Source organism: Leptolyngbya sp. PCC 6406 (genome assembly GCF_000332095.2).
Lineage (GTDB): Bacteria > Cyanobacteriota > Cyanobacteriia > Phormidesmidales > Phormidesmidaceae > PCC-6406.
This window is the reverse complement of the sequence record NZ_KI913949.1, coordinates 5008557-5065095: the sequence shown is the minus strand read 5'-3', so window position 1 is coordinate 5065095 and position 56539 is coordinate 5008557. Positions and strand designations below refer to the sequence as shown.

Sequence of the window (56539 nt, the reverse complement as noted above, 5' to 3'; positions counted from 1 at the left end):
GCGGTGGTCAACAAGGGTCAGTAAAGGTATCAACATCGATCGACGATACCTTTACTAGCCTGACCATCCATGAACACCCCTTCGAGCGGATCGTTCTTCCGGATGATCCGGGTCAGTTTATCCAGGTGCCGACCTCCCTTGGCAAAAACAGCCTGGAGCTATCACCTGCCATCCGTTATACGCTGACTGATCTGGATCTCAAGGTCTCAACTGGACCGGTTGTGGATTTCCGTCTCAAAGAGCACCTGCGCGCTATGCCGGAACCGGGCACTGTGCCCTTAATTTACCCTAGACATTGCCGCAGCAATGGCATCACATGGCCTCTTAAGGGCATGAAGAAGCCTAATGCAATCGAGCGTAACGCTGACACTGAGAAGTGGCTATACCCTAGCGGCTGTTACTGCGTAGTACGGCGCTTCTCGTCGAAAGAGGAAAAGCGTCGGATCATGGCGACCGTAGTTGCTCCTGAGAACTTCGGTAACGTGGCAGTGCTGGGTTTTGAGAACCATCTAAACCTGTTCCATCAAAACAAGCACGGGTTACCCAGGGTACTGGCTCACGGATTAGCTTTGTTTTTGAATACAACTGCTGTTGACGAAAACTTTCGGCGCTTCAACGGCCATACTCAGGTCAATGCAACTGATCTTAGAGTGATGAAGTATCCCAGTCTTGACGCCCTTGTTGGGCTTGGCGAATGGGCCATGCAGCAAGGAGAACTGACGCAGACCATGATTGACGCCCAGCTTGAGACCCTGTCGGAATGAGCGATCAGAACGACTACATCCAGGCTACCCAGCAGATCATTATGGCATTGGGTCTGCCACGAGCCCAGCAGAATGAGCGTTCTGCCCTGTGTCTGCTGGCCCTGTTAAACCTCACTCCGGATAAGATCTGGGCCGATGCTGACAACCCGCTAATGGGTATTACACCCATCATGGACTGGATACGGGAGCACTATGACAAAGCGTATGCACCGAACACACGCGAGACGATACGCCGCCAAACTATGCATCAGTTTTGCGACGCCGGTATCGCGCTTTACAACCCAGATCACCCTGGCCGCCCAGTAAATAGCCCCAAGACGGTTTATCAGATCGAAGCCGCAGCACTGACCCTTATCCGTACCTTCGGTACGCTTGCATGGCATGACACACTGATAGCCTATCTAGCTGAACGTGAAACCTTGGTTGCCCGATATGCCAAGGTACGTAAGCATAAACGCATTCCAGTTAAGGTGGCACCGGGGAAGGAAATTACCCTCAGCCCCGGTGAGCATAGCGAACTCATTCGGGCCGTTATTGAGGAGTTCGCTCCGCGCTTCGCACCGGGTAGCTTACTGATCTATGCCGGGGACACAGGCAACAAGTGGGGCTACTTCGACGCCGCTCTACTGGCCAGACTGGGGGGCAATTTAGAGTCACATGGCAAGATGCCCGATGTTGTCCTGTATTACGCCGACAGAACCTGGTTAATTCTGGTGGAGTCCGTCACGAGCCATGGTCCGGTTGATGCCAAACGACATACTGAACTGGCAGAACCCTTTGAAGGCGCAACGGTTGGGTTGGTTTATGTGACCGCCTTCCCCAACCGAGCTATCATGGGTCGCTATCTAGGGGATATCGCCTGGGAAACCGAGGTATGGGTAGCAGACTCACCGTCACACCTGATTCATTTTGATGGTGAGCGATTCCTTGGACCTTACAAGGTGCCCTAAAAAACTGCCCTAGAGCTAAGGCGTTGGGCTAGTCGCTAGGGTGACTGTCCTCTTGGGAAAGAAGTGCTTGAGTTGGATCGTGGCTAGGGTCGTGACAAAGGTGCCCGCCGCGATCGCAACTATATAGAGCCCCACATTGCTGACCGCATTGGGAATCGCCAGGACAAATATGCCGCCGTGGGGAGCCCGTAGGGTGCAGTTAAACAGCATCGATAGTCCCCCCGTCACCGCCGATCCGGCAATACAAGCGGGTAAAATCCGCAGGGGATCATTAGCGGCAAAGGGAATCGCCCCCTCGGTGATAAAGGATAGCCCCAGCACCGAAGCCACCTTGCCCGCCTCCTGCTCCGCTGTCGTGAAGCGGCGCTTTGCCACCAGGGTAGCCAGGGCCAGCCCCAGGGGTGGGGTCATGCCCGCCGCCATCACCGCCGCCATCGGGCCATAGATATTGCTGGCCAACAACCCAACGGCAAAGGTATAGGCTGCCTTGTTAATCGGGCCACCCATATCCACCGCCATCATGCTTCCCAGGATCAATCCCAACAGGACGGCATTGGTACTGCCCATCCCCTCCAAGAAGGTGGTCAGTCCCGTCATCACAAACCGGATCGGCATCCCAAAGACGTAAAACAGCAGCAACCCCACCGCCAAGGTGGACAGCAGGGGAATCACCAGCACCGGCTTCAAGCCCTCAAAGTTAGCGGGCAGGTTCACCTTGTCCCGCACCAGCAGGGCAATATAGCCCGCTAAGAAACCCGAGAGAATACCGCCGAGAAAGCCCATACCCAGATTCGCCGCTAACATGCCGCCGATAAAGCCGGGGGCCAAGCCGGGGCGATCGGCGATGGAGAAGGCAATATAGCCGGAGAGGACGGGGACGATTAGGGCGAAGGCGGAGGCTCCACCAATTTGCAGCAGAGCATCCCCCAAGGTGCCCTCTGCTGGATCCAGACCGAAGACAAAGGAAAGGGCAATGATCAAGCCCCCCGCCACAATCACCGGCAGCATAAAGGAGACCCCGGTGAGCAGATGCTTGTAGGGGCCAGAGCGCTGTTGGGCGCGATCGGCCTTGGCCTGGGCCACCGCATCCAGGGCACTGGCGGCATCCGTGGGGGCGGGGGTCGCTAGGGCAGCGGCAATCACGCCAGCGGTGTTTTTCATGGCCTCCTTGGTGGAGGTTTTGTACAGGGCTTTGCCCTGGAATCGGGCTAGATCCACATGGGTATCGGCGGCGATGATCACCGCATCGGCGCGGGCGATGTCTTCATCGCTGAGCTGGTTTTTGGCCCCCACCGAGCCCTGGGTTTCCACCTGGATCTCGTGGCCTTGTTTGGCGGCTCCCTGTTGCAGCGCCTCCGCCGCCATAAAGGTGTGGGCAATGCCGGTGGGGCAGGCGGTGATGCCCACCAGAAATTTGGGCGTGGGTGGAGCCGCCGCCACGGGAGGATCGGCGGGGTGGGGATCGTAGGGGTGGGGCACCGTGGGAATTGCGGCGGGGTTCGCCAAACTTTCCACCAGCGCGATCGCGTTTTGGATCACAAATTCCGTATTGCGAATGGCCTCACTGGTGGAGACGGCATAGACGGGCTTGCCGCTGAAACGACTGCGATCCAACGGCCCATCGGTACCCACAATGATCACATCCGCCTGTTCAATCGCGCTGGCAGCCACAGGTTCATAGGCCGCACTGCCATCCTGAGCCTCAACCGTAAGGGAATAGCCCAGATGTTGAGCCGTTTTTTGTAGAGCGGCAGCGGCCATTTGGGTATGGGCACTGCCAGCGGCACTGGCGGCAATAGCAACAATTTTTTTGGTCATCGATTTAGATCCTTATCGTTTTTACACCCCACCACCCTGTCCCCTTCTGCATCAGGCACGGAAACCGTGCCCCTACCGCAACATCCGCATTGGCCAGAAAGCCCCGTACCCCTACCGCAACATCCCGCATTGGGCGCGGCATTTCTGCGGTGCATTGCTTCGCGAATGCACCCTACAGGAAACTACCCCATCACCCCCCCACTCCATCACCCCCCACCCTCAACGTCACTCCCTCCCCATAGTCCCGAATCACCGCCAACGGCGGCAAACGGGGACCAATCTGACTCAGGGCTCCCAGGGCGCAGCCGGTGCCAAGGCGGGCCGTATTTTCCAGGGATTTCCCCTGCAACTGGGCGGCGATGGTGCCTGCCACCATGGCATCCCCGGCCCCGACGGTACTTTTAACCGCGATCGCAGGGGGTTGGGCGTGAAGGACGCAATCGCCCTGGACGAAGAGGGCTCCCTCTGCCCCCAGAGAGACCACGACTGTTTCAATGCCCTGATTCCCAAGCTGACGAGCCGCCTGCACCACCGCCGTTTCCGTGGCCAGGGGAGACCCTAGCAATTGCTCCAATTCCACCCGATTGGGCTTAATCAAGTCCGGCAGCGCCGACAGCGCCAAGGCCATTGCCTCGCCGCTGCTGTCCAGCGCCACCCGACAGCCCGCCTGTTTCGCCGCCAGGGTCAGATCGCGATAGATGCCGGGGGAAACGCCCTGGGGCAGGCTCCCCGCCAGCACCACCCAAGCGCAATCCGGCAACAGGTCCGCCACGGTTTGATGCAACTGGGCCACCGCCTCCGGACTGGGGGTAACGCCGGGAAAGTTGATGTCCGTCACCTGTTGCTGGGCCTCATCCACCACCTTGATGTTGACGCGGGTGGCACCGGGAATATAGAGAAACTGGTCGGCAATGGATTTTTGCTGAAACAGGGCTTGAAACCGCGCCGCATTATCCTGCCCCAGAAAACCAGTGACAGCAGTGTTATGGCCCAGGTCGGCCAGGAAGGAGGCTACATTCACCCCTTTGCCACCGGGATCCGCCTGATCCCACGTGACCCGATTGACGGCGTTGGCCTCAAAGTTGGGGATGGCAGCGGTGTGGTCGATGGCGGAATTGAGGGTAACGGTGAGGATCTGTGATTGAGGGACCGTCATGGCAATAGTCTGCGACTGGCCTTTAGCCATCGCACCTCCGGGTTCTGGAGCAGGATGGGGTTGGGTTTCCCCAGGCATTGGGACGGTTTCATAGGGCTCGCACCTCCGCCGCCGTGGAACAGCTCAGCGCCCGCTGGGCCAGCCGCTGCATCTGGGGTAGGGACTGCCGCCGCAGCGCCGCCTTCACCGCCGGAATACTGGCGGGGCTGGCGCTGAGTTCCTTCACCCCCAGACCCACGAGCAGGCTGGCCCCTGGGGGATCCCCCGCCAGACCGCCGCAGACCCCCACCCACTTCCCGGCAGCTTCGGCTGCCTGGACAGTCTGGTGAATGGCCCGGAGAACGGCTGGATGCAGCGCATCCGCCGCCGCCGCCAGGGTGGGGTGGCCCCGATCCATAGCCAAGAGATATTGGGTCAGGTCATTGGTGCCGATGGAGAAAAAGTCCACTTCCTGGGCAAATTCCGCCGCCATCAGCACCGCCGAGGGCACCTCCACCATCATCCCCACTTCGATGGGCGGTGTCTCCAGCTCCACCCGTACCGCCTCCAGTTGGGCCTTGGCCGCCCGCAGATCCTCCAGGGTGGCGATCATGGGGAACATGATGCGCACGTAGCCAATGGCGGCAGCGCGGCAGATGGCCCGCAGTTGGGGAATAAATAGATCCGGCTCTTGGAGACAGAGGCGAATCCCTCGGACGCCGAGGAAAGGATTGTCTTCAGCGGGCAACTTCAGATAGGGCACCGCTTTGTCCCCGCCGATATCCAGGGTACGGACAATCAGGGGTAGGCCATTCAGAGCCTGGGTCATCTCCTGGAGGGCGGCGAACTGTTCTGCTTCACTGGGGGGCTGGTCTCGACCTAGGAAGAGGAATTCGGTCCGCAGCAGCCCCACTCCCTCTGCCCCGGCTTCGATGGCGGCGGCGGCTTCTGGGGCTGCGCCAATGTTGGCCACCACTTCAACGCGGTGACCATCGCGGGTGAGGGCGGGCTGAAACCGCGATCGCAGTGCCCCATCCTGAGCCACTTGCAGTTCCCCCTGTCGCTGCCGTGCCTGGGTTAGATCCTCGGCACTGGGCTGGGGATAGAGGCAGCCGCCATTGCCATCCAAAATAGCGGTGCCCCCGGTGGCCAAATCCAGTACCGCCGCCCCCGCCCCCACCACGGCGGGAATCTTTAGGGAGCGGGCCAGAATGGCGGTGTGGGAGGTGGGTCCACCCGTCGCCGTACAGATGCCCAGAATTCGCTGGGGATCTAGGCTGGCGGTATCCGAGGGGGTGAGTTCCGCCGCGATCAGAATCACGGGTGTTGTTGGGAGTTCACTCGCCGTTTCCACCTCCCCCAAGAGGTGGCGCAGCACCCGCTGCCCCACATCCCGGACATCAGCAGCCCGTCCCGCTAGGGTCTCGTTGCTGAGGGCCGCTAGGGACTGCGCCCGCGCCTCAATCGTTTGTTGCCAAGCCCAGGCCGCACTGCGGTTAGGGGGAATCTGGGTCAGGGCCGATTCGATCAGGTCCGGATCTGCCAGCAGCGCATGGTGGGCGGCAAAGATGGCCCCCTGAGCCGTGCCCAATTGCTGTTGAACCTGCTGTTGCAGGGCAGTTAATTCTCCCAGGGCAGCGGCCACCGCCCGCCGCAGGTTTTCCGCTTCTGCCGCTGGATTCGGAGCCGTATCGGCAAAGCTCAAGGTCTGGGTGTGATGGTGGTGCAGGGGTGCGATCGCAATTCCAGGAGCCGCCGCCACTCCGATGATGGCCTTGCTTGCGAGGGTGAGGGCAGGCAGGTCCAGATCCGGCTCTGCTTCCGGTTCTTCCGCTTCTAAGCCAGTTGCGATCGCGTTCTGGAGCGCCTTCAACGCCGCCGCCCCATCCTTACCACGGGCGAGAATGCGAATGCTCTGCCCCGACTCCACCCCCAACTTCAGCAGAGACATCAGGCTTTTGCCATTGGCGATCTCTTCCCCCGCCTGCACCCGAATATCCGCCTCAAAGGCGGAGGCCAAAGCGGCAAAGGCCGTCGCCGGACGGGCATGGAGCCCCGCCGCCCCGGTAATTTGCACCTCCACCTGCTGATCAAAGCCCGGTTCCAATTCCGTCGGCTTCTGCACCGACGGAGAACTCTCCCCTTGGGTCAGTTGCTCAATAATCTCCTGGGCATTCTGGGTCTGGACCAGCCGCTGAATCAGGGCCGGATCGTCCAGAACATGGGTCAGGTTTCGCAAAATTTGCAGATGCTCGTCGGATTTGGCCGCGATGCCCACCACCAAATGCACCGTTTCCCCTGGATTCCACTCCACCCCCTGGGGCAATTGGGTCACGGCGATCCCGGTTTGCAAAATCAGCTCCCGGTCCTGGGGTAAGCCGTGGGGAATGGCGATACCGTTGCCCAGATAGGTATTGGCGGCGGATTCTCGTGCCACCATGCTGTCGATGTAGCCCGCTTGAATATGGCCCCCCTTTACCAACAGTTGCCCCACCTGGCGAATGGCATCCAGCTTGGTCGCGACGGTGGCGTTGAGCTGCACCACATCAGCACTGAGGCTCACCATGAATTGTGTCTCCTTCCTAACCGCCATCTGGGAAAACCCTAAAGCTGTCTGTCCGTAGCGTCAGCAGGCAGTCCCAAATGGCCTATTCCTCTAATTCTGAAGGGTGGCTTGACAGTCAGAGGGCTTACTCAGGAAAAGTTTGGACTTCCCTTAATACTCCGTATCGCTTTTGCCACCTCTGTCCTTGCCATACTGCCATGCTTGAAAAGCCATAGCGACATGCCGTTGGATTGCGTACATCCCTGAGGGCACACAGCCGTGTGCCCCTACCGTGGGCGTACTGGATTGAGATGAATACCGCGATACGTTGCGAATTTCCCTGAATTTTCCTGTAGGGGCACCGCACCGCCGTGCCCCATACCCTGGGCACAATCGGCAGGCAATTCGTTCCCCCATTACCTGCCGATTACGGAAACGGGGTGGGGCATCCTGGTAGCCTGAACCTGTTGCCTAGGATCCCAGGAGCCCATGACCGCTGCCCCCGTTACCCCGCTGCACCAGCAAATCTATTCCCTCCAGCACGATCGCTTTGCCGACCTGCTGGTCCAGACAGAGAACCTGCTGATCATCCAGGACCTAGACGGGGTCTGTATGGCACTGGTCAATGATCCGCTAGATCGCCACATTGACCCCGCCTACGTAGCAGCAACCTCAGCCTTCGACGGCCATTTTTATGTGCTCACGAATGGAGAACACACTGGGGAACGGGGGGTTAACGGCATCATTGAGCGGACCTTAGACCGGGGTTCAGGGCAGGCCCAGGGTCACTATCTGCCGGGGTTGGCGGCGGGGGGGGTACAGTGGCAAACGCGCCAAGGGGAGGTCTCTCATCCCGGTGTTAGGAAGGCGGAACTGGCGTTCCTCCGGGCCGTGCCCGATCGCATCCGTGCTGCCCTAGTCGCCTTTGCCCAAGGCCATGCCCTACCCCTTGACGACGTTACGCTAGAGCACTGCATCCAAGCTTCGGCCCTGGATAATGTGGCCTCTCCTACCGCGAACCTGAATACGTTTCATCGGGTCTTGGTGGGGGAGCGCGATCGCTTTGCTGACCTCCAGCGCACCATAGCCCAGCTCATGGACACTCTACTCATGGAGGCCCATGAACAGGGCTTAGTCGATGCTTTTTTTGTCCACTACGCCCCCAACCACGGGCGCGACGAAGACGGCAAGGAACGGATTTGGCTGGCCCAGGGGGAGGAGTCGGGCACGACGGACTTTCAGTTCATGCTGCGGGGGGCGATCAAGGAGGCCGGGGTGTTGGCTCTGCTCAATCGCTACTACGCCCAGCGTACGGGCACCTATCCCCTCGGCCCCGATTTCAGTGTGCGCCAAGCTCCCCAGACCCAGGCGGATCTGCTGGCCCTGGTCAAGCACCATTTTGATCCGGCCCTGATGCCGCTGATCGTGGGTGTGGGCGACACGGTCACCAGTCAGGTGGTGGTTGAAGATGGCGTGCCCGTGGCGAAGCGGGGCGGTAGCGATCGCAATTTTCTTCAGCTCATCCAGGCCATTGACACCGTCTTTGAGCGGGGCAATGTGGTGGTCTATGTCGATAGCAGCGGTGGCGAGTTAAAAAACCGCCGCCCGCTCGCTATAGAAGAGCGCCAAGGGATAAAAACGGTGGTCGCTGGCCCCGGCGATCCCCAAGACACCACGGACCCCCTGCGGCTGAATGTGGTTTTTCCCGGTGGCCATCGGCAGTATTGTCAGGTCTTTCAGCAAGCAGCCCAGACCCGAAGCGGGGGCTGACTTTTTAGATGGAATACGCTTAGACTAAACCCACGCTGGTCAAGCAAGACCCGATGAAGCAGTCCCTAGCAATCACCGACTACATTGATAGCCTTGTAGAAGCAGAGACTCGATTTGGATTGTCCTACCGAGCTGACCCAGACTTTTTTACGGAATGGACTGTAGAACTCCCCCCCCTGACCTCAGCCGAGCGACAGCGCCTAGATCTGATTAAGCAGCGCTATCTATACCATCGCCAGTATGGACATCTCCTCGAAGGGGGCGTAAATTTTATCGTCATCGCTCCTTTGCTAGAGCTAGCAGGCTTCTACGATTCCCCATTTCGACTGCGCTCCGAGGCGTCGATCCGGATCGAGATTGCCGATGAGGACAACCACATCTACCAGGGGCGCATTGACAGTTTGATTGTGCAGGACCACCTTTGGATTGTCCTTGTAGAAGCGAAACGAACCTCCTTTAGCATCGATGTAGCATTGCCCCAGGCTTTGGCCTATAGGTCTGCTGACCCCGTCTCCGATCGCCCCACCTTCGGGCTGGTCAGCAATGGAGCCTATTCTATGTTTGTGAAATTAGACCAAGCGCAGTACGGTTTCTCTGATGATTTTTCTCTCAATCGGCAACGCAACGAGCTCTACGATGTTTTGCAAGTTTTGAATCATCTCAAGACCCTAACTTAAATTCCATTCCGCACAGAAATTTCCCCCTTGATTGAGAAGTTCCTGAAGCGAACCGAGGGTTTTGTGAAGTTTCCATGAAGTTGCCCGCAATTCGTATCCCCCCCTAGGGGATTGGATTGCGTGTATCTGCGCGGCTTGGGAGCCGCTGGCCTGGGCTTGGTAACAATACTTGTATGAGGCTTGCGTAAAATCTTGGGTGTCTAAGTTTACTTGTCTAAGTACGGGTAGTATTTTTAGGTACGGGCTCGGAAGCAATGAGCTGCCTACCCTTACTATGCGAGGATATACAACCATGATTTCAATGCAACGCCTTTCTATCGCGGCTGTCCTAGCAGTAGGCACAGCTGGAGCCAGCTTGTTGATCTCATCAGCCCCTTCTCAAGCCGCTAGTCTGGTTTGGGGTTTCTCATCCGGCAACGACTGCTCAGGCGTCTTTGGTCAAGGCTTTGGGAATTGCGAGGTAAATGGCTCTCCGGTCATTGCCAAGTTTGACTACGAGAAGACCGGAGTCGAAATTGAAATTAACAGCGCTGCGTACCCCAGCGTAGATGGCGCTGAGTGGAGCTTTGCTCCTGAAGGGGCAGCTACTGGCACTTGGAGCTACACCCCTGGAGCGGGTGATCCAGGCATTAAGTACTGGGTCGCTAAGGGCGGACCAGGGTTCAATCTGTTCTATATGATTGAGGGCGATGCTGGTTCCTGCTTAGGGGCCATGGCCTTTACAGCAGGGTGCTTGAGTCAGGCCATTACTACGACCAGCGGTGAGTGGTTTACCCCCCCTGCCCCTGGCCCTAGTGGCAACCAATCTGGCCTGTCCCACCTGACCTTCTACAACACAGGTGATGATAATGGCGGCAATGGCCCAACAGTTCCCGAACCTGGTCTGATTCTCGGTCTGGGGGCAGTAGGGCTAGCAGGGGCTGGCTCCCGCCTGCGACGCGCCTAGGACATCGGAATCAAGTATCTCCTTGCCAGAGGGGCTGTCCTAAGTCAGGTCGTTACTTGGGGTCGCCCCTGAGTCAGAGTACCTGCTACAAAAACTCTTGTACTGAGACGTACATCTAAACATGGGCCTCCCTAACGCGGGAGGCTTTTTTGTGGCAAGCGTGGGTTGAGGTATCCGTAGCAGTCTGCAAGCTATTGAGTACAGGTCCAAAAGCTGAAGCTTCTAGCGCAGCGTCAAGTTTGAATCAGCCTACGGCAGCTACGCTGGCCCACAAAATCAGTTTGCGTAGGTTGGGTGAAACGAAGTGAAACCCAACAACGGTGGGCCATGTTGGGTTCCGCGAGCGCTGCACCCAACCTACAAATTGAGGCTTGACAGAGCACTAGGGAGGAAGCAAATGAGGTGATGCTAGCCGACCTCTTGGGAGGTCTTTACCTGGGGTTGGGGTTGGGGCTGGAACTGGAACAGGGTGTAGACCACATTGCGGCGGATGCCCGTCATCATGTCCAGGAAGACCTCGTAGCCTTCGCTCTTGTACTCAATTAGAGGATCCTTTTGGCCATAGCCCCGTAGCCCCACCGTTTCCCGCAGGGAGTCCATCTGCTGGAGGTGTTCGCGCCAGAGGGTGTCGATCTGCTGGAGGATGAAGAATCGCTCTGCATCTCGCATCAGACCGGCTTTCATGTGGTCTACCTGGGCTTCCTTCAGGTCGTAGGCAATCCGAACCTGCTCATGGAGGAAAGTTTTGATCTCCCCGATGGACAGGTTTTCTAGGTGCTCTGGCTCCACATCTTCCAACAGGTAGACAAACTCCTTGACCTTGCCCACCATGTCTGGCAGTTTCCATTCCTCGGAGGGCAGTTCTGGATTGACATAGGCTTCTACGATGTCATCCATGGTCTGCTCGGCGTACTTGATCACCAGTTCCTTCAGACCCTCGCCCTCTAGTACCCGTCGTCGCTCGGCGTAGATGGCGCGGCGCTGATTGTTCATCACCTCGTCGTATTCAAAGACCTGTTTGCGGATGTCGTAGTAGTAGGTTTCGACCTTTTTCTGTGCCCCCTCTAGGGAGCGGGTGAGCATCCCTGACTCAATGGGCATGTCCTCTTCTACGCGGAAGGCGTTCATCAAGCCCGCCACGCGATCGCCGCCAAAGATCCGCAGCAGGTTGTCTTGCAGGCTGAGGAAAAAGCGGGTGGAGCCGGGGTCGCCTTGGCGTCCGGCGCGGCCCCGCAGTTGGTTGTCTACCCGGCGCGATTCGTGGCGTTCGGTGCCGATGACATGGAGACCGCCGAGGCTGATCACACGCTCGTGTTCGGCATCGGTCAAGGTTTCGTACTCTTTACGGACCCGGTTGTAAACTTCCCGTAGCTTGGCGATGACGGGGTCGCTGGTGGGGGCTTTTTCTGCTGCGATCGCAACTTTATCCTCCGCCTCCAGTTCCTCCAGACTGCGCTCCCCATAGGTGGTCACCGCCAGGTCCACCATTTCTTTCAGGGCCAGTTCCGCTTCCTGGGACAGCTCCGTGGGGAAGATATCGGGGGATGCCTTCCAGGTTTTCACCTTTTTGTCAGAGCCAAAGCCCTGGGGACGGTTGCGACCCCGGACCCCCGCCACCGACTTCACCCCAAACTCATCCTCATCCTCAGGCTTGACGATGCGGGGCATCAAGTATTCCCGCACCTTGAGACGGGCCATGTAGTCGGCATTCCCACCGAGGATGATGTCGGTGCCCCGCCCCGCCATGTTGGTGGCGATGGTGACGGCCCCACTCCGCCCCGCCTGGGCCACGATTTCCGCCTCCCGTTCCACATTTTCCGGCTTGGCATTGAGCAGATTGTGGGGGATATTGAGCGCCTTGAGCAATCCCGAGAGCAACTCCGACTTCTCCACACTGGTGGTACCCACCAGCACCGGACGCCCAGTTTGGTGCATTTCGGCGCACTCTCCTGCCACCGCCTGCCACTTGGCCTCTTCGGTCTTGTAGACGACATCGGCCACATCCCGCCGTCTAGAAGTGCGGTTGGTATCGATGACCGTCACTTCGAGTTCATAGATTTTCTCGAACTCCGGCTCCTCGGTTTTGGCGGTACCCGTCATCCCCGACAGCTTGGGATATAGCAGGAAAAAGTTTTGGTAGGTGATGCTGGCGAGGGTTTGGGTCTCTGGCTGGATTTCCACATGCTCCTTAGCCTCAATGGCTTGGTGCAGGCCATCGCTCCAGCGCCGACCGGGCATGACCCGCCCGGTGAACTCATCCACAATCACCACTTCGTTATTGCGAACGATGTAGTTCACATCCTTGATGAAAAGTTCCTTAGCCTTGATCGCATTGAAGATATAGTGCGCCCAGGGATCTTGGGGATCAAAGAGATCCTGCACCCCCAGGAGTTGCTCCGCCTGAATAAAGCCCTCGTCTGTCAGCAGCACATTGCGGGCCTTTTCATCCACTTCGTAGTGGTCTTCCCCATTAAGTTGGCGGGCAATATCCGCTGCCTGGGTGTACTTTTCCCCCGGTCGCTCGATCTGACCGGAGATGATCAGGGGGGTGCGGGCCTCGTCAATGAGGATGGAATCTACCTCGTCAATGATGCAGAAGTTGAAGGGGCGCTGCACCACATCGCCGATGGCGGTGGCCATGTTGTCTCGCAGATAGTCGAAGCCAAATTCACTGTTGGTGCCGTAGGTGATGTCGCAGGCGTAGTTCTTTTTGCGATCTGTCGGGCTCATACCCTGCTGAATCAGACCCACCTCCAGTCCCAGAAAGCGGTGGATTTGTCCCATCCACTCCGCGTCCCGGCGGGCCAGGTAGTCGTTTACCGTGACGATGTGGACCCCTTTGCCGCTGAGGGCATTGAGGTAGGCGGGCAGGGTGGCTACGAGGGTTTTGCCCTCCCCGGTCTTCATCTCAGCGATTTGCCCATCGTGGAGCACCATGCCCCCGGTGAGCTGTACGTCAAAGTGGCGCATCCCCAGGACTCGCTTGGAGGCTTCACGCACCACGGCGAAGGCTTCTGGCAACAGGTCGTCTAGGGTCTCTCCCTTTTCGATGCGCTGCTTAAATTCACCCGTTTTGGCAACTAGGTCGGCGTCTGACAGGGGCTGGATGTCTTCTTCCAGCAGGTTGATTTCCACCACGTCAGGCTTATAACGCTTGAGCTTGCGGGCGTTGGGGTCACCAAGGAGGGCTTTTAGCATGTGTCCGGAGACTGGAAGAACTGGGCTGGGAATGCTTCTAGTAAATTCAATGGAGCCGCCTCAAGGCAAGGGGCGGTTCCCACACCTAATGGGGCTCTAAGGTTGAATTCGCGCTTTTTGATCCTACCACTTGGGCCTTGGGGTGACGGGTTTTGAGATCTTTTGGGGGCTTGCGCAGGGAAATTGGGTTGGAAATTGGGGGAAATTCAGGATTTTGCTGTTGGCTAACAGATTTTTCAGCTCCCGAGACCCTGGGGACGGTGTTATTGTATTGTTCGATGCATTTTTTTGTTAAGTCAGTTCAGTACGGCCAGCCAAGTTGGCTGTCGCCTGACGGTATTTTTGGAGCCGCCTACCACTCCCGGATGTTGGGCAGTCCTCTAGAGTTTCTTGGAGATGATCAATTTCGACAGTGACTGTGACGGCCTGAGGCTTGTATTAGGGCTTCCTAGCTCTGCCTTTCACTACGAGGCAGAGGATGGGGAGGCTATGGGCCGCAGGCTGCGACGGAGCGGCGATTTCAGGTTGGGCTCATCAGGACATCATCGACGAATCAGGGGCTGACAGGTTCAGTTGCGTCTCCCTCAGGGCAGGGGAACGGGGCTGGATCTGTATTGACCCCGAGTTCAATTTGCTGCGATGCCTGTCCGTTGAGTTCTTTCTTGACTTCTTTGAAGAAGGGTTACCGCCATGATGGATTGTCGCCACATTCAGTTTCGCTATGTGGAGGCCCTGGATGCTAATGGGTTGAGTCAGTTGCAAGGATTGTTTGAGGTGGCTGCGTTTTGGGCCTGCGATCGCACCCCTGAAGCGATGGCCACGGCTATTACCCACAGCCATCCTGTAGTCATTGCTTGGGATGGGGATCACCTGATTGGCTTTTCCCGTGCCACTTCTGATGGGGTTTACCGGGCTACGATCTGGGATGTGGTGATCCACCCTGATTATCAGGGGGCCGGCTTGGGACGGCGACTGGTAGAGACGGTGCTGGCCCATCCCCACGTCAGTCGGGTGGAGCGGGTGTATTTGATGACCACCCATCAGCAGTCTTTCTATGAGCGCATTGGCTTCCAGACCAACCAGACTACGACCATGGTTCTCTTTAACCAGCCCCTAGAACTGGAGCAGGATCTGGCAACGCTGGAGCGCTCTGCGAAGACCCGGTTCTCTAGCTAATGACTTCAGCTCTGGGAGTCGCTGCGATATCGGGGCAGGGTACATTGCAGGCGATGGTTAGGGCTGGTATCGGTTTCTGGCACCTCCAGTTGCTCCAAGCGACCCGCCATCCCTTCTAGCAGAGCTGCTACTAGACTGTGCCGCAATCCTAGGGGGAGGGGGCGATCCAGATCAAATTTTTCCCAATCCCCGAGGGGCGTTGGCTCCTGCCATAGATCGGCGGGGCGATCGTCGTCGAGCCAGAGGTGGTAGTGGGTGTCGCTGGCGGTGGGGGCGGTGTAGAGGTGCAGGGTACCGCGCTGACAGCTTGCGATCGCACCTTCCATCAACGTAACCAGGGCATTGATCAACCAGTTAGGATCGGCCCACACCTGGATATGGGGATCTGGCGGCTCAATGACGAGGCGTAGGTTCCGATTCGCAGCTTGCAGATGGGTGAGGGTTTTGATTTGGTCTAGGACCATGGCCAAGGAGACAGGCTGAAGGTGGGGTTCCAGCTGCCCCGTTTCCACCTTGGACAGATAGATCAGAAAATCGAGCTGTTCCAGCAGTTTCAGGGCGGCGGCGTGGGCGGCGGACAGAAACTCTGCCTCCTCCTCCGGGGTATCGCAGAGCCCCTCCAAAATCATCTGGTGTAGACTGATGACCTGATTTAAGGGCGATCGCAGCTCATGGGCTGATCGAACCAAAAAGCCCCCCCGAAATTCCGCCAATTCCAGAGCACGATAGTAGGCAGTCCGCCAAGTTTCAGCACTTGTAGGGGCAGCGGGCGGGGCGGGGAAGTCACTCATATCAAAGGGTGCAGGCACATAGTCTAGGGGCTAGCTGCCCCTAGAGTACCCTTCCTGACTGACCCCCGAGCCAGGGTTTACCGCAATCCAACACTATTAGATGGTGTCGCGCCTAGGTGAATCTGCTGGGCGACCCGTTGGCCGCTGCGGACGGCCCCCTCCATGTAGCCGATGTAACGATCGGTGTGCTCCCCAGCGAACCAGAGTCGTCCATAGGGGTGCTGGAATGCGGGCCAGAAGGTGGTGAACTGTCCAGGTCCATAGGCGGAGTAGGACCCACCGACCCAGGGATCCTGGGGCCAGACGGTAGTCGTGGTGGTATGGAGTTGATCCCGCAAGCCGGGGTAGAGGGTTTCCATCTGTTGCAGCACCGTGGCGACGCGATCGTCCGCTGTCATCGCCACCAATTGCCGCCCATACTGTCCGGCTACGTAGGCGGTGAGAATACCCCAGTTCCCCGGTTGCTGGGCCGTCGCCTCACTGACAAAACCAACGGGGAGGTCGGTGATGGTGGGGCCACTCACCCCCTGGTCGCGCCAGATACGATGGCGAAACTGCCCCATCACCTTCACATGAGAGCCGTAGTTCAATTCTGCGATCGCACGTTGCAACACCGGACTCAGAGCGGGCTCAAAGCGCACCGTTCGCAGGGGGGGCAGGGGAGTGGCAATGATGGCATAGTCGGCGGTGACCACACCCTGTTGATGGTGGACCTCCACTCCGAGGGCCGTCTGGCGAATGTCGGTGACAGCGGCATTAAATTGAATGGGATGCTGGAGCGCACGAGCCATGGCCTCCGGCAATTGGCTATTGCCCCCCTGGATCCGGTACATTTCTAGGCGATGATCCGGCACCTGATCGTAGAGGGCCGCCTGTTGGATTAGAAAAAACAGCGACAGCCACTCCGGATCGTCGTACTCTCCCCGCAGATATTGATCACTCAGCACCCGCGCCAAGGGAGCCTGCCCCAGGTCATCCAACCAGCGAGACAGCACCACTTGGTCCAGTGCAGCGGCCTGGGGAGCCCGTTCTGGATGATCCAGATCGGTGATGCCCTGAGCGAGATTATCCAGATCTGACCAAAGTCGGTCAATGTCCTGGCGCAGGGCGGGGCCGAAGGTCTCATCCAGGGCGCGATCGCTGAGGGGCAGCCGTTGTCCCTGGGCTTGCAGATAGTAGAGCCCCTGTTCGGGAGCACGATGGACGGACTCTAGTCGCAGGCCGAATTCCCGCACGTAATGGTGCATCTGAGTATGAACCCGGAGACTGTCAATGTATTCCCCGCCGCCTTCCGCCCATTGGCCCTGGGCAAAGGGTTGCCGCAGTGTCACCACTCGACCGCCAACGCGATCGCGGGCCTCCAGCACCGTCACCCGCCAACCTTGCCGCTGAAGTTCATAGGCCGCCACCAGACCTGCCAGACCCGCCCCAATCACCACGACATGCCCCCCAGCAGGACCCAAGGTCTGCGCCTGGACCAACGGAGGGGCAAGGCTGAGACTGGTGCCCCCCAGGGTCAGGGCCAACAGCGATCGCAGCAGATCTCGACGGGAGTAGGGCATGGAGACACACAGGCATCACAGGACTCGATATTGGCCCAATTCCGGGCAATTGTCGCAGATTGGGTCGGCCTGCGCTACTCTACAGAGCAAGCCTGAGTCAGAGTGTTCCAGCTTCAGCTAGGTTCTGATTTCTAGCCTATACCTTTCCTTTTTTATCCATTTACTTCTTTCGAGCCACAACAATCAGAGCATATGATCCATCAATATTGGACACTGTTGGATAGGCTAAAAGATAGGTCAGATGCCTGATGATTGCTGGGCTATGCAGCTCCGAAAAATCTCCTATCCGCTGGGATATAGAACGGTGCTTTAATAATTGAGATTCCCGTTTGAATAAAATATTTGACGATGCCTGACCCAGTCGATAAATTACTTGAAAGCTATGTTTATCTAGCAAGCGTCGAAATTCAGAGAAGTTAAAGAGTTGTTTGTGGTAAGGATTAACCGGCAACCCCATACGATCTGGAGGTTCATGGAGTGCATTGGGTACTGAACAAATTAGCCAGCCATTTTCATTAAGGGATTGAGAGAATTGAGCAATAACTAATTCCGGCTCAATTAGATGCTCTAATGTTTCAAAACTAATGATAGCATCCAAATCTGAGTTGACAAGATGACGAGACCACGGTAGAGATTCCAGGTCTTGTTCATGGAAATCAATTTTACCCTGACCCTCATGATTATCCGTATTCCAATCGAGATCATCAATCTTCAATACCTCTGAACTCCGATCAACTGCAACAACAAAATCGGCAATTTTAGCCAGTTCATTGAGTCCATATCCCATGCCACAGGCAATGTCAGCCACTCGCCTTGGACGGTAGTCACGGAGGTAATCAGCCGCAAATAGATATCGACCTAGATGCTCGATTTTCACCCAGAGATTAGGATTTTCAAGATCAAATGGATCTATGCAATCCTGAGTGAAGCTGAGATCGGCACAACCCTTTTTAGGCAAAATGGCTCCTTGTATATTGATCAAATCCATGTCTATGGACTTAAATCCTGAAACCCATGGGTTTCTTCAATCATTGATAACACCTATGAGGCAATTCAACAATTCAGGTTCAGAGGAGACTTGAAAAGCAACAGGTGAGACGACGTTACCACTCAAGGCAAGAGTTAGAAGTGACCGAATTCAAACCTGGTCTACAGGATTTGTGGATATGAGATTGTGATATGTATAGAGAGACAAGAATCCTAAATGAAAACGAATAGAAAACCATCTTTTCATTTTTTGCATCGCCTAAGCATTATCAGGTTAATTCGGTATCTATTACTGCTTACCTTGGGATGGGTCATAGCTCAAGTTTTAGGTTATTTTCAAACCGTAATTACTATCTTTACGTTTTCTGCCATTCTTGCCTTTCTATTGAACTATCCAGTGACTTGGATTACTCGATTCGTTCCTCGCAGCATGGCGGTCACAATCACATTCACAATGGGCTTGCTTTTCTTAAGTGGTGTCATCACTACCCTAGGATCAACCATTCTCAATCAAGGACAACAGTTAATCACTCAGTCCCCTGAGATAGTGGATGCTATCATTCCCCTGATTGAGAGATTAAATACTGCTTTAAATGATTTCAACATTCAACTGGATTTGACGGAGTTGACGGGGGAGCTACGAGGCCAAATTCTATCTGGTATTGATATAGGTCTATCTGTTGTTCAGGGTATTATCAGTAATATCATTGATTTGATTCTAGTGGCAGTTGTGACCTTCTTTATGTTGTTAGAGGGGGAGCCAATTTGGAATTTTGTTATCAATATTTTTCCAATATCTTTGCAAGGGGAATTGACGACGGCCATCAAGATAAATCTTCTGGGATTTTTCTGGGGACGTTTGCTATTGTCAATTTTCTTTGCGGTGTCATGCTTCGTTGTTTTTGTGGTCCTCAAGATTCCCTATGCCTTGCTGCTGGCAACAATTGCGGGTTTGTTTGACTTGATTCCCGGTATTGGTGCAACTATGGGAGTTGCTTTGATTGCCTTCATCGCCCTCCCTCAGGGCCTATGGATTAGCTTTCAAATTATTGGAATCTGTGTATTTATGCAGCAGATTGAGGAAAATCTTCTCATGCCTCGTATCATGCAGGGCTCCATCAACATGAACCCAGTTGTCCTATTTTTTGCGCTTTTAGTAGGTGCTAGGGTTGCGGGTCTACTAGGTCTATTTCTATCTGTTCCTATTGCTGGGGTAATTATTAGTCTGTTTGGCTTGGAGGCACTACAGGGTGGCAAGTCAACCGCTACTGGTTTACCGCCTTAAAAAGTTATGGCCACTTGTTCAAATCCGTACAGCTTTAACGATTAGTTAATGGGGACAGCGGCCTAGGCTGGCGATGCATAGACCAAGTCCAGCTCGAAATCTGGAGTTTCTCCACCGGGAAAATTCCACTTCTGGACTTGGGCAAACTTGAGTTCGACTTAAGCTTCGCTGCCCATCCGCCAGGGAATAAATTGCCCTGGCTCATAGCAGAAGTCCGTTAAAACGGACTTGCCCCTCTATCCCCAGCCCAGCTCCCAGTCCATTTTTAATGGACTTATAGCGGTTCCCTAATGGATGAGGTACAGCTCAACTTGATGGCAATTCGGGGAACAAGGGGCTTAAGCCCCTTGCCTGTACTTAACCCGAGTGAGAACCGCTATAAGCCTGTTAGCCGGGACTTTTGAATTCCCGGCGGGGTGACAGCGCTGATACCGAATTGACGTTGGGCACACGACTTGGAAGGTTACGGAGAATCGAGCCCGTTGACCGCTGGCTGAGCGGAGTCGTAAGTCTTTCAGACAGGCTTTGCCAACGCTTTAGTGTCTCCCGAAGGGAGAAAGCCAGCCACACCACCGGGTTCTGCCCGTTCCCTAGCCCCTCTGGGGCGGCAAAGCCAACGACTCCGTTGCTCCCTAGGGGAGCCGCTAACGCGAACAGGGAACTGGATGTGTGTATGGAGACAACGACGTAGCAAGCTTTTCAGCTTGTTTCAAGACATAACCTTCCAAGTCGTGTTAGGCAAGGTTTAGAAGACACTTGCGCGAACAATGGCATTCGTGCCAAGGCAAACATAAGTGAACATGAGTGTCTTCAGGCGCGCTTGTGCACCGCCCCCGAACTGGTGGCAGCCGATATCAATGTCTGTATCGAAGGTATGGGCCTTCGGGCAACGGGTCGTTGCTTTCAAAAGTCCCATATCATGATAAGTGAGTGGACATAATTAAATGCTGTCATTCCGACGCAAGGAGGAATCTCGGACTCCGCCAACGACTGAGATGTCTCGACTTCGCTTCGCTCCGTTACTCCGTTGGAGTCGCTCCGCACCATGACAGAACTACGTTTATTAATGTCCACCTACTTAATAGACTGGGAACAGCGCTTGGCTGAGCAGCAACACTGGTCACCCTCAGTTCCCGAGCCGTTCGAGGTGACCAGTGCCCAGTTAACGGGTTGGGACAGCGGTGGGGCGATAGTCTGAGGGCTTAATCTGATATTTGACCAAGTTGCCTAGCTCTTGGAGCTGGCTAATGGCCTCAGCCCCTTCTAACTTCATCAGTTCCCGATCATCCCGCATTTCCGTCCAGGTAATGCCGTAGTCAGAGACTAAAAATCGGATCAAGTGGTCGTCCCCTAGACTGACCATGAAGGAGGCACTGTTCATCTGCCCGCCGCAGGTATAGCAGGACGCCAAATACCCTCGCCGCTCTAGCACTGTGGCCAGAGCCTGCAAGTTCATGACGAGATCTTGAACGAATCGCCTATGCTGTTCCGCTAGTCTGATGAACATAGCTGTCCTCCTGACTATGATTTTTAAATTGTATACGCATTTTTTAATATTGTTTTAAACGCTATGGCTTCATCGATGGGGATTGGCTGCATCGATGGGCATTGAGCAGGGTTTTTGGAAAAAGTCCAGAGTTCGTACTGTAGCAGGTGTGTCCGAGTTATGCCACTGGGGCATGGGTTCAAGGCGAAAAAAATCCTTGATATGGGGCAACACTACCCCTCCCAGGATTGGATTACCCCACGGTTTCTCTAGGAAGGCGATGCGCACTAACCTTAACGGTGCAACTTGAAAATGATTGTATCTTCCGTAACAGTCCTAGTCCTTCCTTGAGGCTGGTACAGGAAGGCAGACGGATAGTTCTCCGTCCATGATTTTCTAGCGCCCCCCTTCGCTGTTAGGTATGGGGTTTTACCTTCGTCTACCTGTGCCCTACTGGCTGAGGGCGCGGAGGAAGCCTTGGAGCTCGGCGAGAAAGCCTGCTTTTTTGGGCTTAGCCTTGAGGGAGGTATCGGGGTTGGCAGAATCTTCCTCTGCTTCGGCACTGAAGAGTTTCTCTAAGGCTTCTCCGGAGGGTTTCTGGGGAAAGTCTGCCAGCAATTCATACCCGTCGTCGGTGGTTTCGCCCCACACCTGCCAAAGCCCAGGGTAGGCCCGTAGGATGGTGGCTCCCTCTAAGGGTTGCAGATAGTAGATGGTTTCCAGAGTGCTCAGGAAGCGCTCTCGCAGTTGCCGCCCCGTGTAGCCGATACCGATGGTGGCGATGTCTTCAAGTTTCGGGTTGAGCATAACGACAAAGCGCCCCGTGGCCTCGTTGCAGAAGGATTCCACATCATTTACCTCTACTGAGGAGGGTTCGATGATTAGAAAGGCTTCGTCATCGGCTTCGAGGCGACCCTTCATTTCATTAATGCCGCGAATACTAAAGTCGGGGTTGCCCCAATCTCGCTTGGCTAAGGCAGCGGCTCCGGCATCGGGGAAGTACACCTTAAATTGCAGGCCCATTTCTTCAAAGAGGGGATAGAACTGCTCTGCTACGGGCTGGATTTTTAGCTCAGGGATGGCGATGTCTACCACAATGCGGGATACCCCGGCCTCAATGGCGGCGCGGGTGGCTTGGCGGGCTTGGTTTACGGCGGCTTCGAGGCTGCTGGGGACTCCGGGCTGGGTCATGGTGCTCTACGGGCGAACTACAAGCGACAAACGAGGGAAGACAAACTGCGGTCGAGGACTTGCCGCAATACGAGGGCAGTCCAGTCGATGTCAGCCTCGGTGGTGTGACGACCGAAACTGAGGCGAATGCCACATTTGGCGGCGCGATCGCTGTACCCCATGGCGGTCAAAATTGGGCTGGGACTCAGCTTACCACTGTGGCAGGCGGAGCCCGCACTGATGCCAATCCCTGCCAGATTCATCTGACGCACCAGGGTTTTGCCGCTGACGGTATCACCATCGGCGGCGGTGATACAAAAGCTGGCGTGGTGGGGTAGGCGCTGGCGGCGATCTCCCGTTACCGCCAACTCTGGCAGGTTTTCTAACTGGGCTAATAGGCGATCGCGCAGGTGAATCAGCCGTAGGGTTTCCGTGGGCATTTCCTCGGCGGCTAGGGCTGCGGCTGCCCCAAATCCGGCAATACTGGGTAGGGCTTGGGTGCCGGAGCGTCGCCCCGCTTCCTGACCGCCACCTCCTAGTAAGGGGGTGAGTTCGAGTCCCGGTTTTACATAGAGGGCTCCTGCGCCCTGGGGACCGTAGATCTTGTGGCTAGAGAGGGAGAGCAGATCTACGGGAAGGGTGGCTAGATCAATGGGCAACCGTCCTGCTACCTGTACCGCGTCGGTGTGGAACCGGGCTCCATGGGCTTGGGTGATGCGCCCCAGTTCCTCAATCGGTTGCAGGGTACCGACTTCGCTCTGACCGTAGATGATGGATACCAGCACTGTGTCTCGCCGTAAAGCCGCCTGCAAATCCGCTGGACTCACTCGACCTTGGGGGTCTACGGGCAACCAGGTGACATCCCAACCCTGGCGCTCTAGCAATCGGGCGGGCTCTGCGATCGCGGAATGTTCCACCTGAGAGACGATCAGATGGCGGGGCTGGGTATAGCTCAAGGCCACCCCCAGGATGGCCAGGTTATCGGCCTCGGTGCCCCCAGCGGTAAAGACAATGCTATCTAGGGGGGCATTGAGCAATCCTGCCACTTGGCTGCGGGCCTGCTCTAGCACCATCGCCGCCCGGTTGCCCCACTGGTGCAGGCTAGAGGGATTGCCCCATTGTTCTGCCATGACCGCCTGCATAGCGGCAATGGCTTCGTGGCGGGGGGGCGTGGTGGCGCTGTAGTCGAGGTAGATTTGCATCTTCAGCATGGATGCCGTTCTGGGGATTTGACTCGATCCTAGCAGGGCGGGGCAGGTGCCCTAGCTTCCAGGAATCAAACGTTCTTCTAGCGTTCTCACATCCCTGGGCTGGATTCTCATCCCAACTGTCGCCACCAGCGCCCTAGGAGTCCTTGGCTAGGGCTGGCAAGAAGGCTGAACCAGAAGACGCCGAAAATGGTGAGGGCGATTGCGGCTCCCGATGGCAGGTCTAGGTAGTAGCTGAGGTAGATGCCCACGACGCTGGTGAGAATGCCAAATAGGGCCGATAGTCCCAGCAGGCTATGGAGTTCCTTGACCCAGAGGTAGGCTGCGATCGCGGGTCCGACCATCATGGCTACGACTAGGATTACCCCCACGGTTTTTAAGCTGGCGACAATGGCCAGGGTGGTGGCCACCGTCAACCCACCGTCAATGATCTGGACTGGGAGACCCATGGCCTGGGCTCCGGCCCGGTCAAAGGTGAAAAACAACAGTTCCTTATAAAACAGGCGGATCAGCACTACGGTCACGATCGCGATCGCACCCACCTGGGCAATGTCGCTGCGGGTGACGCTGAGGATATCCCCAAACAACAGCGCCTCTAGGTTCAGTTGGGACTGAAACAGGGTGATAAACACCACCCCCAGGGCAAAAAAGCTCGCTAGAATCAGGGCCATAATCGCATCCGCCTTGATGCGAGAGTGCGATCGCACCCAGGCAATCACCGTAGTACTTAGCAAGCCAAAGCTAAAGGCTCCGATGATCAGCGGCCAACGCAGCGCATGGGCCAGCACCAGACCGGGCAATACTGAGTGGGCCACCACATTGCCCATCAGGGACATCCGCTGCACCACCAAAAACGCCCCCATTACCGGGCATAGCACCCCCACCAACATCCCCGCCAGCAGCGCCAGCCGCATAAAGTCGTAGCCCAGCGGCACAGTTAACCAGTCCATAGCCCTCCCAGAGTGCTCACCATCCCAGCCCCTATGCTACGATGCCGCCGTATAGAGACTGGGCCTCGGTCCCCAGCCCAACCCAGTTACTCTGGGACCATGACCACACTGGGATTCACCTAGGAGTCCATGATGAAAACGATAAAGATGCGGATTTTAGGGTCGTTACTTACCCTCTCTGCCACCCTGGGCATCGCCTCTGCGGCTTGGGGTCATTCGGTCGAGACCGACTATTTTGTAGATTTATTTTCTGACGAGTTGGCCTTTACCTCCACCTACAGCACCGGGGAACCGATGGCAGAGGCCACGGTAACCATCTACGCCCCCAATAACCCAGATATTCCCTGGCAAGAGGGCACCACGGATGAAGGTGGGAACTTTGCCTTTTTGCCCGATGAATCGATCCCAGGAGACTGGAGAATTGAGTTTGGCCAAGGCGGTCACCAGGACATTTGGGTCATTCCCGTCACGGGCAATGGCATCGACTACGAAAACATCAGCCAAGATTTCCATCAGGACATCCACTACGCTGAGCTAGCCCCCGAACTCCTGGGAATCAGCGCCGCCCTGGGCCTGGGAATCATCGTTGTCGCCACCCGCCGCCGCCTTTCCCATTAGCCGGGCTGAGGAATCCGGCCTGGGGATCACTCGGGGCAGTCGGCGTTATTCACGCTGCCGTCGGGCATCGTGGTGCGGCAAAACCGAGTTCCCTCTAGGCCATTTTGACCCAGGGTGGCCCCCAGCAGCAGGGTATCCGTGAGGTCTGCCCCGGAGAGATCGACGCCAAACAGCCGTGCCCCGGAGAGATCGGCCCCGGTCAGATTGGCATTGGTCAGGTCAGAGCGAATCAGGTTGCTCTGGTAGAGATCGCTCCCGCTGAGATTTGCCCCTACCAGGGTGGCACGCCCGATGGAGGCCCGAATTAGAGAGGCTCCAGAAAGGTCGGCTCCAGTCAAATCAGCGCCCTGGAAATTGACCTCTAGGCCATAGACATCCCGCAGGATGGCCCCGGTCAAGTTGGCCTGATTGAATTGCACCTTGGTCAGGGTGGCGTCGGTGAAATCCGTCCATTGGGCGGAGGCGTTGGTGGCGTTCGCTTGGGTCAATAGCGCCCGGTTGGCATTGGCCCCATCCAGGATCGCCTGCCGCAGGTCGGCCCGGTTCAGATTGGCCTGCTGCATCTGGGCTTGCCCTAGGTCGGCCCCCTGGAGGTTTACATCCCGCAGGTTGAGTCCCTGCAAAACCTGGCCCCGCAGGTCACAGTTGGTACAGTTGCGGGAAATGATCAGTTGCTGGAGGGGCGTGAAGGTCTGGGCAACAGCCCCGGTCGTCATCCCTACCGCGATCGCACCCCCCACCAAAGACCGCCGAAGAATTCGCCCCATCTGCCCAAGGGTGCAGTGATGCAACTTATGCGACGGTAGACAACCTCGAACTGTCATGGGGATCCTCCGCTGTTGCGTCTGTTTTGTCGTAACCACCGTAGTGTTAGGCCGCCCCATATAACGCTACCCATAGTGTAATATCCCATGCATATTTTCTTGGGGGAGGTCTTATTGGAGTAGCTATACCTTGGCTAAGGTTACCTGTTCCGGCTGATCCTGGTACTTGCCTCGGCGGGTCTCGTAGCTAACCTGGCAGGGTTCCCCCTCAAAGAAGAGTAACTGCACGACGCCTTCACTGGCATAGATGCGACAATCGGCACTGGAGGAATTGGAAAACTCCAGGGTCAAGTGCCCGCGCCAGCCCGCTTCAGCGGGGGTGAGGTTGGCAATGATGCCACAGCGGGCATAGGTGCTCTTGCCAATACAAATGACACTGATATTGTCGGGCACCTGGATTTTTTCCAGGGCTACCCCCAGACCGTAGGAGTGGGCGGGCAGGATGAAATAGCTGCCGTTATTGTCCGTCCGTAGGGTGGTGGGCTCTAGGTTGTCGGGGTTGAAGTTCTTCGGGTCTAGCACTGTGCCCGGAACATGGCGAAAGATGCGAAACTCCGCTGGCGACAGACGGATGTCATAGCCATAGGAGGACAGGCCGTAGCTGATCACAGGTCGGGAGCCGCTGCTGTCTAGATCCACGCGCCGCACCAGTTGGGGCTCAAAGGGCTGGATTAATCCCGCCGCCGCCATGGCCGAAATCCACGCATCATTTTTAATCATGTTTTTTCCCGGCTAGGGCAACAACTGACGACGAAACTCGGTGACTTGATCTGCGATCGCAAGTAATGATTCTGGCATCTCCGGCCCTGTCATCACCACATCCACCTGGGCAGGCCGCTGCCGCAAAAAGGCCAGCACCTCCGTCTCCGCCAGCAGCCCCCAGTGAATCGCTAGGCTCAACTCATCTAACACCACAAGACGATGGTTTCCCTGCATCGTCACCATCTGAGTATGGGACCAGAGTTGCGCGATCGCAGTTCCCTCCGCCTCCGACACCCGACCCTCATGGATACAACTGGGGATGTCTGCCCGTAGCCACTCTAGGTGCTGTCCCAACTGCATCGGCTGGTCGGTGCCCTGATGGATCCCCCCCTTCAGGAACTGTACTACCAGCACCGGAGTCCCCTGGCCCGCTGTGCGCATCGCCTGCACCATGACATTGGTAAAAAAACTGCGATGGGAAGCGGTAAAAACCTGGATCGTGCCCGATACCGCATGGAGGAGAGGATGGGATGGCTCCTTTGGCTCGGTCTCCGACCATCGCGATTTTGGTACTGGAAAGAGCGTAGCCGGAACCCGGAGTTGAGAGACCATATCTACGGCGATGGGGTTTTCGATTGGCTAAATATAGCGCACTTTCTCCCCTGAAACGCCCAAACACTCTAGATGTGCAAAAGTAGGTCAAGCGAACTACTTCATTAAGTCGGAAGTCCTCTATCCACCCACTTCCCCAATAGCAGTCACCCACCCAGAGGGCATAGGACAGGCAAGGGATTGCCCCTACGGCATTAACCTCAATCTTGGATTTCCCGGCACTGGGTAGGGCGGGTTTTGAGGTTCCCATCCTGGATTTCCCGACCAACACGAGCCAAACCCGCCCCTACGGCGACACCCTGCATTGGGCGCGGAAACCGCGCCCCTACCCCATCACCCTCACACCCCATCACCCCGCTCCGCCAACTCCATCCACCGCTCCGTAGCGGTATCAATGGTATGGGTTAGTTCCGCCAGCCGTGCCGAGAGCGTCTGGATCTCGCTGTACCCACTGGGGGCATTGTGATAGAGGGTTTTCTCAATAGCTGCTTTCTCTGCCTCCAGTTTAGGGATTTGGGTTTCTAGCTGCTCATATTCCCGCTGTTCCTTGTAGGAGAGCTTCTTGGATGTTGGACTCGTGGCGGTCGTGGCGGTCGTCACGGGAGGGGTGACTGGGGCAGCCGCCATTGGGGAGGGCTGACGGGTGCCCACCTTTTTGCTCTCCTCCGTCTGTACCTTGGCCGCTGCTATCGCCGCCTGTCTGTAGTCCAGATAGACCGAATAGTTGCCGGGATATTGGCGGATGTTACCCCTGGTCTCAAAGGCAAACACGGTCTCGACGGTGCGGTCTAGGAAGTAGCGATCGTGGGATACCACAATGACGCAGCCGTTGAACTCCTCTAGGTATTCCTCCAGCACCGCCAGGGTTTGCACATCCAGATCATTGGTGGGCTCGTCCAGGATCAGCACATTGGGAGCCTGCATCAGCACTTGCAGAAGAAAGAGCCGCCGCCGCTCGCCCCCAGAGAGTTTGTGCAGGGGGGCATATTGTTGATTGGGGGGAAATAGAAACCGCTCCAGCATTTGCGACGCAGTGATCACGCTGCCGTCCACGGTTTGTACCAGTTCTGCTGTTTCCTTCAGGTACTCGATTACCCGTTGGTCAGGATTCTTGATCACGTCTTCGGAATGCTGGTCAAAGTAGCCGAAGTGGATGGTTTCGCCGATTTCCACGGTGCCCGCATCGGGCTGTTCTCGCCCGGTGATCAGGTTCATCAAAGTGGACTTGCCCGCACCATTAGGGCCAATGATGCCGATGCGATCGCGGGGATTAAAAATATAGCTAAAGTCGTTGATCAAAATGCGATCGTCATAGCCCTTAGTGACCCCCGCCAGCTCAATCACCTTCTTGCCAATGCGGCGGCCTACGGTGGTGATATCTACCTTGCCTAGGGTTTCCTTAAACTCACGGTTTTGCATTTCATCAATGCGTTGAATGCGAGCCTTTTGCTTTGTGCTACGGGCTTTAGGGCCGCGTTTTAACCATTCCAGTTCACGCCGCAAAACCCCCGCGTGCTTCCGTTGGCTGCTGACATCCGAGGCTTCTGCATCAGCCTTTTTTTCTAGAAAGTAGCTGTAGTTGCCGGAATAGCCGTGGAGGTCGCCCCGATCTACTTCCAAAATGCGGTTGGTCACCGTGTCGAGAAAGTAGCGATCGTGGGTGATCAGGAGCAGTGCCCCGCGAAAGCCGTTGAGATAGCTCTGTAACCATTCCACCGATTCCGCATCTAGGTGGTTGGTGGGCTCGTCCATCAGCAGAGCGTCGGGATCAGAGAGGAGTGCTGCCGCGATCGCAACACGCTTGCGGTAGCCCCCCGACAGAGTCCCCACCCGAGCCTCAAAGTCCTCGATGCCCAGTTTGGTCAGCACCGCCTTGGCGCTGGTTTCCAGATCCCAGGCTCCCGCCGCCTCAATCTTTTCCGTGAGGGTTGATAGTTTTGCCAGCAGGGTATCCATGTCCCCCTGCTCCCGTGCCATACGGTGGGAGATCTCCTCATACTTACGGATCAGGGCCATCTGCTCCCCAGCATCAGCAAACACCTGTTCCAGCACCGTGCGATCGCCCTCAAACTCCGGCTGCTGCGGGAGATAGACAATCTTGGCCCCCGCATTGCGCCAGATCTCACCGCCGTCGATGGGCTCCAACCCTGCGATCATCTTTAACAGTGTGGACTTACCAGAGCCATTGGTCCCAATTAGCCCCACCTTGTCCCCTTCTTCCAGGCTGAAGCTAGCCTCACGGAGAATTTCCTTAATACCAAAGTCTTTCTTGACCGATTTCAGCGTAAACAGGGTCATAGCAGCGTTCAAAGGGGCTAGCGTTCAAAGGGGCTCATGAGAGGGCCTAGGACCAGGAGGGCGGGCGGGGCTACGCGACCCACCAGATACCCGCCACTAGAGACTCGCTCACCATACCAAGGGTGAATTCCCGCAAGATGAGGTTCAGAGTCCAGTCACCTAGTCTAGCGTTTTGCCCCAGTGCACACTGTCGTCACAGCTGCATCTCATTTCCCAGAATGCGCTGAAAAGTCGGTTTTCGGTACAGAATCATCACAATTCCGCCTCTGTATCTCCTTCTTGAAGTAGGGAGATCATGCCCAAATGGAACCATTTGTTAACGAATAAAAAGTAACGATTTAATTTCATTGAGAGAAGTAATCTTTGTTTCATCGAATCCTGTTCTAGACTAAGAATGTCTAAAGAAAGTGAATCAAAAGTACACAAATCGGTTAGTAAGCACTCCGGCTTTCCTTTAATCCTCGTTTATCTAGTGGTCCCTATGAACACCGAAAATAAAAGCCTTTACAATTTTGTTGTCACCCCTGGCACCCGCGACCACAGGGGGTTTTTTGTACAAGATGGCACCTATGATCTGCTGCGGGTAGAGCCATCTGGCTGGGCCTTTATCTGTCTAGACAACCACGTTTGCTACTACGTTGACCCCGAGAATATGCTGGAAGTTTGCAATTTGGAAGATGCTTGAGTTCAAGGATTTTTGGGACTGGTGCAGTGGTGCTTTCCAGTCCCAAAAGATCGCTATATCGCCTGTTTTGAGGGCCGCGCCACAATGCACCTAAGGGTTTGGATGCGCTAGACTGTCACCCTGACGCAGCCCTGTTTAAGGTTTAACGCATCCTTAGATAGGACTCAGGTCGCAGGTCTGTTCCAGCCCACTTCCAAATTGGGTTATGAAATTCGTCTACGTACATTGGAAAAATGCCTTGTAGGCATTTGATCACAAAGTTTGATCACAAAGTTAATTGTCCCCACGCTCTAGGCAATGGGGGCGACTATTGTCGCTCCTCAGTTCCCATCCTAAATATCCTGGATTTTCTCCAGGATAGTGGTGATTTCAGAGGTTAAAACCATGTTTAAATCTGCTTATTCCGTCTACGTTTCTTCCCTGGCTATTGAGCTGCACCCCTGCAAGCAGTCCGATTTAGCCCGAGGCCGTTTAATTTGTCGGCAGTCAAACTACGACAGCATCCTCAGATTTGCTAGCAATTTAGCCGCCCATCATCGCGTTCCCCTGCTTAACTACACCGAAGCAACAGGTCAGATCTAGGCCGATACTCTGCACAACCCTCGTGCGTCACCGCGTTGCGGGACGCACGAGGGTAACTCACTCTAGTACCGCAGGGCGTAAATCAGTCCACTATTGTCGCACCAGCCTAACCTTTTTCGGGCACCTCTCCCCTTGGGAGAGGGCTAGGGCTTCGGCGTGAGCTCAGCCGAATGGTGAGGGGCCGAGTGTGCCACGATGGAACGGCCAGGGTATTTCCGCCGCAGAGTACTAGGGCTTCAATTTAGCCTTCGGTATCTTTGGGTTTCTGGGTCGTGCGCGATCGCGACCGGCTTGTGGTGCGCTTCGTTGAGGTCCGGCGAGGGGTCTTCTTCTCAGGCTCCGCCGCTGTTGAAGATTCTGGTGATTTTGGGGAATCTGTGGCCTTTGGGGCTGTCTCAGTGGGTGAAGACTTAGTCACAGCAGGCTTAGTCGCAGAAGATGTTGCTGCTACAGGTGCTTCAATCCCTGGGACTAGGAGAATGTGTCGCAGCGCGTCCCGATGGACCGGGTCCAGATAATACTGCTGGAGTGGTTGCCACTGGTGCCATGCCCGATGGCGGCTGTCGATGAGTAGCGCCTTCAGGGTGGGTAGGGTGGTTTCCCATTGGGGCACGCTCTTGGTCAGGAAATCCCCCAGCACCCAACCGTCCTGCAACTGGCCCAGAATCTCTTGGAGGCTTTGCAGTCGTGCCAAATCTGTTTGGAGGCGATCACCATAGTGGTGGCTGAGGAGGTTGAGCTGGTAGCGGACCCGCTTCACCTGTTTACGGAGGCTGTGGAGGGCGAGGCCAGCGTCTTCCACCCAGTAATCAATGACTATGGGCTCTAGGGACTCGAGGGGTTGGAGTTGGTTGCCCACCCGATGGGTGGCTACTAGCCAGCCGGGATGGAGCCAAAGTTGGCTGAGCAGGGGTAGCACTAAGTCCGGCAAGACTGTGGTGAAGGGCTGGCTGGCAGTGATGCGATAGACGGGGGTTTCGCTCCAGAGGGCGAAGGACTGTTTGAGGGCTTGGTAGCTATCCCCTTTGAGGGTGGTCTTGACCCGTTTATAGGCCCGCTGTCGCCCTTTGCCTAAGTTCTTGAGGACTCGCTTGAGCACCTTACCTTCAGTCTCCGGGAGGTCGGGGAGGTATTGCTCTGCCAGTAGCGTGGTGGTGACATCTAGATCGCGCAAAGCCCCTAGCCGATGGGTGATTTTGGCCACGTCCGCTTCTTGGGCGGTCTCAGGCAGGGTAATCGCGGGAGCAAAGACTTGAAGGGCTGTCTGCAAACGCCGCATATTGACCCGCATTTGGTGAAGATTTTCCGGGTCTTTGTCCTTCAAGACCGCCTTTTCGTAGCGAATGGCTTTCTCGAAATAGCCACTAATGGCTTCGATCGCGATCGCGCCCATGGCTGGAATTGGTGTAGCAGACATAGGGCCTCCATAAAACGTGAAAACAGCAGGTAGATTAACGTCACCTTATGGGTAGGCGGACGATTATTAACCTGTTCCTAACCTAACGCAGAGAACGCATCCTGTTTCCTAACGCGGACTGTAGGATCTGGCTGGGTGAGTCGGCGAAGGCCGACTTCATTGGTATAGCTGGTATAGCAGTGGTTTTAACTGCCGTGAGCGCCAATGTTTTGTCAGTCAACTATGGCGGTTCTCCTTCGGGTTAAGGACAGGCACGGGGCTGAAGCCCCTTGTTCGCCGAAGTGTCATTCAGTTGAGGTATCCCTCATACATTAGGGAACCGCTATAGCCCCAGAACGCCATGCCCAAAACCGCAGGAGTAGTGCAGGGGACATCTCTTAGTCCAGACTGAGGAGATAATTTACAAAATATGTCAATCTAGTCGGTGTGTTTCCATGATGATTCAGGCGCTATGAGGTGACCGATGGGGTGGCTTTGGTATCCGTTCGCGATCGCATTTAATACTGTTGCCCTGACGGTAGCTGCCGCCGTGGTGTATCCCACCCTTGCTCTGGCCCCGGATGAAGTAGATCATCCTCTCTTGGCCCAGATGGGGCGCACCAAGGATATTCGGACTCTGCACTGGCTCCAGCAGCAGGCACAGCGGGAACTGGCCCAGGTGTCGCCACCCCGCCTGAGTCAAGATTTCCAGGCATTGGCCCCCTATTTTCTCTGGACCCAAGTGGTCTATCGCCTAAATCAGCGCGTTGATCAGGAAACCACCGCCGCTGCTGATTATGAGCGCGCCCTAGAACTGGCAACCCAGGCCATCATCACTCGCAACCAAGCCCGTGAAGAACCGGCCTCTGACCAGCCGCTCCTCCAGCAAGAAGCCTATCTCTGGCAGGCCGCGATCGCGCAACTGGAGCAAATTTCCCCCCATTCCCTCATGGCGGAGGCTGCCGCCACTAAAAAGGCCGAATATATTGCCGCCGCTGAGCCCGTCGCCGTCCAGGTGGAACTGACGGAATCCGACTTCCTTAAGGCGATTGCCGAAGCCACCGGACGCCCCGGCGCGATTCGCATTACCCTCTGTCACCTTTCTGGGGCCTGTCGCAATTACCAGGGGGACGTGCCCCCTGCCAGCCCCGCCAGTCTAATCAAGTTGCCCGTGGCGGTGGCTCTCATGGACAAGGTGGTGAAGGAGGGCATCGATCTGGATCAGCCGGTCTATGTCGAGCCCTACAACTGGACTGAAAATGCCAACGGGGCCAAGATCTTTGTGGATCGGGAATACCCCTTGCGGGAGGTAATGGCCCGCATGATCAAGGAAAGTAATAACATTGCCACCAACCAATTGGCGGACTATATCGGCTGGGAAACAATGAACCAGACCCTAGAGGAGCGGGGGTTTCCCAATACCACGGTGAATACCAAGCTGGCGGGAGACTCCACGCTGCCATCTGTGAACCGCAACAGTGGGGGTGGCCCCAATACTATGACCAGTAACGAGGTCACGGAAATGATGCGCCAGATTTACACGTTTGCCCATCCGGGCGATGAGGAGATCCTAGACGCCTTGGTGGGGCAGTACGACTGGGATTTTGGCTACCGGGCGGTGAATCAGCTTAGAAATAAGCGGGTGGCCTGGATTGGTGAAAAAACGGGGCAAAATTCCAGGGTCATTGGCAGCACCTTGGCCGTCAAAATTGACGACGAACGTTATGTCATGACCGTCACCATCGACAACAGCGGCAACCAAGTCATGCTGCGGGAGGTGATCCAAGGGGTGATTCAACATGTGCTGGATGAGGGACACCTTGTCACCCAGAATCGCCAATAGAGGACGAACAATTCCAGCAGGGCGGGTTTTGAGCCCCCCATTCTGGATTTCCCAGTCAATACGAGCCAAACCCGCCCCTACGGTGACATTCTGCATTAGACCTGTTGTGAAATAGGGGATAATAGCCTCTAGAGCTAGTTAACCTGGTTGTGCCGTGCTGAACCTCCAACGTGCCCTCAAGAGTGACCGCCTGCTGCGGGCTTTGACCGGTTTGAACCGGAAAGCCTTTGAGGAACTGGAATCCACCTTCGCTCAGGTGTTGGCCCATGCAGAGGTTCCCCGTCGGAGTCCCTTACCCCGTTAACGGGCCACCGGAGCCGGACGAAAACCCAATTTAGCAACGGTCGAGACCAAACTGTTCTTCATCTTGTTCTACTTCAAGGTGTATCCGACCTTTGATTTGGCCGGTGTCCTGTTTGACCTGGATCGCGCTCAGGCGAATCGTTGGATGCATCGCCTCCAACCACTGCTGGAGGAAGCCCTGGGTGAAAAAATGGCGTTGCCGAAACGCAAATTGACCAGTCTTGAAGAATTTATCGAAGCCTTTCCCGAGGTGGAACGGGTGATTCTTGACGGGACTGAACGCCCCATTCAGCGGGCCAAAGACCGGGACCAACAGAAGGAAGATTACTCAGGCAAAAAGAAGCGCCATACCCGCACCCACCTGGCTGGTGTCGCCCCAGACCGCCAGATTCTCGTATTCAGCACCGCCTATCCCGGTAAGGCGCACGACAAAGGCATTCTCAATAGCGAGGGATGGGCCGAGTGGATTCCTGATGACGTCAAAATCCAGGGTGATTCAGGCTTTCAGGGGCTGCAAAACGAGTATGTCAACGTAGAGATTCCACACAAGAAACCTAAGGGCGGACAACTCACCGATGAGCAGAAAGCTGAGAATCAAGCCCTCGCCCGAGAACGGGTCGTCGGGGAGCATGCCTTTGCTGGCCTAAAACGCTATGGGATTGCCGCCCAGGTCTATCGCAATCGCAAAGCGAACTTTGATGACCGCTCCATCTTCACAGCGGCAGGACTCTGGAACTTTTATCTGATGGCCGCTTAACCGAGGGAGAGAGGAAGGAAGTCGCCCTTGAAGGTTCTGACTGAGCACTATTTCACAACAACTCTATTGGGCGCGGAGACCGCGCCCCTACGGGATATTAAATTCAAAACTCAAAATTCTTGTCACCTGTCACCCACCCCCACCCCCTCCCTCAGCTACTACCTAGGGCCAAGGTGATCGCGTCCAAGACCCGGCTGACAGGCACCACTTCCAGGACGCTATCTACCCCTTGGCCCTTGGGCACAATGGCCCGTTTAAAGCCCAGTTTGGCGGCCTCTTTCAGGCGTAGATCCAGTTGGGAAATGGGGCGTACCTGGCCCCCTAAACCCACTTCGCCAATCAGCACTGTGTAGGGATCGACAATGCGATCGCGGAAACTGGCCGCCACCGCGATCGCAATCCCCAGATCCGCCGCTGGTTCCCCCACATTTAGCCCACCGGAGGAGGCCACATAGGCATCCAGCTTCGATAGGGGAATGCCCACCCGCTTTTCCAACACCGCCAGAATTTGCAGCAGACGATTGTACTCAATGCCCGTAGTGGAGCGTCGAGGGGAGCTGTAGCTGGTGGGGCTAACCAGGGACTGCAACTCCACCACCAGAGGCCGGGTGCCCTCACAGGCGACAATGGTGGCGATGCCGGGGACTGCCTCGTCCCGATTGCCCAGGAACAGCTCTGAGGGGTTCTTGACCTCCTCCAAACCCCGGTCCACCATTTCAAACACCCCCAACTCGTGGGTTGCGCCAAAACGATTTTTCACCGATCGCAGCAATCGGTGGCTGGCAAAGCGATCGCCTTCAAAATACAGCACTGTGTCTACGAGGTGTTCCAGCACCTTTGGCCCCGCGATCGCGCCCTCCTTAGTGACATGGCCGACGATGAAGAGGCTGATATCCTCCCGCTTGGCCACCTGCATCAGAGCCGACGTACATTCCCGCACCTGGGAGACGGATCCCGGTGCGGAGGTGAGCTGACCGTAGTAGAGGGCCTGGATACTGTCGATGACGGCCACCGGGGGGCGCAGCGCTTCTAACTCCATCAAAATGGTCTCTAGATCCGTCTCCGGCAGTAGATAGAGGCCATGGCCTGACCCCGTTTCTGCCTTGTTCTCCTCTCCAGAGACAGGCTTCCCCGTTGCTACCCGATCGATGCCTAGACGCTGCGATCGCAGTTTCACCTGCTGCCCCGACTCTTCCGCACAGACATACAGCACCCCCATCTCAGCCGCCAAGTGATTGGCCACCTGGAGCAACAGCGTCGATTTACCAATACCGGGATCGCCCCCCACCAACACCAGGGAACCGGGGACAATACCGCCCCCCAGCACCCGATCCAGTTCCCCATAGCCGGAGGGACGGCGGGGTTGGGGATGATCTTCAATTTGGGCCAACGTCAGGGACAGTCGGGGCTGACGCGGTTCTGCCTTAGCCGTAGTAGAGCGCGATCGCGATCCACCCGGACGAGCCGTCGTCGTCGTCGCCGTTGTAGGAGCGACCTGCTCCACCAAAGTATTCCAACTGCCACACACGGGGCAGCGACCAAAGTGCTGGGGCGACTCCGCACCACAGCCGGTGCAAATGTAAAGAGAGCGTGCCTTAGCCATCCTGAATCGGGAGAAACCTGAGGCCCTGCTTAATATTCCTTAACCGTAGCATCAAGGCTTACAGAAACCTTAAAAACCCTGAACACCCAGTCCTGTGGGGATCGCAATTTCATCAAACCGCCTAGAATAGCTTACGATTTTAACTATCAAACGTTAAAAATTGATCCATCCATCCCACTGAGTTCAGCAGGAGCGGCGAGACCCTTGGATAGCACCAAAGAAAAGATTCTGGTTGTTGACGACGAAGCGAGTATTCGCCGCATTTTAGAAACACGTCTGTCCATGATTGGCTACGACGTGGTCACCGCCGCCGATGGGGAAGAAGCCCTCGAAACCTTTCGCACCGCCCATCCCGACCTAGTCGTCCTGGATGTGATGATGCCCAAGCTAGACGGCTACGGCGTCTGTCAAGAACTCCGCAAAGAATCTGACATCCCTATCATTATGCTGACCGCCCTAGGGGACGTGGCCGACCGCATCACCGGCCTGGAATTAGGAGCCGATGACTATGTGGTCAAGCCCTTCTCCCCCAAGGAACTAGAGGCCCGTATCCGCTCCGTTCTGCGGCGGGTGGAAAAAGGTCACTCCACGGGCATTCCTAGCTCCGGCGTCATCACCATCAACAACATTCGTATCGATACCAACAAGCGCCAAGTCTACAAAGGCAACGAGCGCATCCGCCTTACAGGCATGGAGTTCAGCCTATTGGAACTGCTGGTGAGTCGTTCCGGCGAACCCTTTTCCCGCGCTGAGATTCTTCAAGAAGTCTGGGGCTACACCCCCGAGCGCCATGTGGATACCCGCGTCGTGGATGTCCATATCTCCCGACTGCGGGCCAAGCTAGAGGATGATCCCAGCAACCCAGAGCTGATCCTCACCGCCCGAGGCACCGGCTACCTGTTCCAGCGAATCGTGGAACCGGGCGAAGAGTAACCGGCTAGAACTGCTAGAATCTTTGAAGTTTTTACAGAATTCAGTTCATGGTAGCGACTCGGGCACGAATCGCCGTAGACGCGATGGGTGGCGATCATGCCCCCGCTGAGATTGTAGCGGGGGCTATGCGCGCTCAAGCTGAGCTGGGGGTCGATATTCTACTTGTTGGCGACCCAGATCAAATCCGCGCATCGGTTTCTGACCCAGACAGTCTCAGGATTTTAGAAATTGTGCCCGCTGAGGGCACCGTTGAGATGCATGAAGAGCCCCTCAGCGCTCTCCGTCGTAAGCCTAAAGCATCCATTAATGTCTCCATGGACTTGGTCAAACGCCAGCGGGCAGATGCCGTGGTGTCTGCCGGCCATTCGGGGGCGGCTATGGCAGCGGCTTTACTACGCCTAGGGCGACTAAAGGGCATTGATCGCCCTGCTATTGGGGCGGTGTTTCCCACAGTGATGGCGGATAAGGCAGTGCTGATTCTGGATGTGGGAGCCAATGTCGATTGTCGCCCTAAGTTCCTGGAGCAGTTTGCCGTCATGGGCACCATCTACTCCCGCTACGTTCTGGGCGTGGCAGACCCCAAAGTGGGGCTACTGAATATTGGCGAAGAACCCAGAAAGGGGGATGACTTGGCGGTGAGTGCCCACCAGTTAATGGTGGACAATCCCGTAATTCCCTTTGTGGGTAATGCTGAGGGTCGAGATGTGCTCTCGGGTCAGTTCGATGTGATTATTTGCGATGGCTTCGTGGGTAATGTTTTGCTCAAGTTTGCCGAAGCCGTCGGGGAAGCAGTACTGCAAATTCTGCGGGAGGAACTGCCCCAGGGTATTCGCGGTAAGGTGGGCACCTTGGTACTCAAAAACAACCTGCGACGAGTGAAGCAGCGGGTAGACCATGCGGAGCATGGTGGGGCACTTCTGTTAGGCGTAGCGGGAATCGCGGTAATTAGCCATGGCAGCTCCCAGTCCCCTTCGATTTTCAACGCCATTCGTTTAGCTAAAGAAGCAGTAGACAACCGGGTGCTGGACCGGATTCAGGCTCAGTATCAGCGAGTGGCCATGCCCGCCGCAGACGGAGATTAAATGGTGCAGCAAACACAACTCGGCGTCTCGTGGGTGGGGTGCGGCTCGGCCCATCCTGCTATGGTGCTCAGCAATACTGACCTGAGCCAGGTAGTGGATACCTCGGATGAGTGGATTACCACCCGCACAGGGATTCAACAGCGTTACTTGGCCCAGGGGGGAGAGTCCCTCAGTGCCCTAGCGGCCCAAGCGGGACAGGCGGCGCTAGAGATGGCCCAGGTGGATGCCACTGGGGTGGATCTGATTATTCTGGCCACCTCTACGCCGGACGATCTATTTGGCAGCGCATCTCAGGTGCAGGCGGCTTTGGGAGCCTCCCAGGCAGTGGCCTTTGATCTGACGGCGGCCTGTTCGGGGTTTGTCTTTGCGCTCGTGACGGCGTCCCAGTTTATTCGCACCGGAGCCTACCGCACGGTGTTGGTGATTGGGGCAGATATGCTGTCTCGCTGGGTGGATTGGACCGACCGCCGCACCTGCATTCTCTTTGGTGATGGAGCGGGGGCGGTAGTCTTGCAGGCTAGCGATCGCGATCGGTTGCTAGGCTTTGAGATGCGCAGCGATGGCACCATGAACGACTGTTTGACCCTAGCCTATGGGTCTGAGCCCCAGACCCTGATGGCGGACAAGACAGTCCAACAGGGCACGTTTCAGCCCATCACCATGAATGGTAAAGAGGTCTATCGCTTTGCGGTAAAGCGGGTACCGGAGGTCATTGAAAAGGCCCTCTTTCGGGGAGGGCTCACCGCTGGTGATATCGATTGGCTGGTCCTACACCAAGCCAACCAGCGCATTCTCGATGCGGTAGCAGACCGTATGGGTATCCCCTCAGAGCGGGTAATCAGCAATATGGCCCGCTATGGCAATACCTCGGCAGCGTCGATTCCCATCGCCTTGGATGAGGCGGTGCGCTCGGGGCGAATTAAGGCTGGGGATGTGATTGCCTCGTCAGGCTTCGGAGCAGGGCTAACCTGGGGTGCAGCAATTTTTGAATGGGGCTAAATTGGCCTAAGAGTCTGCCCTCTAGAAATGTCCTGATCAAATCTGTGAACTCGGCTCCTTGGGCCTGTCACAGTGAGACCTCAGATAGGTGCCTGGACCGTCTAAAGTGGGGCATTACATACGCTTTTTCTGGGTTTCTTACCCCCTATGCATTTATGTCTCTCGGGTCCCCTCACCACTGAGCAGGTCACCGTCCCCATTCCCGGATTGTCCGCTGCCCTAAAGGGGACGACCCTGGTGCAGTTCTCAGATTTTCACTTTGATGGCCTGCGACTTTCCCCCCGTTTGCTAGGGCAAGCCATCACCCGCAGCAACCACCTAGAGCCTGACTTAGTGGTGCTCACGGGAGATTTTGTCACGGAGGATCCAGCCCCTATCTATCCCTTGGCGACGAAGTTGAAGCAGCTTCGCAGTCGCCATGGCACCTATGCTGTGTTGGGTAACCATGATGATGTCACGCTGGAGGGGCGGCAGATGATCATGGATGCCCTCCGGCGGGCGGGCATCACGGTGCTGTGGAATGACATTGCCTACCCCCTGGGGCCAGATTTACCCTTAGTGGGGTTGGCGGATCTGTGGTCGGGACCGCTGCGGGCAAGGGATCTCCTGGCCCAAATTCCCGCCGATTGTCCCCGTATCTTGCTAGCCCATAATCCCGATACGGCGGCGGCAGTGATGGGAGATCGCGTTGATCTGCAACTCTCAGGCCATACCCATGGCGGTCAAATTCTATTACCGGGCATTGGCCCCCTGCCGCTTCTGGCGCGACGGCTGCGGTATTACCTGCCCCGCTGGCTACGACAGCATCTACCCTACTTGAACGATCACTGCGATCGCATCACCCGCCATTGGGAATGGGCCTCGGGCCTCCATACCGTTGGGGATAATTGTCTATACGTGAACCGGGGCTTGGGAACTTACTTCCCAGGCCGTTGGCGCTGTCCCCCAGAACTCACGGTGATCACCCTGACTCCGGCCCCTCAGCGACGCCTCCATCCAGCAGAGCAGAAGCGGGAAGCCGTGAATTTAACCCTTGCTGAATAGAGAGGCAATCCCAGGCCCTCCATGCTCCTAGTACACCTAGGCTGAAATAGGCTTGCTATTCTGTCGCGCCAGCCCAACATTTTCCGGTCCCCTCGCTCCTTGGGAGAGGGCTAGGGTGAGGGGCCGAGGTGTGACACAACGGAACGGTCAGAGTATTTACGCCGCAGAGTACTAAGGCTCTGGAACCGGAGGGGGTGGTTCTCCCTGGGCCTCGGCAGCCTCCAGTTGAGCGCGAGACTCATCCCAGTAGGCACTGTAGGTCCACACTTCGTTGTTGCCCTGAATCTGAGTTTGCCAGCGGTAGATGGCGGTTTTGGGGTTGACCCCCACCTCAATTAGCTTGGCCCCCATGTAGTATTCCATCTGACTGCGGGTGCGCTGACGAAAAAAGGGGGGCTGTTGTCGGGAGATAGTCCGCGACATGTGGGCTTGGGTCGGTTTGGCCATCGAAGTCTCGTTGCTAGTACTCTGCGAGGTAAATTGGGCAGTTCTTCTGAAAGGGGTAGGTGATTGGGTCTTGGGTTTCAGGTTTTGGGTTTCAGGTTTTGGGTTTCAGGTTTTAGGAAGCTAGTCTTGCCTGGATTCCTGGTGGGGTTCAGGGACCGTGAGAACTCAACCGTAAGAACTCAGTAGATTCTCTCCGCTACCCCAGAAGTCCGGGCAATCCGATAATCCCCGGTAGTCCCAGCTCACTACACACCTCGTAAAATCCCGTCGTGGGTGGTTCTGCAAAAAGGTGGGAAATGCGCTCTAGGGCTTCGGCATAGGCAGGGGTTACGTGGGAGTCCATATCCCCTGGATTTTCCCACAGGATTATAGCGATCCCGCGATCGCTTCCCGGCTCCTGAAGTAGATAGGCTCCTTTGAAGCCTTCACTGTAGGTGGACACCGCCTTTTCGTAGAGTTGACGGGCTTCAGAAAAGCAACCAGGCTTAAATTCGCCAATAGCCACGTAGGCGTACTTGTGTTGTAAACGATCTAAAAAGTCAGACATAGACTCGTTTCCTTCAGCGTGTTGTAGGCCCCAGTGTTGATCACGAACCCCAGTATTGCGAGAAATCTTGGGTCTGATTTTAGATTTGTTCCCAGGTCCAGATCTCCTACCGAGGAACGCTAGGATACTAATGCAGTAATGATTAATTCCAAAGGAATCTGCATGGTAGGGACGCAAGTTTCAGCGCGGGAACTTTTCCGCTCCGCCTATGAAAATCGCTATACCTGGGACAGCGACTTCCCTGGATACACCGCCGATGTCACCTTTATCCAGGGTGATCAGACTGTGACGGGTAAGGCTAGGGTTAGTCCAGACCTGAAGGCAGAGGTGTCTGGCATTGAGGATGAGGGGGTTAAAAAGGCCATCCACAGTCAGCTCTGGGAGGTGGCAATTCACCGGGTCCGGCGCGGCTTTGAAGACACCCATGGCAACAACACCTTCCGCTACGGCCAAACCTTAAAGGATGGGTCAGTGGAAATTCTCATGGGGGGAAAGGCGGAGGGCGATCGCTATCACCTGCGGGATAACGAAGTCACCATGGTCCACCGTCAAATCCATGGGGTAGTGGTCACTATCTACACCTTCAGCAGCCATGATACCGGGGCGGGCTATCTGTCCCACCGCTATGACTCGGTCTACCATGACCCCAAGACTGGAGAGCAGAAGGGGGGCCGCAGTGTCTTTGAGGACAGCTATGAGCAGGTGGGGGACTATGTGATTCTCTCGGAGCGCCAGGTGCAGACGGAGACGGCAGAGGGTACGGATGTGCAGATCTTCCGGTTCTCTAATCTCCAGCTTCTAACCTAAGCCCGCCCCATTCGGGCCATGAAGAACCCATCCATGCCCTGCTCATGGGGCCAGATTTTTACCCAGCCTTCGGGCTGGGTGGAAGCTGCCAGGGAAGACTCAGGAGCAGGGGGGAGGATGTGCCAGTCGGGATGGGTTTGGAGAAAGCGGTTCACTTGGGCCTCGTTTTCCGCCGGATGAAGCGTGCAGGTGGCGTAGACCAGGGTGCCGCCGGGTTTGACCCAGGTGGCGGCACGGTCGAGCAAGTTCTGTTGCAACTGGACCAGTTCTTGAATGGTTTCGGGGGTTTGTCGCCAGCGGGCGTCGGCGTGGCGGTGAAGGGTACCTAGCCCCGAGCAAGGAGCATCCACGATGACTCGATCCCCTTGGCCTTCAAACCGGGTTAGGGTGGTGCTGTCCCCCACGAGGGTGTGGATGGATTTTAGCCCTAGGCGATCGCAGGTTTGTTGAATTTTTTTCAGGCGGGATGGGGTGCGATCGCAAGCCCAGATTGTGCCCGTATCCTCCATCAGCGCAGCGAGATGAGCCGCCTTGCCCCCCGGTGCCGCACAGGCATCAATCACCACCTGATCGGGCTGGGGATCCACCAGATAGCTGACCCACTGGGCGCTAGCATCCTGCACCGTCCACCAGCCGTTGTCGTACCCCGGCATTTCGCGAATGGAGCCACTGTGGCCCACCAACCGCAAAGCCCAGGGCAACCCCGGCAGGCGTGTGGTGGCGATCCCCGCTGTTGTGAAGGCAGCTTCCACCGTATCCACCGTAGCCCGCAGGGAATGGACCCGGAGATCAATCGTGGGGGACTGGTTTAGCCAGTCACAGAGGGCATCGGTAGCTTCAGGACCGATAGCCTCTAGCCACAGTGCCACCAACCAATCGGGAAAGCTGTGGCGAATTCCCAGGGCAGCAATGGCATCAGTAGGCAGCAGGAGAGGGTCGGTACCCTCCCCTTGCAGACGTAGGTACTGGCGCAAAATGCCATTCACCACCCCAGAAAGCCGGGGCAAGCCGATGGCCTTGACCAGATCCACGCTGGTATTCACCGCTGCTGAGGGCGGGACGTGGCTGAGGTAACGCAGTTGATACAACCCTAAATGCAGCACGATGCGGAGTTCTAGGGGCTGCTGCTGGGCTTTTTTAGTCCCCAGTTGATCAATGAGGGCGTCTAGGGTGCGCTGTCGCCGCACGATGCCGTACACCAGCTCTGTGGCGAAGGGGCGATCGGGGCCGCTGATGGTGGTGCGCTGGAGGTGGCGATGCAGCACCACATCAGCAAACCCACCTTGGTAAATCTCCTTTAACGCAGCAAACGCCAACCGTCGGGCTGGCGAAGGAGCGGCAGGTATGGGTAAATCGGGCACAGGCAATGGTTAACCGAAACTCACTTGCGACGGCGACTAGAGGGTGCGGGGGTGCGCTCATTATCGCGACGACGACGATCGCGCCACTCTGCCACCGTCAGGTATAGAACACCTACTGTCACCAGAACCATCAGCCCCGCCGCTAAGACGGCGAGGATGGTGAATGCCTGGGTTTCCAAAGCCGGATTCATGGCCATACCCCCGAGATCCACGACGATGGGTTGCCTAGAAGCCGTTGCGGCCCCAAACTACCATGGACAGGGAAAAGGTGAACACTACCAGCAACGAAACCCAACCCAGCGTCAAAATATCCATAGGAATGTCTTAAGTCTCAGGTCCAATGTTAACTTCATCATACGGTAGAGCTGTAACCCTCCGAAACCTGAACTCTCTAAAACTTGCCATGGCCTCCAACTCTGCTTAATGACGGTTATCCGCCCCCAGCACGGAGTCCGGCAAATCGGTAGAATCAATCCAGCACCGTGATGATTAATGGGTTCTCGATGATTCCAACCGTCATTGAACAGTCGGGTCGGGGCGAACGTGCCTTTGACATTTATTCTCGCCTCCTGCGGGAACGTATCATTTTCCTTGGACAGGAAGTTACGTCTGATTCTGCAAACTTGATTGTGGCGCAGATGCTGTTCCTAGAAGCGGAAGACCCAGAGAAGGATATCTATCTCTATGTCAACTCGCCTGGGGGTTCCGTAACAGCGGGCTTAGGTATTTTTGACACCATGAACCACATCCGTCCCGATGTTTGTACCATCTGTGTCGGACTGGCCGCCAGTATGGGCTCCTTCTTGCTGGCGGCGGGCAAGAAGGGCAAACGCATGAGTCTGCCCAATGCCCGTATCATGATTCACCAGCCCCTCGGGGGAGCCCAAGGTCAGGCCACGGATATTGAGATTCAGGCTAAAGAGATTCTGTATCTGAAGGGGCTTCTGAATGGAGCCTTAGCGAAAAATACAGGGCAATCCTTAGAGAAAATTACCGCTGATACTGAGCGGGACTTTTTCCTATCTCCCCATCAGGCGATGGAGTATGGTCTTATCGATCAGGTCATCGATCGCCATGCTGTGGGCAGTCGGCCTGTGCCGGTGGGCTAGGTATCTATAGCGCATGCATTATAGGTTACGGAGATCCCTGTGGGCGCACAGCCGCCACGAGTTGGGTTTCCGCGCTCAATGCAGACGGTGATAGATAGATTCCGTAGGGGCAATCCCTTGCCTACCCTATGCCCTTCGGGCAATAGCCTCCGACATGGCTACCCTAAGGCTAACGCTAGGGCGGAGCCTGCCCGTAGGGCATAGGACCTGTCCTGTTCGCGTAGCGGCTCCGGAGGAGCAACTGAGTCGTATAGCCCTTCGGGCAATAGCCTCCGGCAGGCTACGCTAAGGCTAACGCTAGGGCGTAGCCTGCCCGTAGGGCATAGGATGGTTGCCCGATGGGCGGGTGACCGATATTGGGGTGAGGATGGAGTGTTATTTAATTGCACCTCCCTTAGAAAACTTCGAGTGGGGCAAAACAAAGGAACGGGACTGTTTGACAACGCCATGCCATTCCAAGCGCACTACCTCCTCTCGCAGTTGGGTGCCGGTGGCGGAAGCTCCTCGGGTGCGAAACAGGTCAATGCCCTTAACTTGGTAGCCCGCTTCTTCCGCAATCTCCGCTAGCAGTTCCCCCGTCCTGATTAGGATTTGAAAAAAGGACGCTTGATCCCCTACCACATAGGCCAGTTGGGCTCCTGGTCGCAGTGCCCCTTGCAGGTCCAGCAAGTGCCGCTTAATACCGCCAAAGTATAAGGTTGTCACCCGATGATATTTGCACTCAAAGCCGGAGGTTTTGCCTAAGGCAATACGCTTGGCTTCGATGGTGCGGGCAAGGCGGCGAATTTGACTCTGGCGGCTGAGAACTTGGTCGTCGTCATCAAGTCTGTATACATTGCGGCTGTTGGATCGAATCAAGGTTTCTTTGAAGGCCCGGAGGTCTTGCTTGTTTTTCAAGTAGCCCAGCAGCACAGACTCTAGGCGGGTGGTACGGGTGTAGTCCTTCTCGTTGGGGTAGGGGGGGGAGGTGATAATGGCATCAATACTGTTGGGCTCCAGCAGCGATCGCAGGGTACGGGCATCGCCTCGGTGGCAGTGGGTACGTACCCCCGCACAGTGAGACCAAGCGGTGATATCAGCAGCCATCTGGGCTACCTTAACTTGCCAGGAGGCCAAGACCGGGGCATCCTCGCGACGCTTGCGCCGTAGCCCGACCTCGGGGCCAAATCTCAGGTTACTGGCATCCTGAACCGCCACGTAGGCTAGGGCCAGATTCAAAATATCTCGCTCGGGGCCAGGGGGCTCTACCGCGATCGCATCTCCCAGTACCAAGCATTTGTGTAGGGGCAAGGGATTAATAGCATTCCGCATGACGAGGGTCTGCTGGGCGGGAGCAAAGGTCCGTAGCGGTGCTGCCACCATCCACTCCGCTGTGCGCTCCAGAGTCCGGCCTACCATAGTCTCTAGGGCGGCAATATCCACCGCCCATTGGGTTTTGGTGGCGCAGGCAAAATGGGCCATGGGTACCGCCTCTACCCCCACTGCTGTTAAACCCTGCTTTTTGGCTTCTACGAGGGTGGTGCCAGTGCCGCAGAAGGGATCTAGCACCACTGCTGAGGCGTCTAAGGCAAATTGCTGTAAATAATCCCGCACCAGATGGGGGGGATAAGACAGGATAAAGCGATACCAGTCATGGAAAGCGCGATCGGCGGGGTGTAGCCGATTGTGACGCAGGTCGGCGGGAGCTAGGAAGGACGGCGAAGAAGGAACCATGAGCAGGGGCGATGGGCGTCGCGATGGTCTTTGACCGGCCTCTGGCCATTGCCAATATCAAGTCCGGCAAATAACCACACAAATCTATTCCATGGGTAGGAGCGCAAGGCTTTGTGCCCTTTGCAGAGTTGTGTACAGTCAACTGGACATCATCTAATACATCAGATCTATTCAGGCTTGTTCACTATAGCGTGCTGACGCTCGGCAATCCTAGCCGCCCTGAAGACTCAAAGGGTATCATCAGCCCCAGTTATAACCTCTTCCAGATCGGGACTCATCTCGGAGGCCGGGGTTGCCTTGGCTAGGAGCAAAGCCATCAGAGCATTAACCAATCGTTTCTGGGGCAGGGCGATCAGATCTTGGCCGTGGAGGATGTGCTGGGTCAGGGTAACGTAGACAACAGTGCCCACGAGGATATGGGCCGTCGCTACCGGATCCGGTAGTCCCAGTTCTGGATGGTCCGCCAGATAGCTCTGCACTCGCTCGATCCCTGGCTTGGTGATGTGGATGATAAAAAGTCGGGCTAGGGCAGGGAATCGGCCTGACTCCCCGATGACCAAGCGGACAAAATCCTGGTATTCATCATCGGCAGCAATGCTCTCCAGCATGTGTTCTAGTAACTGTCGCAGTGTGGTGACGGGAGGCCCCGCACAGGGACAAGGGGTCAAGGTGCCGTAGAACCGCACTTGGGCAATGTGCTGCACGAGGGCGCAAAACAGACCTTCCTTATCCTGAAAGTGGTGGTAGACGGTGGGTTTGGAGACTCCCGCCGTTGCCGCCACACGATCCATGCTGGTCCCTGCATACCCCCGCGACAAAAACTCCTGGAGGGCTCCCTGCAAGATCTGGTCAACTTTGTCGGATCTGGGGCTGTCATCTGTCGTCATGGCAGGCACAATCATACGCGGTTTGCTCGCCCATGCTGAAGCCCCTAGTGCCCTCAAACCTTGGTGGCGCGGTTGGCACTGCCGCGCTCCAACTCCCGCATCTTCTTGCCTCGCCAGAGAAAGCGAATCGGCGTACCCTCAAACCCGAGATTTTGGCGGAATTGCTTCTCAATGTAGCGGCGATAGTTATCGGTAAAGAGAGCGGGATCGTTCACAAATAGGGCAAAGGTGGGGGGCTGGGCGCTGACCTGGGTGCCGTAGTAAATCCGGCCCTGGCGACCCTGGCGAGTGGTGGGGGGACTGTGCCAACCCGTGGCTTCCTCCAGGACTTCATTTACCACGGCGGTGGTGATCCGGCGACGGTGCGCGATCACCGCCTGATCCACGAGGTCGAGAATCTTCGGAACCCGCTGTCCGGTCATCGCGCTGACGTAGATATGGGGAGCCCATTCCATGAAATAGAGCTTGCCGGTGAGGGTGCGATCGTATTCGTAGATGGTGTGGGCGTCCTTTTCCACCGCATCCCACTTATTCACAACCAGGATGCAGGCGCGGCCATCGTCTTCTACCCGCCCTGCCAGTTTTTGGTCTTGCTCGGTAATGCCATCCACCGCATCAATCACCAGCAGCACCACATCTGCTCGGCGAATGGCCTTGAAGGCGCGGTTAATGCCAAAGAATTCGGGGCCGTAGTTGACATTTTTCTTTTTGCGGATGCCTGCGGTGTCTACGAGGCGATAGTGCTGGTCTTTGCGCTTCACTACCATGTCGATGGCGTCGCGGGTGGTGCCGGAAATCGGGCTGACGATGGCCCGCGATTCCCCTACGAAAGCATTAAGGAGGCTGGATTTGCCGACATTGGGCCGTCCTACGATGGCGACTTTCACTTCATCCAGTTCGTCCTCGGGGTTGACGGGGACGAGGTACTCCACCAGTTGATCCAGCAGTTCCCCGGTGCCGTTGCCGTGAATACCGGATACGGGGTGGGGTTCCCCTAGCCCCAGCTCCCAAAATTGGGCAGCTTGGATCAACCCTTGGTCGGGGGACTCGCATTTATTCACCGCCAGCACGGCGGGGACCGTGTGTTGTCGCAGCCATTGGGCAATTTCTCGGTCAGCCTCGGTAGGGCCATCTTGACCATTGACGACGAGGATGGCGGCGCTGGCTTCGGCTAGGGCAATCAGGGCTTGCTCCCGAATATGGGGTAAAAATTCAGTATCGTCGTCGAATATGAGCCCCCCGGTGTCCACCACCATGAATTCGCGATCGCGCCAAAAGGCGGGCTGATAAGTGCGATCGCGGGTGACTCCGGGTTGGTCATGGACGATGGCATCCCGCGCCCCGGCGAGGCGATTGACTAGAGTAGATTTGCCCACATTGGGGCGACCGATAACGGCAACGACGGGAAGCGGCATGGAAAAACCTGAAAACCTTAAGCAAGCATTGCTCTATTCTAGCGGTCGGTTTACGGTCGGCTCTTTTTATGTCCTTAAGGATCCGTCTTGCCCGTCTTTTTCGCTCCCTCTATTTGCCCTCTCCTCATATTTGCCCTCTTATGTTGTGCCCTTTAGATCGGCTTTGGCCTGTCGTCGCAGTTTAGTCGCAATGCGAAAGAGTTCCTGCCCTGTATGGAGGTAGGTTTCTTCGTAGCAGTAGGTATAGCGTTCCATTTCTTCAATGCCATCCTCTAACTGGTTCAGGCAATAGTACAGATTCGCCGCGATCGCGGCAGCAGTAGCAGGGTTAGGCAATCCTTGAAAGCGCGCCTGGGCCTTTTCCAGAATTTCACGAGAACTTTCCAAGTATTCCTGGAAATTTGCCATCAACTCATCATCAAAGGGATCCGCCGACAGTGCCCGCAGTTGTCCCTTCAGGGGAGAAATAATCTGGCCGATGTAGCGATCCGCCGGATTGTAAACCTGGCGCAGCCAGTAGGACAGGGAGTCGTCTGCCGCTTGCGTCGCCCGCCGCTGTTGCCGATAGTGCACTTGGGTCTGGGCTGTGCGCTCAGCGCGATAGTCATAGACTGGCCCATTAGGGCCATCGTGCAGCACCTGTTCTGACTCCAATCCCACCTGTTGAGCACGGCGCTCGCGATCATAGTGGGATCGCCGCTGGGGATCCCCCAGCACCTCGTAGGCTGCATTCAGACGGGTAATTTGCTCGTGGCTTGCCCGCTCACTCCGACTGTCAGGATGCAGTTCCTTCGCTAGGCGACGGTAGGCCCGCTTGATTTGGATCTGAGTGGCCGTCTCCGAGACTTCTAGGGTGTGGTAATGGTTTCCAGTCACAGACATCGGAGAACTGGCCCAAGCTATCGTCATCTCCCCGAAATTCTACGCCGTTATCAGGGTGCCGTGGAACAGCACCAAGGCGTGTGGACAATTAACGAGGGAGATGATCTTCAGCAGAAGTCATCTCAACCCTTTTCCCCTAAAGGACGAGACGTGAGCACCAGCCGCAACTTGGCATGGATGAGGTTCAACCGAGCCATGCCAAGATCCACCTCCCCCTCCACCACCACCCCGGTATCCAGCAGGCGATCCAGCAGTTCCAGCAGGGTTGGGTTGCCGGAGGATTGGCCGGGATAGTAGCCCCCTTCGCGGGGCAGCAACGTCCCCAACTCCCCCAGATTCATATTCAGATCGGCAGGATCGATCTCAAAAATCTCGCACAGGTGCAAGATTTCCGTTTCCAGGCGACGCAAACTTTCAGCGGCCCGATCTAGGTCATCATCACTCAGGTGACCCGACTCCATCCGCCGGATCACCTGGGCCTCCATTAACTGGCGCACCAGCTCCGTTACCGTCAACAGCAGCGGAGCCAAGCCCGCATCCCTAGATTGGGATGGCCCTAGGGCGCTTTCATCTGCCCCTAGAGGCTCCTGTGTCATAGCATGAACCTAGTACTGGGCGGCCATAAGTTTGGTTATCGTCGTCGCGCAAGCCAGAAGCTTGCGCGATAGTGGTCAGAAGCTTTCTCGCAGCCAGTGCTAGGATTTGCGCCGTCGTTCTAGGTCTTGCAAATATGCCTTTTGATGCTGCAAAAAGGCTTTATGCCATTCCTTGAAGCGCCGCTCGCCATCCCGCACCAACATAGCCCGGTAGGCTTCGGAGGGAATATATCTGCGCGTGCTAGAGGACTGAGAAGTGCTAGAAGACCGGGAAGAAGATTGAGTCATCGTCGAACCTGCCAAATACCATTGCGCCATTTACGGTGAGCATCCTGGGTCAGCACTTGGGCATACCCCATCATCATGCGCCCTTGATCCAAAATAATGCCTTGGTTGGCCTGATTCAGGCTATGGCAGGACCGAAAGCTAGGAATGGTGCGGCTGGTGGCAATGTGCTTCATCGTGCGGATGGACAGCATGGTAGAAACCTCTAGAAGAGGGGTAGGGGGACAGGAGAGGATGGGGGGGAGGTAAATTACCCCTTGAGCAGGGAAATGGCTCCGTTTGTCCTAAGAATGCAATACTCCCATTAACGAAAAAACCCCTAAGGCCCAAATTTAGGCATTCAGACCCAACTTCTAGGCCTCTCCTGCCTTCAATGCCTTCAACTCTCGCTCTAAACTCTCGATCCGAACTTGGAGCTGTTCATTGGCGGCGAGGAGTTCCTGGGATCGTCCGTTGAGGTGGGGATCACCTTCCCACCAGTTGATGCCCATTTCCTTGGCCTTGTCTACGGAGGCGACCAGTAGACGAATGCGGATGCTGAGCAGCTCCGTGGAGCCGACGGAGACAGAAATATCTCCGGCAATGACGATGCCCTTATCTAGGACACGCTCTAGCACATCCACCAGGGTAGAGCCCTGGGTGGCGGTGGCCATGGGGCGATGGGGGGTAGATCGGGGGAAGGCGTCGGCGGGCACAGTGACCTCTTTCTAGCACTTGGGACGGGGGACAAGGGTTTGCAGATAGTTACCGATAAATCAGGTCGGTGGCTGCTAGCACTGCCCTACCCCGCACTATACCCCTGCGGGAATCCGATAAACGGTAGGCTTCCCGGTTCCATTGTGTTTTTCTAGGCGTCCAGCCTCGACTAGCGATCGCAGGGCATCCACGACTTTGAACCGGGAGAGGGAAAGGGCAGCCTCAATTTCTGTCAGTTTGGCCTCTCCCTCGGTCTGGAGATAGTCGTAGATCCGGCCTTGCAGGGCAGTTCCCTCGGCCTCTTTGGCCTCTTCTACAGCGGCTTCAGTCTCGGTGAAGCTGGAAACCGATGCTGGGGGTGTGGTTGCCGGAACGGTCGCCTCGGCGTGCGTTACCGCTACCGGATCTAGAACTTCAGTGGCCGCAATAAAGTGGTTAAACAAGTCCCAGAGGGTGTGGGTGGCTCCTGGAAAATCCTGCACTACCCGCGACAGTAGGATGTCGCTACAGATCTCCCGAAAATCAGCATCCTCCACCATGGGGGGAATGCCGTGCTCCTGACAGATGTTAGCGATCATCAGGCAGGGGCGCAGGCTGGTGGTGCCATTGGCCTCGGTCTCGGTTTGGAAGGAGCGCACTAGCCGCACAATCAGCAGGGCAGCAGCGGGTTCAATCCCTACTTTCTGCACCAAAATTTGCTGCTGGGTGAGCTCATCGGGCTCCGGCATGTGAATGGTGATGAGACGATCCAGAAGGGCGTCTTGGGTGCCATGGACCCCGGCGTATTCCTCTGGGTTGGAGGTGAAGATGGCCCGGAAGTGGGGGCTGACCCGCAGGTATTCGGGGCGATGGCCGCTGGGGGGCAGTACCAGGAGTTTTTCCTCTAGGGCAGATAGAAGGACGTTGTTGACCTCGGGGCGAGAACGGTTGAACTCGTCGTAGACCAGGGTGAAGCCTTCTCGGCAGGCTAGGGTCAGGCGCGAGTCTACCCAGTTGTGACGGAGTTCATCCTCTACCTTTATGACGCTGTGGATGAAGTTGTCTACGACTTTTTTGCGGGTGTAGCCGGACTGGTTACCGATCAGGTCAGAGGTTTTGAACTCGTCGTCCCCAAATAGCAGCATGATGGGGCGACTCAGCAGGTCCGCGAGATGGAGGGCTAGGGTGGTTTTACCCGTGCCCGCTGGGCCGCGTAGGTGGACGGAGTAGCCGGATTGGAGATAGCGCAGGGCACGGCGAGCAATGCCTTCTACGCTGGGGGTGCTGACGAAGTTGCGGGGGCGGGCTTGGAGAACGGTATTCACAGAACGGCTTCCTCTTGGACGTGGTAGGTTCTATCTTTTTGGACAATCAATTCTTTTTGGATCAGCGATCGCAGGGCGTCTACGGCCTGGAAACGGTTAATGCCCAGATTTGACTCGATTTCCGTCAGTCGTGCACCATCGTCATGGTCTTGGAGATAGCCAAAGACCACTTCCTCAATGGGAAGCTCTTGGGAAAGATCTGCGGGTTTAGCGGTTTTGGCAGATTCTGTCTTAGGGTTGCTTGGGGCGTCTGCCTTAGGGCTGGTTTTAGAGGTGGCTTTAGTCGTTACCTTGGGTTCCGCTTTGGGGGTGCTTCTGGGTTCAGCACTCACCATTGGAGCTGTTGAAGCCATTGGAGCCGTTGAAGCCGTTGCCACCATTGGTGATGCCCCGTCTCCCCAGACCGAGCGCCGCAGTTGGACACAGAAGGTTTCTAGCTGCTGGCGGAAAATGGCAAGATCGGCAAACATGACCTCCACATCTTGGGCTAGGACGGCGCGATCGCGCTGCCGCTGATAGTGATCCTGTACGGCGGCGGCTTGGCGATCGGTAGTGACCTGTTCTAGGTAGAGGGTGACCGCTTCTTGGAGGGTAGCGACGTAGATCCGGAGGCTTTCTGCCTGCTTCTGTCCCATACGGGCACGATCGGCGCGATAGCCCGCCAGTTTCTCCTGGGTTTCCACCCCTAGGGCGTCGAGTTCCTGTTGCAGTAGAACTCGAATCCGCGCTACAGAGGCTTTCAGTTCCCCATGGAACTGAGCCAACTCAGCTTGGGTCCGGCGGGCACGGGTCTGGTGTTGCTGATGGGCTTGGGCTAGAAATAGGCTGGTTTCCGCCTTCAGGGCATCATAAAACTGGGCTAGCTCCTGTTGGAGAACCGCCGCCTGAACCTGGCGAGCCTGTTGCCAATCCGCTAGTTGACTTTGTACTGCTTCTCGGCGCTGGGCGACCTCTACCTGACGCTGTTGCCGTTGGGCCAGCCACTGATCTTGGAGTGCCACAACCATCTGCTCCCTTGCTTAAAATTCAAGTACTCAAAACGCAAAATTGCTAAATCGAAAGGTCCATTAGGGCTCCGAATAACGCACCCTATTGGTTCAATAGGGCTTAAATGGTGCAATTTCATAGGTTAGGCGGAGCGAATGCCTAACTGAACAGGGACAAGCTTTGTTGAGCGTGTTCTGCTTGCCCCAGTCCATGGGGGGATATTTGTAGGTAATCAGGAGTAATTCAGGGGGGGAGATCATCTGAAATCCAATGCTTCAGCCCTACCCTAGAGACAGCAGAGATAGCGGGGTTTCCAGGGATGAGGGACATGGAATCCTGGATATTGTAGGGCGCGAGGCCTCGCGCCCTACCAGGCACACCTCACTCAACCCAGATCCGCTATAGGCTGTCTCTAAAGGCATTTTGGGCGTTCCCAAACCAGGGCTGAGATCCGAGCTTCTAGGGAATGACCTAGGAGGCGGGTACCGCTGCCTGGGCGGTTAGACCCACGGCTTCGGCATACTTCAGGTAGGTTTCTACAGAAGCGATGACGACCCGAGCTTCGATGGCAATCAATTCGATGCCGACCAGGGAGACCCGGACCCACGCATCGATGACAATACCCTTGTCCAAAATCCGATCCACAACTTCAGCCAAGCTGGATGAAGAGTTGACTTTTTCAACAGCCATGATTTCTAGTCCTCAAATCTTAGGGGATGGTCTTGCCGTGGTTGGGCCGTGCTGAAAACGGGCGCGATGTCCCGAAAGGGCTGGTCTAGCCCCTTTGGGGCGGCTACGCCAATGACCGTCGCAGTTTTTAGCAGGGCTGGTTCCAACTCCCGTTCGGTTATAGTCTGCCCAGGGCAAATCCTAGGATCACGACTCCCATTGCAATTGCCCATCAACTTTATGAATTGAAATATCACCCTAAGGGACTCGTCGCAAAATAAGGTACCTGCTGATCGGATATCCGAGAGCAGTCTACGGATAAAGCTCCCCTGCCCTGGGCTGAGTTGCGGTCGAGGGATCTGGAACAACTGCTGCTGGGGGGTGAATATAGCCGGATGATACAGGCCCTCGACAGTCTCGACCTGGAAATTTTGGCTCTGGTGTGCCATCAGGATCGACATAGTAATTCCATATTGATGCCTGAAGATCTTCGTAGATCTTCTATAGTTGCGCTGGTATGATGCTGAAAACAACTGGGTGCTGCCCCCCTGGAAGTAGGAGCATCAGCGGGCAAAACAAGCGCATCGGCACGTTGAACCAGAGCACCAGCGGACGGAACAAGAATATCAACGAGCAGAGCAAGAGCGTTAGTGGGCTGATCAGGAGTATTAGCGCCCAGAACAGCTAACCGCAAAATTACGGGGTTTGGGGATTGAGCTGGGCTGAGAAGTCAGGACTCGGAATCCCTCACATCCGAGAATCCAGGATGTGGAACTGCTCAGGTCCAGATGCGCTACACGGGTGATTCTAATCCTTTGCCTTCTGTTACAGATCCCCAAAGATCTTCGGAACAGAAGGCAGTAGGTACTATGGAAAAGTAAACCTGCACAGTTCTGTGACCTTGACCATTGTGAAACAGAGCAGCTTCCGCACTCAGACCGATCTGGATGCCCTTAAGGCTGTTCTCGTGTGGTTTGACGAGTTTCAAAGCCTGCCAATCCCCAAGGCAACATGGCTTCAGTGCCAACTGGCCCTGATAGAAGGGTTTACTAATGCTGTGCGCCACGCCCATGACGGCATGCCCCCAGAAACCCCCATTGAGATCGAAGCGATCGCAACGACTGAGGCACTCAACATCAACATCTGGGATCAAGGACCGGGATTTGACTTCAATGCCACCCTGCGCCGCAAGCTAGAGACCACGAATCCCGATTCTGAAGGGGGCCGAGGTCTGCGGATCATGCGGCGTATTGCCGACTCAGTAGAGTACGAATGCTATGGTGGGCGACGCAATTGTTTACATATTCACAAGCAGTTCAAAACCGCGCTGGTCAAAGATGGTCCTTTAGGGTCATCTTAAATTTCTAGTACACTTAGGTTGAAATAAGCTGACTACTCTCAACACTTCGGACAGATTTAGGCGGCTATAGCTCCAGCTTAGGCGGCTATAGCCCCGTAATTTAGGAGGCTCTGGTAGTTGGGGTGGGATTTAATCAAAGTTGGCTCCAGGTCGAACATGGCCGTAAATAGGTCGAGAAGATGTTGATTGAGGGCTTGCCGTTTGAAAGAGGCCATGGAGAAGCTGACAGGTTCAGCGGATTCAGCTCCCGATTGAGTAGATTGCAGTGCTGCTTTGGCCAAATTGAGGGCCATCAAGCTGGCATTGACATGGGAGTCGAGCGCCTCGGGAGACCGGGCCTGGCAGTCCGCTAGTCCTGTGAATTGACGGGCATCGCGGAAGATGAATTCAATTTGAAACCGAGCAGCGTAGCAGCGATAGAGATGGATGGGGTCAATGTCAATGTCGGTGGAGAAGAGGACGACATAACTCTGCCGTCCGTCCTGCTCTTTCAGCAGATAGGCTAAGCGGATGCGGCGCTTGAGAGAGACCGACCAGACGACAGCCGTGTAGAGAGAGACCCCATTTTCTAGGGTCTCGACGAACGTGAAGCGACTGGGGTCGGCCAGATTCACCTTGTCGCCATAGCGACGGCGGTTACCCCGCCGCTTCTGGGGGCCATCATAGAGAAATTTGAGGTTGGCATCGCTGCGTAGCCGCCCAATGGACTGGAAACCCAACTGCACCACCCCCAACCCCACTAGCGGTTGGTACGCGGTAGTGCCTGACAGTGACG

At 56.3% G+C, this 56539-nt stretch carries 52 protein-coding genes, 1 tRNA gene and 2 pseudogenes (1 of these 55 running past the window's edge); 21 read left to right on the top strand and 34 right to left on the bottom strand.

The window, feature by feature from the left end:
• Together LEP6406_RS0222665 and LEP6406_RS0222660 are read left to right on the top strand one after the other, a co-directional pair.
• Positions 1-764: the 3' portion of an Eco57I restriction-modification methylase domain-containing protein gene (locus tag LEP6406_RS0222665; RefSeq protein WP_202807549.1), read on the top strand. The gene continues 772 nt to the left of window position 1, outside the view; 764 of the gene's 1536 nt are visible here — the last part of the coding sequence; the start codon falls outside the window, past its left edge; its stop codon occupies positions 762-764.
• The gene (locus LEP6406_RS0222660) at positions 761-1714 is read left to right on the top strand and encodes a BsuBI/PstI family type II restriction endonuclease (RefSeq protein ID WP_008313618.1); all 954 of its coding nucleotides are present in this window, start codon (positions 761-763) and stop codon (positions 1712-1714) included. Before LEP6406_RS0222665 ends, LEP6406_RS0222660 begins: the two co-directional genes overlap by 4 nt.
• 15 nt (positions 1715-1729) lie before the next feature.
• Here the strand turns inward: LEP6406_RS0222660 and LEP6406_RS0222655 are convergent, their stop codons facing one another.
• From LEP6406_RS0222655 to ptsP, 3 genes are all read right to left on the bottom strand, one after another.
• On the bottom strand, positions 1730-3532 hold the full coding sequence (locus LEP6406_RS0222655; RefSeq protein WP_008313620.1) for a PTS fructose-like transporter subunit IIB: 1803 nt from the start codon (positions 3530-3532) through the stop codon (positions 1730-1732).
• A gap of 190 nt (positions 3533-3722) precedes the next feature.
• A complete protein-coding gene (gene pfkB / locus LEP6406_RS0222650; protein WP_008313622.1) occupies positions 3723-4718 on the bottom strand; it encodes a 1-phosphofructokinase in 996 nt (331 codons plus the stop codon).
• Between the two features lie 58 nt (positions 4719-4776).
• Positions 4777-7260 carry a phosphoenolpyruvate--protein phosphotransferase gene (gene ptsP, locus LEP6406_RS0222645; RefSeq protein WP_263971213.1) on the bottom strand — a complete coding sequence of 828 codons (2484 nt, stop codon included), beginning with the start codon at positions 7258-7260 and terminating at the stop codon, positions 4777-4779.
• Between the two features lie 441 nt (positions 7261-7701).
• Here ptsP and stpA point away from each other — a divergent pair, with 441 nt between their 5' ends.
• From stpA to LEP6406_RS0222630, 3 genes are all read left to right on the top strand, one after another.
• Positions 7702-8982 carry a glucosylglycerol 3-phosphatase gene (gene stpA, locus LEP6406_RS0222640; protein WP_008313625.1) on the top strand — a complete coding sequence of 427 codons (1281 nt, stop codon included), beginning with the start codon at positions 7702-7704 and terminating at the stop codon, positions 8980-8982.
• 53 nt (positions 8983-9035) lie between these two features.
• Entirely contained in the window at positions 9036-9659 is a 624-nt protein-coding gene (locus tag LEP6406_RS0222635; RefSeq protein ID WP_008313626.1) for a hypothetical protein, read from the top strand.
• 292 nt (positions 9660-9951) lie between these two features.
• On the top strand, positions 9952-10605 hold the full coding sequence (locus LEP6406_RS0222630; RefSeq protein WP_008313627.1) for a PEP-CTERM sorting domain-containing protein: 654 nt from the start codon (positions 9952-9954) through the stop codon (positions 10603-10605).
• Positions 10606-11013: 408 nt separating this feature from the next.
• Here LEP6406_RS0222630 and secA read toward each other — a convergent pair whose 3' ends face one another.
• Positions 11014-13803 (bottom strand): preprotein translocase subunit SecA, encoded by a 2790-nt coding sequence (secA, locus tag LEP6406_RS0222625; RefSeq protein WP_008313628.1) that lies wholly within the window; start codon positions 13801-13803, stop codon positions 11014-11016.
• A 690-nt stretch (positions 13804-14493) separates the two neighbouring features.
• On the opposite strand from secA, the gene LEP6406_RS0222610 reads away from it, so the two are divergent.
• Entirely contained in the window at positions 14494-14979 is a 486-nt protein-coding gene (locus tag LEP6406_RS0222610) for a GNAT family N-acetyltransferase (RefSeq protein ID WP_008313631.1), read from the top strand.
• 5 nt (positions 14980-14984) lie between these two features.
• On the opposite strand, the gene LEP6406_RS29370 is transcribed toward LEP6406_RS0222610, so the two are convergent.
• The 3 genes from LEP6406_RS29370 to LEP6406_RS0222595 all read right to left on the bottom strand — a co-directional run bounded on the left by LEP6406_RS29370 (position 14985) and on the right by LEP6406_RS0222595 (position 18320).
• Complete coding sequence (locus tag LEP6406_RS29370; protein ID WP_008313632.1) at positions 14985-15770, bottom strand: sensor histidine kinase; 786 nt, start codon at positions 15768-15770, stop codon at positions 14985-14987.
• Between the two features lie 77 nt (positions 15771-15847).
• Positions 15848-17332, bottom strand: coding sequence for a flavin monoamine oxidase family protein (locus tag LEP6406_RS0222600; RefSeq protein ID WP_008313634.1), 1485 nt, complete (start codon positions 17330-17332; stop codon positions 15848-15850).
• A 160-nt stretch (positions 17333-17492) separates the two neighbouring features.
• Entirely contained in the window at positions 17493-18320 is an 828-nt protein-coding gene (locus tag LEP6406_RS0222595; RefSeq protein ID WP_008313637.1) for a class I SAM-dependent methyltransferase, read from the bottom strand.
• Between the two features lie 216 nt (positions 18321-18536).
• Between LEP6406_RS0222595 and LEP6406_RS0222590 the strand changes: the two genes are divergently transcribed.
• On the top strand, positions 18537-19604 hold the full coding sequence (locus tag LEP6406_RS0222590; protein ID WP_008313639.1) for an AI-2E family transporter: 1068 nt from the start codon (positions 18537-18539) through the stop codon (positions 19602-19604).
• A gap of 1162 nt (positions 19605-20766) precedes the next feature.
• Here LEP6406_RS0222590 and LEP6406_RS0222585 read toward each other — a convergent pair.
• From LEP6406_RS0222585 to LEP6406_RS0222570, 4 genes are all read right to left on the bottom strand, one after another.
• Complete coding sequence (locus tag LEP6406_RS0222585) at positions 20767-21111, bottom strand: DUF1815 family protein (RefSeq protein ID WP_008309546.1); 345 nt, start codon at positions 21109-21111, stop codon at positions 20767-20769.
• 429 nt (positions 21112-21540) lie between these two features.
• Positions 21541-22281, bottom strand: a complete 741-nt coding sequence (locus LEP6406_RS0222580) for a DUF1995 family protein (RefSeq protein WP_008309544.1) — start codon at positions 22279-22281, stop codon at positions 21541-21543.
• Positions 22282-22298: 17 nt separating this feature from the next.
• Positions 22299-23471 (bottom strand): cysteine desulfurase family protein, encoded by a 1173-nt coding sequence (locus LEP6406_RS0222575; protein ID WP_008309543.1) that lies wholly within the window; start codon positions 23469-23471, stop codon positions 22299-22301.
• A 107-nt stretch (positions 23472-23578) separates the two neighbouring features.
• Positions 23579-24418 carry a metal ABC transporter permease gene (locus LEP6406_RS0222570; RefSeq protein WP_008309541.1) on the bottom strand — a complete coding sequence of 280 codons (840 nt, stop codon included), beginning with the start codon at positions 24416-24418 and terminating at the stop codon, positions 23579-23581.
• A gap of 129 nt (positions 24419-24547) precedes the next feature.
• On the opposite strand from LEP6406_RS0222570, the gene LEP6406_RS0222565 reads away from it, so the two are divergent.
• Positions 24548-25036: a carboxypeptidase-like regulatory domain-containing protein gene (locus tag LEP6406_RS0222565; protein WP_036028706.1), complete on the top strand. Its 489-nt coding sequence runs from the start codon at positions 24548-24550 to the stop codon at positions 25034-25036.
• A 26-nt stretch (positions 25037-25062) separates the two neighbouring features.
• Here LEP6406_RS0222565 and LEP6406_RS29365 read toward each other — a convergent pair whose 3' ends face one another.
• From LEP6406_RS29365 to LEP6406_RS0222540, 4 genes are all read right to left on the bottom strand, one after another.
• Positions 25063-25803, bottom strand: a complete 741-nt coding sequence (locus tag LEP6406_RS29365) for a pentapeptide repeat-containing protein (protein WP_051463828.1) — start codon at positions 25801-25803, stop codon at positions 25063-25065.
• A 180-nt stretch (positions 25804-25983) separates the two neighbouring features.
• The gene (gene dcd / locus LEP6406_RS0222555; protein WP_008309537.1) at positions 25984-26580 is read right to left on the bottom strand and encodes a dCTP deaminase; all 597 of its coding nucleotides are present in this window, start codon (positions 26578-26580) and stop codon (positions 25984-25986) included.
• A gap of 12 nt (positions 26581-26592) precedes the next feature.
• The gene (locus tag LEP6406_RS0222550; protein WP_008309535.1) at positions 26593-27174 is read right to left on the bottom strand and encodes a P-loop NTPase family protein; all 582 of its coding nucleotides are present in this window, start codon (positions 27172-27174) and stop codon (positions 26593-26595) included.
• Positions 27175-27513: 339 nt separating this feature from the next.
• The gene (locus tag LEP6406_RS0222540; protein WP_008309533.1) at positions 27514-29472 is read right to left on the bottom strand and encodes an ABC-F family ATP-binding cassette domain-containing protein; all 1959 of its coding nucleotides are present in this window, start codon (positions 29470-29472) and stop codon (positions 27514-27516) included.
• A gap of 1069 nt (positions 29473-30541) precedes the next feature.
• Here LEP6406_RS0222540 and LEP6406_RS0222530 point away from each other — a divergent pair.
• On the top strand, positions 30542-30739 hold the full coding sequence (locus LEP6406_RS0222530) for a hypothetical protein (RefSeq protein WP_008309527.1): 198 nt from the start codon (positions 30542-30544) through the stop codon (positions 30737-30739).
• Between the two features lie 241 nt (positions 30740-30980).
• Here LEP6406_RS0222530 and LEP6406_RS29355 read toward each other — a convergent pair whose 3' ends face one another.
• Positions 30981-32156, bottom strand: a complete 1176-nt coding sequence (locus LEP6406_RS29355; protein ID WP_008309525.1) for a CHAD domain-containing protein — start codon at positions 32154-32156, stop codon at positions 30981-30983.
• Between the two features lie 463 nt (positions 32157-32619).
• Between LEP6406_RS29355 and LEP6406_RS29350 the strand changes: the two genes are divergently transcribed.
• The 4 genes and pseudogenes from LEP6406_RS29350 (at position 32620) to LEP6406_RS29345 (ending at position 35038) form a co-directional block, all read left to right on the top strand.
• Positions 32620-33978 carry a serine hydrolase gene (locus LEP6406_RS29350; protein ID WP_008309524.1) on the top strand — a complete coding sequence of 453 codons (1359 nt, stop codon included), beginning with the start codon at positions 32620-32622 and terminating at the stop codon, positions 33976-33978.
• A gap of 154 nt (positions 33979-34132) precedes the next feature.
• Positions 34133-34282 (top strand): hypothetical protein, encoded by a 150-nt coding sequence (locus tag LEP6406_RS34510; RefSeq protein WP_155834748.1) that lies wholly within the window; start codon positions 34133-34135, stop codon positions 34280-34282.
• Positions 34283-34324: 42 nt separating this feature from the next.
• Positions 34325-34450, top strand: a pseudogene (locus tag LEP6406_RS35535) (helix-turn-helix domain-containing protein); the annotation flags it as partial.
• Complete coding sequence (locus LEP6406_RS29345) at positions 34427-35038, top strand: HARBI1 family protein (protein ID WP_317133874.1); 612 nt, start codon at positions 34427-34429, stop codon at positions 35036-35038. The pseudogene LEP6406_RS35535 and the gene LEP6406_RS29345, both read left to right, overlap by 24 nt.
• Positions 35039-35189: 151 nt before the next feature.
• Here LEP6406_RS29345 and radA read toward each other — a convergent pair whose 3' ends face one another.
• Positions 35190-36641: a DNA repair protein RadA gene (radA, locus tag LEP6406_RS0222510; protein WP_008311272.1), complete on the bottom strand. Its 1452-nt coding sequence runs from the start codon at positions 36639-36641 to the stop codon at positions 35190-35192.
• Positions 36642-36845: 204 nt separating this feature from the next.
• On the opposite strand from radA, the gene rpaB reads away from it, so the two are divergent.
• From rpaB to LEP6406_RS0222490, 4 genes are all read left to right on the top strand, one after another.
• Positions 36846-37574: a response regulator transcription factor RpaB gene (gene rpaB, locus LEP6406_RS0222505; RefSeq protein WP_008311277.1), complete on the top strand. Its 729-nt coding sequence runs from the start codon at positions 36846-36848 to the stop codon at positions 37572-37574.
• A 47-nt stretch (positions 37575-37621) separates the two neighbouring features.
• Positions 37622-38656, top strand: a complete 1035-nt coding sequence (plsX, locus tag LEP6406_RS0222500; RefSeq protein WP_008311279.1) for a phosphate acyltransferase PlsX — start codon at positions 37622-37624, stop codon at positions 38654-38656.
• Positions 38657-39655, top strand: coding sequence for a beta-ketoacyl-ACP synthase 3 (locus tag LEP6406_RS0222495; protein WP_008311280.1), 999 nt, complete (start codon positions 38657-38659; stop codon positions 39653-39655).
• A gap of 147 nt (positions 39656-39802) precedes the next feature.
• The gene (locus LEP6406_RS0222490) at positions 39803-40699 is read left to right on the top strand and encodes a metallophosphoesterase (protein ID WP_008311282.1); all 897 of its coding nucleotides are present in this window, start codon (positions 39803-39805) and stop codon (positions 40697-40699) included.
• A gap of 171 nt (positions 40700-40870) precedes the next feature.
• On the opposite strand, the gene LEP6406_RS0222485 is transcribed toward LEP6406_RS0222490, so the two are convergent.
• Positions 40871-41146 carry a hypothetical protein gene (locus LEP6406_RS0222485; RefSeq protein ID WP_008311285.1) on the bottom strand — a complete coding sequence of 92 codons (276 nt, stop codon included), beginning with the start codon at positions 41144-41146 and terminating at the stop codon, positions 40871-40873.
• Positions 41147-41342: 196 nt separating this feature from the next.
• Positions 41343-41693: a hypothetical protein gene (locus LEP6406_RS0222480; protein ID WP_008311287.1), complete on the bottom strand. Its 351-nt coding sequence runs from the start codon at positions 41691-41693 to the stop codon at positions 41343-41345.
• A 162-nt stretch (positions 41694-41855) separates the two neighbouring features.
• Between LEP6406_RS0222480 and LEP6406_RS0222475 the strand changes: the two genes are divergently transcribed.
• The gene (locus LEP6406_RS0222475) at positions 41856-42500 is read left to right on the top strand and encodes a DUF3386 domain-containing protein (protein WP_008311291.1); all 645 of its coding nucleotides are present in this window, start codon (positions 41856-41858) and stop codon (positions 42498-42500) included.
• On the opposite strand, the gene LEP6406_RS0222470 is transcribed toward LEP6406_RS0222475, so the two are convergent.
• The 3 genes from LEP6406_RS0222470 to petN are packed head-to-tail and all read right to left on the bottom strand — an operon-like array spanning position 42497 to position 44176.
• Positions 42497-43861: a 16S rRNA (cytosine(967)-C(5))-methyltransferase gene (locus LEP6406_RS0222470; protein WP_008311293.1), complete on the bottom strand. Its 1365-nt coding sequence runs from the start codon at positions 43859-43861 to the stop codon at positions 42497-42499. The two genes, LEP6406_RS0222475 and LEP6406_RS0222470, sit on opposite strands and share 4 nt — an antisense overlap.
• Positions 43862-43881: 20 nt before the next feature.
• Positions 43882-44058 carry a hypothetical protein gene (locus tag LEP6406_RS33125; protein WP_008311296.1) on the bottom strand — a complete coding sequence of 59 codons (177 nt, stop codon included), beginning with the start codon at positions 44056-44058 and terminating at the stop codon, positions 43882-43884.
• 28 nt (positions 44059-44086) lie between these two features.
• The gene (petN, locus tag LEP6406_RS31605) at positions 44087-44176 is read right to left on the bottom strand and encodes a cytochrome b6-f complex subunit PetN (protein WP_039726352.1); all 90 of its coding nucleotides are present in this window, start codon (positions 44174-44176) and stop codon (positions 44087-44089) included.
• Positions 44177-44364: 188 nt separating this feature from the next.
• Between petN and clpP the strand changes: the two genes are divergently transcribed.
• Positions 44365-44970 carry an ATP-dependent Clp endopeptidase proteolytic subunit ClpP gene (gene clpP / locus LEP6406_RS0222460; protein WP_008311298.1) on the top strand — a complete coding sequence of 202 codons (606 nt, stop codon included), beginning with the start codon at positions 44365-44367 and terminating at the stop codon, positions 44968-44970.
• A 375-nt stretch (positions 44971-45345) separates the two neighbouring features.
• Here the strand turns inward: clpP and LEP6406_RS0222455 are convergent, their stop codons facing one another.
• The gene (locus LEP6406_RS0222455) at positions 45346-46683 is read right to left on the bottom strand and encodes a DNA methyltransferase (RefSeq protein ID WP_008311301.1); all 1338 of its coding nucleotides are present in this window, start codon (positions 46681-46683) and stop codon (positions 45346-45348) included.
• 227 nt (positions 46684-46910) lie between these two features.
• On the bottom strand, positions 46911-47387 hold the full coding sequence (locus LEP6406_RS33430) for a TetR/AcrR family transcriptional regulator C-terminal domain-containing protein (protein WP_225886709.1): 477 nt from the start codon (positions 47385-47387) through the stop codon (positions 46911-46913).
• Here LEP6406_RS33430 and LEP6406_RS33120 point away from each other — a divergent pair.
• Positions 47373-47464, top strand: a tRNA-OTHER gene (locus LEP6406_RS33120). The genes LEP6406_RS33430 and LEP6406_RS33120 overlap by 15 nt on opposite strands.
• A 159-nt stretch (positions 47465-47623) precedes the next feature.
• On the opposite strand, the gene der is transcribed toward LEP6406_RS33120, so the two are convergent.
• From der to gvpA, 9 genes are all read right to left on the bottom strand, one after another.
• On the bottom strand, positions 47624-48985 hold the full coding sequence (gene der / locus LEP6406_RS0222445; protein ID WP_008311305.1) for a ribosome biogenesis GTPase Der: 1362 nt from the start codon (positions 48983-48985) through the stop codon (positions 47624-47626).
• Positions 48986-49123: 138 nt separating this feature from the next.
• The gene (locus LEP6406_RS0222440) at positions 49124-49894 is read right to left on the bottom strand and encodes a J domain-containing protein (protein WP_225886608.1); all 771 of its coding nucleotides are present in this window, start codon (positions 49892-49894) and stop codon (positions 49124-49126) included.
• Between the two features lie 95 nt (positions 49895-49989).
• Complete coding sequence (gene gvpJ / locus LEP6406_RS0222435; protein WP_008311308.1) at positions 49990-50463, bottom strand: gas vesicle protein K; 474 nt, start codon at positions 50461-50463, stop codon at positions 49990-49992.
• A gap of 99 nt (positions 50464-50562) precedes the next feature.
• Complete coding sequence (locus tag LEP6406_RS29335) at positions 50563-50751, bottom strand: hypothetical protein (RefSeq protein WP_008311311.1); 189 nt, start codon at positions 50749-50751, stop codon at positions 50563-50565.
• Positions 50748-50942 (bottom strand): hypothetical protein, encoded by a 195-nt coding sequence (locus LEP6406_RS0222425; RefSeq protein ID WP_008311313.1) that lies wholly within the window; start codon positions 50940-50942, stop codon positions 50748-50750. Before LEP6406_RS0222425 ends, LEP6406_RS29335 begins: the two co-directional genes overlap by 4 nt.
• 159 nt (positions 50943-51101) lie before the next feature.
• Positions 51102-51443, bottom strand: coding sequence for a gas vesicle protein GvpJ (gene gvpJ / locus LEP6406_RS0222420; RefSeq protein ID WP_008311315.1), 342 nt, complete (start codon positions 51441-51443; stop codon positions 51102-51104).
• A 96-nt stretch (positions 51444-51539) separates the two neighbouring features.
• A complete protein-coding gene (gvpN, locus tag LEP6406_RS0222415) occupies positions 51540-52748 on the bottom strand; it encodes a gas vesicle protein GvpN (RefSeq protein ID WP_008311318.1) in 1209 nt (402 codons plus the stop codon).
• Positions 52745-53755, bottom strand: a complete 1011-nt coding sequence (locus tag LEP6406_RS0222410; RefSeq protein ID WP_008311320.1) for a hypothetical protein — start codon at positions 53753-53755, stop codon at positions 52745-52747. Before LEP6406_RS0222410 ends, gvpN begins: the two co-directional genes overlap by 4 nt.
• A gap of 451 nt (positions 53756-54206) precedes the next feature.
• The gene (gvpA, locus tag LEP6406_RS0222405) at positions 54207-54425 is read right to left on the bottom strand and encodes a gas vesicle structural protein GvpA (protein ID WP_008311322.1); all 219 of its coding nucleotides are present in this window, start codon (positions 54423-54425) and stop codon (positions 54207-54209) included.
• Between the two features lie 874 nt (positions 54426-55299).
• Here gvpA and LEP6406_RS0222395 point away from each other — a divergent pair.
• Positions 55300-55764 carry an ATP-binding protein gene (locus LEP6406_RS0222395; RefSeq protein ID WP_008311326.1) on the top strand — a complete coding sequence of 155 codons (465 nt, stop codon included), beginning with the start codon at positions 55300-55302 and terminating at the stop codon, positions 55762-55764.
• A 77-nt stretch (positions 55765-55841) separates the two neighbouring features.
• Here the strand turns inward: LEP6406_RS0222395 and LEP6406_RS29330 are convergent.
• Positions 55842-56539 (bottom strand): annotated as a pseudogene (locus LEP6406_RS29330) (IS4 family transposase); the annotation flags it as partial.

What these genes read in the sequence shown, in the direction of transcription:
- LEP6406_RS0222660 (WP_008313618.1), top strand. Translation starts at nt 761, where the DNA reads ATGAGCGATCAGAACGACTACATCCAGGCTACCCAGCAGATCATTATG.
- LEP6406_RS0222655 (WP_008313620.1), bottom strand. Translation starts at nt 3,532, where the DNA reads ATGACCAAAAAAATTGTTGCTATTGCCGCCAGTGCCGCTGGCAGTGCC.
- pfkB (WP_008313622.1), bottom strand. Translation starts at nt 4,718, where the DNA reads ATGGCTAAAGGCCAGTCGCAGACTATTGCCATGACGGTCCCTCAATCA.
- ptsP (WP_263971213.1), bottom strand. Translation starts at nt 7,260, where the DNA reads ATGGCGGTTAGGAAGGAGACACAATTCATGGTGAGCCTCAGTGCTGAT.
- stpA (WP_008313625.1), top strand. Translation starts at nt 7,702, where the DNA reads ATGACCGCTGCCCCCGTTACCCCGCTGCACCAGCAAATCTATTCCCTC.
- LEP6406_RS0222635 (WP_008313626.1), top strand. Translation starts at nt 9,036, where the DNA reads ATGAAGCAGTCCCTAGCAATCACCGACTACATTGATAGCCTTGTAGAA.
- LEP6406_RS0222630 (WP_008313627.1), top strand. Translation starts at nt 9,952, where the DNA reads ATGATTTCAATGCAACGCCTTTCTATCGCGGCTGTCCTAGCAGTAGGC.
- secA (WP_008313628.1), bottom strand. Translation starts at nt 13,803, where the DNA reads ATGCTAAAAGCCCTCCTTGGTGACCCCAACGCCCGCAAGCTCAAGCGT.
- LEP6406_RS0222610 (WP_008313631.1), top strand. Translation starts at nt 14,494, where the DNA reads ATGATGGATTGTCGCCACATTCAGTTTCGCTATGTGGAGGCCCTGGAT.
- LEP6406_RS29370 (WP_008313632.1), bottom strand. Translation starts at nt 15,770, where the DNA reads ATGAGTGACTTCCCCGCCCCGCCCGCTGCCCCTACAAGTGCTGAAACT.
- LEP6406_RS0222600 (WP_008313634.1), bottom strand. Translation starts at nt 17,332, where the DNA reads ATGCCCTACTCCCGTCGAGATCTGCTGCGATCGCTGTTGGCCCTGACC.
- LEP6406_RS0222595 (WP_008313637.1), bottom strand. Translation starts at nt 18,320, where the DNA reads ATGGATTTGATCAATATACAAGGAGCCATTTTGCCTAAAAAGGGTTGT.
- LEP6406_RS0222590 (WP_008313639.1), top strand. Translation starts at nt 18,537, where the DNA reads ATGAAAACGAATAGAAAACCATCTTTTCATTTTTTGCATCGCCTAAGC.
- LEP6406_RS0222585 (WP_008309546.1), bottom strand. Translation starts at nt 21,111, where the DNA reads ATGTTCATCAGACTAGCGGAACAGCATAGGCGATTCGTTCAAGATCTC.
- LEP6406_RS0222580 (WP_008309544.1), bottom strand. Translation starts at nt 22,281, where the DNA reads ATGACCCAGCCCGGAGTCCCCAGCAGCCTCGAAGCCGCCGTAAACCAA.
- LEP6406_RS0222575 (WP_008309543.1), bottom strand. Translation starts at nt 23,471, where the DNA reads ATGCTGAAGATGCAAATCTACCTCGACTACAGCGCCACCACGCCCCCC.
- LEP6406_RS0222570 (WP_008309541.1), bottom strand. Translation starts at nt 24,418, where the DNA reads ATGGACTGGTTAACTGTGCCGCTGGGCTACGACTTTATGCGGCTGGCG.
- LEP6406_RS0222565 (WP_036028706.1), top strand. Translation starts at nt 24,548, where the DNA reads ATGATGAAAACGATAAAGATGCGGATTTTAGGGTCGTTACTTACCCTC.
- LEP6406_RS29365 (WP_051463828.1), bottom strand. Translation starts at nt 25,803, where the DNA reads ATGGGGCGAATTCTTCGGCGGTCTTTGGTGGGGGGTGCGATCGCGGTA.
- dcd (WP_008309537.1), bottom strand. Translation starts at nt 26,580, where the DNA reads ATGATTAAAAATGATGCGTGGATTTCGGCCATGGCGGCGGCGGGATTA.
- LEP6406_RS0222550 (WP_008309535.1), bottom strand. Translation starts at nt 27,174, where the DNA reads ATGGTCTCTCAACTCCGGGTTCCGGCTACGCTCTTTCCAGTACCAAAA.
- LEP6406_RS0222540 (WP_008309533.1), bottom strand. Translation starts at nt 29,472, where the DNA reads ATGACCCTGTTTACGCTGAAATCGGTCAAGAAAGACTTTGGTATTAAG.
- LEP6406_RS0222530 (WP_008309527.1), top strand. Translation starts at nt 30,542, where the DNA reads ATGTTTAAATCTGCTTATTCCGTCTACGTTTCTTCCCTGGCTATTGAG.
- LEP6406_RS29355 (WP_008309525.1), bottom strand. Translation starts at nt 32,156, where the DNA reads ATGTCTGCTACACCAATTCCAGCCATGGGCGCGATCGCGATCGAAGCC.
- LEP6406_RS29350 (WP_008309524.1), top strand. Translation starts at nt 32,620, where the DNA reads ATGGGGTGGCTTTGGTATCCGTTCGCGATCGCATTTAATACTGTTGCC.
- LEP6406_RS29345 (WP_317133874.1), top strand. Translation starts at nt 34,427, where the DNA reads ATGCATCGCCTCCAACCACTGCTGGAGGAAGCCCTGGGTGAAAAAATG.
- radA (WP_008311272.1), bottom strand. Translation starts at nt 36,641, where the DNA reads ATGGCTAAGGCACGCTCTCTTTACATTTGCACCGGCTGTGGTGCGGAG.
- plsX (WP_008311279.1), top strand. Translation starts at nt 37,622, where the DNA reads ATGGTAGCGACTCGGGCACGAATCGCCGTAGACGCGATGGGTGGCGAT.
- LEP6406_RS0222495 (WP_008311280.1), top strand. Translation starts at nt 38,657, where the DNA reads ATGGTGCAGCAAACACAACTCGGCGTCTCGTGGGTGGGGTGCGGCTCG.
- LEP6406_RS0222490 (WP_008311282.1), top strand. Translation starts at nt 39,803, where the DNA reads ATGCATTTATGTCTCTCGGGTCCCCTCACCACTGAGCAGGTCACCGTC.
- LEP6406_RS0222485 (WP_008311285.1), bottom strand. Translation starts at nt 41,146, where the DNA reads ATGGCCAAACCGACCCAAGCCCACATGTCGCGGACTATCTCCCGACAA.
- LEP6406_RS0222480 (WP_008311287.1), bottom strand. Translation starts at nt 41,693, where the DNA reads ATGTCTGACTTTTTAGATCGTTTACAACACAAGTACGCCTACGTGGCT.
- LEP6406_RS0222475 (WP_008311291.1), top strand. Translation starts at nt 41,856, where the DNA reads ATGGTAGGGACGCAAGTTTCAGCGCGGGAACTTTTCCGCTCCGCCTAT.
- LEP6406_RS33125 (WP_008311296.1), bottom strand. Translation starts at nt 44,058, where the DNA reads ATGGCCATGAATCCGGCTTTGGAAACCCAGGCATTCACCATCCTCGCC.
- petN (WP_039726352.1), bottom strand. Translation starts at nt 44,176, where the DNA reads ATGGATATTTTGACGCTGGGTTGGGTTTCGTTGCTGGTAGTGTTCACC.
- clpP (WP_008311298.1), top strand. Translation starts at nt 44,365, where the DNA reads ATGATTCCAACCGTCATTGAACAGTCGGGTCGGGGCGAACGTGCCTTT.
- LEP6406_RS0222455 (WP_008311301.1), bottom strand. Translation starts at nt 46,683, where the DNA reads ATGGTTCCTTCTTCGCCGTCCTTCCTAGCTCCCGCCGACCTGCGTCAC.
- der (WP_008311305.1), bottom strand. Translation starts at nt 48,985, where the DNA reads ATGCCGCTTCCCGTCGTTGCCGTTATCGGTCGCCCCAATGTGGGCAAA.
- LEP6406_RS0222440 (WP_225886608.1), bottom strand. Translation starts at nt 49,894, where the DNA reads ATGACGATAGCTTGGGCCAGTTCTCCGATGTCTGTGACTGGAAACCAT.
- gvpJ (WP_008311308.1), bottom strand. Translation starts at nt 50,463, where the DNA reads ATGACACAGGAGCCTCTAGGGGCAGATGAAAGCGCCCTAGGGCCATCC.
- LEP6406_RS29335 (WP_008311311.1), bottom strand. Translation starts at nt 50,751, where the DNA reads ATGACTCAATCTTCTTCCCGGTCTTCTAGCACTTCTCAGTCCTCTAGC.
- LEP6406_RS0222425 (WP_008311313.1), bottom strand. Translation starts at nt 50,942, where the DNA reads ATGCTGTCCATCCGCACGATGAAGCACATTGCCACCAGCCGCACCATT.
- LEP6406_RS0222410 (WP_008311320.1), bottom strand. Translation starts at nt 53,755, where the DNA reads ATGGTTGTGGCACTCCAAGATCAGTGGCTGGCCCAACGGCAACAGCGT.
- gvpA (WP_008311322.1), bottom strand. Translation starts at nt 54,425, where the DNA reads ATGGCTGTTGAAAAAGTCAACTCTTCATCCAGCTTGGCTGAAGTTGTG.